The organism is Maridesulfovibrio sp. (assembly GCF_963676065.1).
Taxonomy (GTDB): domain Bacteria; phylum Desulfobacterota; class Desulfovibrionia; order Desulfovibrionales; family Desulfovibrionaceae; genus Maridesulfovibrio.
The window spans coordinates 4,128,414-4,186,084 of the sequence record NZ_OY780933.1; the positions used below are offsets into that span (position 1 = coordinate 4,128,414).

Below are 57,671 nucleotides of genomic sequence, written 5' to 3' on the forward strand. Positions count from 1 at the left end.
CTCAGCAGGTGAAGCAAAGATAGCCTCCCGGATAATGGAAAATATTTCCATGCCCAGCCCGACAAAATTTCTGTTGACCACCAATACCGAGCAAGGACTTTCCGAACTTGAAAGAACCGCTTATAAGCTGACTCCCAACCCTCGAAAAATTTCCGCATCCGCAACTTATTTTCCTTTTGACAGCCCGGATATCGCCCGCAAGGCACTTGAAGCCGTATGTCCGAAGCTGGTCGTGCTGATTGAAACCGAGATTTGGCCCGGTTTCCTTTCCGCATGTAAAGATCTCGGCATTAAAGTGATCATCGTCAACGGACGCATGACCACAAAAAGTCTTGCCGGATATATGGCCCTGCCGGAATTTTTCCAGTCGGTTGCACCGGAAGAAATTCTCGCTATATCAGAGGATGATGCCACCCGCTTCCGGACTCTTTTTGAGATAGAAAAAGTCTCGACCATGCATAATGTCAAATTCGACAGCACCGCAACAGCAGCGGCAGTTCCTTACACCGCCAATCCGCTCTCATCAATTTTCCGACCCAAAACTCCGTTCATAATACTGGGTTCCGTGCGCAAGGAAGAAGAATCACAGGTCCTCAAGCTGGCTGAATCACTGAAAAAAGAACGTCCAAAGACCGTAATAGGACTCTTTCCGCGCCACATGCACCGTATAGAGGCATGGAAAAAAATGCTCGAAGACGCCGGGCTGCCATGGGTGCTGCGTTCTGAAATCGATAACACAGTACCCTTCGGACATGTTGTACTCTGGGATGTATTCGGTGAAATGCAATCCGCACTTTCCCTCGCCCGCGCGGCCTTCATCGGCGGTTCGCTGGCTCCGGTGGGAGGACAGAATTTTCTGGAACCGCTTTCCCACGGTGTAACACCGGTCATCGGACCCTACTGGTCAAACTTCACATGGGTGGGCGAAGAAATTTTTGAAAGGAAACTGGCCCGTCAGGAAAAGGATTGGGAAGGCGTATTGCAAACTCTTCTCGATATAAGCAAACGAGCCTTCAAGCCTGAAAAGGTTAAAAAAGATTTTGAAAAATACCTTGCAGAAATGCGCGGCGGGACTGAAGCCGCGTGTGAAGCAATTAAGAGAAATATTTAGATTTACCGCCGGTGGACCCTCAGGGACCATGGAAACGTTCATTAAACTTCGCCATATAGCTTTGCCAGACTACCACTGTCTAACCAAAGCGGCAAAGGGCTACTAAAAAAGTTTTGGGCTTTAAAACCTTTTTAGAAGGATTTAAGCCGCCAAAGGCAAAACCGGATAAACAAAAGCGTGAAGCGCACCAAACAGGTTTTTAAATAAATGAGTATAAGTTACGGATGCTACGGCATTATTCCGGCCCGTTATGAATCGAGCCGTTTTCCAGGTAAGCCCTTAGCGGATATCTGCGGCAAGCCTATGTTCTGGCATGTCTGGAACCGTGCCTCCAAATGCCCGGAAATGGATAAGGTAGTCCTTGCCACTGATAGTGAGATAATCCTCGAAGCGGCAGAAAGACACGGAGTACCGGCGGTAATGACCGCAACGGACCATACAAGTGGAACCGACCGTGTTCTTGAGGCGGCCCGCAAATTAAACCTTCCTGCTGATTCCGTGGTGGTTAATATTCAGGGCGATGAACCCTGTCTGGAGCCGGCGATGATTTCGGAACTGGTTTCTCCATTTGCCAAAGACGGGGTGCTGGTAACCACCCTGGCCTCGCCCATCGGCGCGGAAGAAGCACTAAGTCCGGATCGGGTAAAAGTAGCACTTGCAAAAGATGGCCGGGCGTTATACTTTTCTCGCTCACCAATTCCATTTTCCCATCAGGGCGACGGGGATTACCTTCTACATATCGGCCTTTACGGCTTCCGCATGGAAGCCCTTGAAACCTTTGCCGGCACGGAAGCTTCGCCTCTTGAAAAGAGAGAGAGGCTGGAACAGCTCCGACTGCTGGAAAACGGAATACCCATCCATGTCACCATTACCGAACACTCCTGTCACGGAGTGGACCGTCCCGAGGACTTGGATACAGCCATTAAGATTCTTGAGAGGGAGAAAATATGAAAGCCATACTGGCACTTGAAGACGGCACATACTTTGAAGGAACTTCCTTTACCGGCCCCGGTGAATGCGGCGGCGAAGCCATCTTCAATACCGGCATGACCGGATATCAGGAAGTCCTTACCGACCCCTCCTACACCGGACAGATGGTATGCATGACCTATCCGCTAATCGGCAACTACGGTATCACCAAAGAAGACATCGAATCCGCAAAAATCCATGTTGCCGCTTTCATCGTTAAGGAATGCTGCAAGCATCCATCAAACTGGCGCTCTGTGATGTCTTTGCCTGACTACCTCATAGAGGCTGGAGTCATGGGCATTGAAGGCATTGATACTCGCGCTCTTACCCGCCATCTGCGCCTGAACGGCGCCATGCGCGGCATTATTTCCACCGAAGAACTCGATCCCGCAAAGCTGACCGAGAAGGCTAAAAAACTGCCTACAATGGAAGGCCAGAACCTTGCTGATAAAGTGACTTCCGAAGGCTGCTACACATGGCAGGACGGTAAGCCGGTTCCGGTTGAAGTTCTCACTGGTTATAACTGGAGTACCCAGAAACCACATCTGGTGCTCATCGATTACGGTCTGAAATGGAACATTCTGCGTTTACTGGATGAGCAGGGATTTGAAGTGCTCTGTGTGCCATCCCACTACAGTGAGGAGCAGGTTCGTGCTCTTGAGCCGGATGCAATCTTCCTTTCCAACGGCCCCGGTGACCCGGCAGTGCTTGACCATGCTGTGGCAAGTGCCAAATCCTACTGCGAAGATCTACCCGTGGCAGGGATCTGCCTTGGACATCAGATTCTCGGACAGGCACTTGGCGGAAAAGCCTTTAAGCTGAAATTCGGTCATCATGGCTGCAACCATCCGGTAATGGACATGGAAAGTGAAAAAATTGAGATTTCTTCACAAAATCACGGTTTTTGCGTTGACATTTCTGACTGTTCCGATCTTAAAGTTACACATAAAAATCTTAATGACGAAACTTTGGAAGGCTTTGCCCATAAGACCAAACCTATCATTGCCATCCAGTTTCACCCGGAAGCAGCTCCCGGTCCGCACGACAGCTGCTACTTCTTCGCTAGATTCCGTAATCTTGTAAAAGAAGCAACCGGTAAATAAAAAGCGCTAAATACGTCGGAGACGAATATGTCCGGTGAATTGACTAACGCCAGAAAAAAGCTGGCAACCGTCCCTTCCCTGCTTAAGCAGCAAAAAGCGATGGCAGCAGTACAGTCAGCCTATGACGCGGTGCTGGTCATGCTCAAAGGCGGCTTGATGAAAGCCGAGCGAGAAGAATTTCAGGAGCTGGTAGACAGCACTGTTCACATTCTGAACAGTGATAAAAAGCTCAGGGAAGATTACCCGCTCATCATCAACTACACTCCCGGCGAGGAGAAAGCACTCCTTGAAACACTGCGCGAGATTCTGCAGGAATTGCAAAAGAATGTCAGTGCGGGTGCGCAGGAACTCCTCAAAGCAATGGAGAAGCGCAAAAGAGAGCAACTGGAAAAAGGTCAGGCCCTGATCGAAGAGGACAAAGTTTCTGAAGCCCAGAAACTCTACAATGCCTTAATCAGGGAATTCAAGGATGACACAGAACTTCGCGCTGAAATTGCAGATAAATTCATCAAGGCCGGACTTTATAATGAAGCCCTTGATTACCTTGAAGATGCATTAAAAAACGATCCTAATGCGATCTTTCTTTACAACCGCATCGGAATTGTACTGCGCAAGATGAAAGATTTTGAAGCTGCTGAAAAATATTACCTCAGGGCCCTCAAAATCAATAACAAAGATGAATACCTCTACTTCAATACCGGCCGTCTTTACTACGACTGGAAGAAGTGGGAGAGAATGGCAAAAGCGGCAGAAAAAGCCCTCGCCATCAATCCTAACTTTGCTGAAGCAGAGAAGATGCTTAAGTTCGCCCAGAAAAAAATCGGCTAGAAAATTTATCCGGAGATTATCCGGCCTTTTCATACACTGATCAGGACGCAACCGGCATTCGGTTCAGCATTTACTAATAAAATCAATTATCAAGGAGGACTGTTTTTTCAGTTCTCCTTTTTTAATAAGAATGGATATGAAATATATTTTACTTGACCGTGACGGAACCATTATCCGCGACAAGCACTACCTGAGCGACCCTGAGGGAGTGGAACTTTTTCCCAATACCGCAGAGGGACTTAAAGCCATGCAGGATGCCGGGTACGGTTTGATAGTGACCACAAATCAATCCGGAATCGGGCGTAACTACTACGCCAAGTCGGACATGGAATCCGTAAACAGGCGTATGTCGGAACTTCTGGCTGAATACGGCATTGAATTCAAGGCCATCTACTTCTGCCCGCATGCACCGGAACAGAAATGCGATTGCCGCAAACCGGCGCCAGGCATGTTTGATCAGGCCATCGCCGAATTCGGCATGAACCCCGAAGAATGCTTTGTTATCGGCGATAAGCTCTGTGATGTGGAGCTGGGCTTGGCCCGCAAGGCCGGGTCTATTCTGGTGCGGACCGGAAAAGGTCTTAAGGAAGAACAAAAATGCATCGGTAAAGCAGACTACATCGCTGACGACCTGCTGGATGCGGCAAATTACATAATAGGCTTAACTGATGAATAAAGTTCTTACCTTGAAACAATTTCAGGATCTTGCACTGGAAATGATATACCTCGAACCGCATGTGGAAGTGACTGCGGAAAATTTTCATATGGGTGATGAAGAAAGAGGCATTGAAAAGACTGCCGAAGTCTACGGATTTTCGCGCCACAGCAAACCGGGCTACGAAATTATTTTCGACTGGGTGGCGAAAGGCAATCTCGACGGTTTCCTTATCGATATGTTCGATTTCACCATAGAGACGTATAAAAAAGGCGACTTCTGCCCTATATTCAAAGGTGCAGTGGTGCTGGATGATTACAAAGAACCTTTTGAAGGCCATGAAATTGCTCAGAAAATCATGGAACTGATAAAACCGGAACAATGGACAAGGTGGATTATAGAATACCTGCCTGAGCCGCGCATGCTTGTAAATCCGGAAGACTGATTCCATTTTGCAAAATCATCTAAAAGGTCCACCCTGTAAACACAGGGTGGACCTTATTTTTCCGGGGTTATTTCAATTTCTGGGCTGAAACAAGCAGAATACCTTTACTTGAGTCGCTCCATGTCCTGCTAAAATTACCGAACCCGCAATCGCGCAAATTGTTTTCCAAAATATCCGGTTCTATAAAATGGGAGAAATATCCCGAAAAGGTAGTGATAACCTCTAAAGATGCCATTGTCTGGGGAGGCAGTCGACTTTCTGTCTTGGCATAATGGTTGGCGCAAAACCAGCCTCCGGGACGAATAGATTTAGCGATCTTATCCAGCAGGGGCTTAATATTTCCCCGGCAGGCATAAAGGACATGTGAAACAAAAAATAAATCAAAATCCATTTGCGGCAACTCATCTTTGTGCATATCAAGTCCGACCGTGTTCACTCTCTTCCCGTATCCCATATTCCTGCACCGTTCCTCTGCAAGAGGGACTACATGAGGCTGGTCCATAAGTATCCCGTTCATCTTGGGATTTCGTTCCAACAACGCCATCGTATAGTTCCCGTGATTTCCTCCCAGATCACCCATAAGCCGAAAATCACCAAATCCAGGCAAAGAACTGATGGCGGAGACAGTCTCATGCATACCGCTGCTCAAAGCCTCCTGCGCAGTGCCTTCCATGACTTCGACAGCGGACCAATTGCTATCATTCTCATCTCTTTTGCTCTTTTTGCCGCGCAGCAGATTTCCCATGTCATGGTTCACAGCAGTACAAAAACCCATGACCAATTCTATCGACAATCCTTGATATAAGGGCGAAGTGCTTACAAGATATTCAGAGGCAACAGGAGTATTGGAAATAATATTGTGCCGTTTTTGCACCAGATTACACGACTCTAATAAATCCAAAATAGACCCGAGCATTAATTCATCAAACTCAAAGAACTCAGCCAGTTCGCTTTTACTGCGCGGCTTTACCTCAAGCGCATCGAAAAGCTTAAATTTTACGGCCTCCATTATGACCTGTGCTGTCACTCCGCGCATGATCATACTGCGTACCGGCGCAAAATCCTGTTCAGGTATGGGGTAATTCATGTAACCTCCGAATAGTGTTTAGATGCTAAACACTATTGTTAAAAAAATTATTTTAGATAGTTATCCATCCACTCATTCATTTTACTACAGATCTCGTCAAACATTTGCAGCTCCTCCTGTGACATCGCACGTAAATAATCAATAAACTCACTGTCGTGGTTTAAATGAAAATCATAATGATTGTCGCTGGCTTTTTTTCCGGCCCCGGTCAATTTCAATATAACCTTAGCCCCGTTTTCAGGATCTGGCTCTTTAACTATCAACCCTTTTTTAACTAATTTGCTAACCAACTGCGAAATGGCTCCCTTAGTGACACCAGACTCCTGGGCCAGTGCGGTCACACCGCATCCTCCCAGCCGGTCTATAGCAGCAAGGGTATGAATTTCAGACGGATATAAATCTAATCCGATTCCAAAATCAAAAGCGCGCTTCTCCACCATATTATACTTAGCAAGTACTCTGCCCATCTCCTGCATATGAGGAATTACTTCGTTTACCTTTCTCATAGTCTTAGTGTTTAGATGCTAAACAGTTTTGTGTCAATCCCATTTTACAAATATTTGGACTGTTGCTACATATAGTAAATGGAAAAAAGAACTATTTTGCCGGGTAAAACTTACCTAATCTTATTTTGCATATTGCTAATTACCATATTCGGCACAGTTGCTACCGCTTCTGCTTCTGCCACTCCAGCCCGTTTTCCTATTACCGATCCTTACAAAGCCACTATTTTTGGCACTCCGCCGGAACTAAGACACAAGCTCAAAAAACCGATCATCCCGGAAGAATGTGAAATTGAAATAGATGAACGCAGAATTCCGGACATTTTCTGGTACAGTGAAACATATTACTATTCCACGGCAATGCAGGAAAAAGAAGCTCCGCTCCTGTTTATCATCGCCGGGACAGGATCGGAACATGATTCCACAAAAATGCGTTTCCTTACCCAGCTTTTTTACGAGGCCGGCTACCATGTAGTCGCCCTCTCATCACCCACACATATGAACCCCGTGGTCAGTTTTTCAAAATACGCCGCCCCCGGTTACGTGCCTTATGATGTGGAAGACCTCTACCGGGCCATGAAGTGGATTAAAGCCGACCTTGCAAAAGGATACAAAATCCGAAACTACAGCATCACCGGATACAGCCTTGGAGCCATGCATTCTGCCTTTCTTGCAAAGCTGGACTCAGAACGCAAAGAGTTCAATTTTCAGCGGGTGCTGATGCTGAATCCCCCGGTGAGCCTTTATTCTTCAGCACTTAGATTTGATTCATGGCTTAGCCCGGAAAACCTCGGGGATAAAACTCCACGCGAAGTCATCGATAATCTCATTGAAGCTTTTTCGGAAATCTATGTTCAGTCCGACATTGTCGACCTTGATGACAACTTCCTTTATGCCCTTTCACAGCACACTAATTTTTCAAACATGGACATGAAGGCCATCATTGCCGTTGCATTCAGAATGTCTTCATCAAGTATGATTTTCAGCTCCGATGTATGCCTCAATGCCGGATACATCGTCCCGGTGAATAAACATCTGTCCATAGGCGATAATCTTATGCCCTACCTCCGAGTTGCCGCGGCTGTTTCCTTTGAAGATTATGTGGATGAATTTCTGCTGCCCTACCTGCAGTTCCTGAAACCGGGAACAACCAAGGGAGATCTGGTAAAAAATTGCGATCTGGGCAGCATTAAGGACTTCCTCAGTAAGTCAGATAATATTTTTGTTCTCGGCAATGAAGATGACATCATTTTGAATGACGCCGATCTGAAATTCATAAAAGAGACCTTTGGTGACCGTGCTTTTCTTTTTCCGCATGGAGGTCACTGCGGTAATATGATGTTTGAACCGTATGACCGCAAAGCTCTGGAGCTGATTCAATGATTAAAAAAATATTCAGCTTCATCCTGCTCTCCCTGTTGCTTCAGGGTTGCGCAACAATCATAAAAGAAGACCCTTCGCTGACCCTGAAACCACAGGGATTCATCGCCCCGGTCTCCCATGCCCCGCGTGCGGGCAAACCGCATAGCAAGCAAGCCGACCTTGAGTTTCTGGAAGTACATGACCCGTGGGACGCCATGAACCGGCACATCTATTCGTTTAACGCCCGTTTTGACCGGGCCGTATATCTTCCGGCAGTAAACGTTTACACCACAGTGCTGCCTCTGCCGGTCCGTGAAGGAGTGACCAACGCGGTCAATAACCTGAACGAAGTAAAATCCTTTACCAACGGAATTCTGCAATTCAATGGGGATAAAACCTCGAGAGCCTTTTCTCGCTTCCTGATCAACTCCTCAGTAGGACTTCTGGGTATATTTGATGTGGCATCCATGTGGGATTTAAAAAGCATGGAGACAGGATTCGCCGATACTCTGGGTGTTTGGGGACTGCCCCCCGGACCATATGTAGTTCTCCCCCTTCTGGGCCCATCCAGTGTACGCGATTCCGGCGGTGCTCTGGGTGATTTCGCCCTGCTGTGGTACGAAATGAACTGGGTTTACGACCTTGCCGGAGTAGACGAAGGACGAACAGCCATCGGTATTGGAGAATCCACCATACGCGGGTTGAGCCTGCGCGCCAACGTACCTTTCCGCTACTACCAGACCGGTTCGCCCTTTGAGTATGATCTGGTCCGTTTCCTCTACAGCAAAAAACGCGAGCTTGATATGATACGCGAAAAATCAGGAACTCCTGATCCCGGACGCCCGTACATGAAGAAAGATTTCGATACCCTCCGCAAGAACAGGGAACAGGAAAGAACCGACTAACAACTAGTTCAGCCGGCTGAAACGGACACGGTATTCACGAGGGCTCACTCCGGTCATACTCTTGAATAAACGGCGGAATGATGAGGGGTTATCATAACCGACCAGAGCTGTTATCTCTTCCACTCCCTTGGAACTGACCTCAAGCAGATGACGCGCAGCTTCGATGCGTAATTGCTGCAAATAATTATTCGGAGTCATGCCCGTAGATTTTTTGAAACGGCGCATTAAAGTCCGTTCACCAAGCCCCGCTTTCTCAGCGAGGACCGCAACAGTTACCGCAAGAGAGTAATTATCCTGCATCCATTCCTGTACCCGCAGAATTTCCTTATCTACCAACCCGCTCTTCGCAGCTTTACTATCAAACATGAAATATGGAGTCTGCACATCACGAGTGGAATCCATAACCAGAACTTTCGCACAGCCGGCTGCAACTTCCCGGCCCATAAATCTTGCCACAATATGCAGGGCCAGATCCTGCCATGCCATGGCCCCTCCGGCACATATATAATTTCCCCCGTCTATGAGCATCCGCCGGGGCTGGAGATCCACATTCGCAAAGCGGGACGAAAAATCAGACGCCAGTTTCCAATGCGTGGTAGCGGGACGACCTTCCAGTATTCCCGCACGGGCCATGAGAAATGATCCGGCACACGCCGAGGCGAGAATCGTTCCCTGCCTCTCCAGTTCCGCGAGACGATCCATAAGCGCTTTGTTATCAAGCAATGCGTCTATTTTACCAAATACCGGGGGAAGGACCAGAATATCTGGTTGAAGATCGAGAATACTACCGCCAACATACACAGGGATTCCCAAGTACCCGCTGACTCTATTCCCGTCCGGGCTTAGAATATCCAGACCGCTGAATTCATTTTTCCCACCGGACTCATGCTTCAGTGAATTGGCGATGCTGAAAATCTCCAGAACACCGCTAACTCCGCTGACCAGACAATCATCATAAGCTAAAACTGCAACACTTTTCATGGACACATTGTCATTTTCAGCACTGTTATTGTCAATACTGACACTTATTTTTTTACGGATTTCTGTCAGAATTGAATCAACAGAAACAAAAATATTTAATACGGAGGACAGAAATGACGAAAAAAGCACTTATAATCATCGATATACAGAACGACTATTTTCCTGGTGGCAGATTTCCTCTTGAAGGCAGTGAACAAGCGGGGGAAAATGCGGCAAGGGTTCTCGACTACTTCAGACAAAACGGCCTGCCGGTAATCCATATTAGGCACATTTCAACAAAGGAAGGAGCTGCTTTCTTCCTTCCGGGAACCGAGGGAGCGGAAATCCACCAATGCGTTAAACCTCTGGAGGATGAAACTGTTGTACTTAAGAATTTCCCTAACAGCTTCCGGGAAACCGTGCTTGAGGATGAACTCAAGAAATTGGGCGTGCAGGAGCTGGTTATCTGTGGAATGATGAGCAACATGTGCGTGGACGCCACCACCCGCGCAGCAGTGGATATGGGCTATCAATGCACAGTAGTTCACGATGCCTGCTGCGGAGCCGCCCTTGAGTTCAACGGAGTTAAGTCCGAAGCGGCAGAAGTCCATGCGGGGTTCATGGCTTCACTTGGAATGACCTATGCTTCTATGGTGAGCGCGCAGGAACTGACCGCCTAACGCACGTTCTGAACTCGAAGATAGAGTACCAGCCCCAGCATGGTCATAGCTATACCGGACCAGCCGAGTATGCCGGGCAATGTTCCATGCAGGAGGATAACTTCCCCGGCCAGCGAAAAAAGAACTTCCATGGACTGGGTGCAATCAGCCGCGGCCAGTTCTGCCGCTGTCCGCGCCTTGTGCCGGGCGTAAAGAAACAGGCTGGTCGCGGCAATACCTGAAAACATAGCAACCAAAGCGGTGTTAAAAATCTGCTCGGTCTGAGGCATCGGCGGATGACTTATAAGAATCAGCCCGGCCCATAGGGGGATAGACCCCAAAGTCAGAAGCAGCACTCTGCAAAAGGGGTCATCCATGGTCGGATCGTCCAAAGAAGGAATCAGGCTGCTGCCGCCGTTTCGGGCTTCCCAGACCAGCTGATTACCGAAGGGATAAGCAAAAGCGGCGACAAAGACAGGAATTGCGCCCAGTAGAACCGCACTCAAGGAGCTTGATTCCATGCGCTCAATATTTATCAGCAACACTCCGGCGAAGATGATCAGAGTTAACAGAATGGCCCTTAGCGGAACCCTTTTCCCGAATCCCAGCAGAACCAGCGGTGTAGCCAGAATCGTGGTCTGCCATGTGGCGGCAACAACCCAGCCGGGCGAATATGAAGCACTGAAAGTTATCAGGGCATAAAAAACACCGAACCCGACTCCCCCCGCCAGAGTCCAGAATTTCCAATGTTTCAGGTAGAGTCTGATGGATCGCAGCAGCAAGTCACGGCGGAACAGCCCAAGGCCTACAAATAAAAATACCAGCATCCAGAAATAACGCAGGCTGGCTGACCAAACCCAGTGCCCGCCATCTAGACTCATGGCTCTGTTAAGAACAAAAGTGGTACTGAAAAACAGAGCCGCAAGAACACCGGTCAAAATAATCTTCATCAAAAATCTCCGTAAATCAAATTCTACATATCGCCTTTAATAATCATGTCCGAAAGCTTCATCAAATCGCCTGAGCTTGGAATCATACCCCGCTGGAAGGAAGGGGCGTGGGCACGGCCCCGAAAATAATCCTCGGCCCACTTAACTACCGCCGGATTAAAGAATCCCGGATTATTTAAAACAATGTATGCCTTGGCTGCACCATCATCTTTTTCAGCCTGACGGGAAAAATTTGATTCATGAATATGATGAACGTAAAGAGGTCGCGCAATATGTTTGAACTTTCCACCGGCAAGCAGGCACTGCACCCAGTAGTCCCAATCTTCATACGCTGTATTCTCCCGGTAACGAATTCCCGCCTCCCAAAGTTCACGTCGGTATATTGCGCAGGGGGTCACGGTATTCTGAGTTCGCAGCTGCATGGGCTTAAAATCAGGCAGGACGCGGGCAAATGACTTTTCAGGGGTTGTTTCGATGTAATCCGAATAAACGACAGAAATGCGCGGGTCTGATTCCAGCGAATCAACACACGTCTCCAGAAATTCGGGCATTAATTCATCGTCAGGGTCAAAACTGAGCAGATACTTACCTACGGCCCGGCTCAAACCGTAATTACGTACCGGTCCGGGCCTGCCGCGTCTTGGCGGTGAAAAAACTTCAAATCTGCCGCACGAGATTTTATCCGCCCACTTAGCAGCCTGCTCAAGTGAATCATCACTGCTTCCGTCATCGATAAAAAGAATCTCCACATCAGCAAGGGCCATGGTCTGTCCTGCCAGAGAGCTGAAAAAACGGTCGGCAAAACGTCCGTAATTATAGTTGGGTATGACAATGGAAAGCAGGCTCATGAAAAGGGATTACACCACACTGTAGTAAATACGCAAGCAGCCCGATCACATATGGATCGGGCTGCGCTTATTTACTTGAAGAGCTTTAGAAACTCACCGTAACCCTGACTTTCCATTTCTTCCAGCGGAATGAAGCGTAAGGCGGCGGAATTGATGCAGTAACGCAATCCCGTGGGCTGCGGGCCGTCATCAAAGACATGCCCGAGATGGGAATCCGCCTTGCGGGATCGAACCTCGATACGGGTCATGAAAAAGGAATTATCTTCCTTTTCCACAACTCCCTGCCCTTCAATCGGACGGGTAAAACTAGGCCAGCCAGTGCCGGACTCAAACTTGTCGCGGGAGCTGAAAAGAGGTTCACCGGAGACCACATCAACATAAATACCTTCACGGTGATTATCCCAGAATTCATTATCAAACGCCGGTTCGGTGCCATCCTTACGTACTACCTTGAACTGCAAGGGAGTCAATATTTCACGCAGCTTATCATCGCTGGGACGTTGATAAGCACTAACTTCGGCAGGAGCGGACGCGGGTTCTTCTTTATCTCCCCAATGTTCCTCCACAAAAGAATCACGGCCGGACATGAACCGATACCAATTGTATCGCACAGGATTCTTAGTGTAGTAATCCTGATGGTATTCCTCCGCCCGGTAAAACTTTTCAAAGGGAATTAGCTTTGTGGACAAAGGCTTATCAAATACGCCTGATCCATCAATTTCCACCAGAATACGCCCGGCTGTCTTTTTCTGTTCCTCATCGTGGTAGAAAATTGCGGAAGTGTACTGCGATCCGCGATCATTGAACGATCCGCCCGGATCAGTCGGATCATGATGTTTCATGAAAGCCCGCAATATTTGTTCGTAACTTATTTTCGCAGGATCAAAACAAACCTGAACCGATTCCAGATGCCCTGTGTTACCGGAGCTGACCTGCTCATAAGTCGGATTTTCCACATGACCGCCTGAATAACCGGATACAACTTCAAGCACTCCATCCAGTTTTTCAAGATCGGACTCAACACACCAGAAACATCCTCCGGCAAGGGTGGCTGTTTCATAGTTGCAGTTATTTTCCTGCATATTCACTACCTCTCTGCTTTCAGCTGACTGAGTAATTATTACTGACAAAAAAAGTATGCTTAAAAAACATGCAAATAATTTGGGCATGGTGCACTCCATTATCAAAAAAGAACAGGTATCATTACTAATAAGATAAAATGATATCAGAGATAGTCAATCATTTCCTCAAAAAGAACGCTGTGTAGAGAATCACGCTCATCCTTAGTGCACCCGCTTAGGAATAAGCGAAAATAAATTGCGCCCCATCGTAATTGAATGTATTGTTTTTAACTATGAATAATCCCGAAGCAAAAACCGTTAACTATGCATAAACACACGTCTTTAGTTAACCATACGATCGTCACTACCAGTTACAAGCTATTAACAATAGTGATAATTGCAGCATGCCTGCTGATAAATCCCGGAGTCGGATTTGCCGAGCAAACTGTAGTAGTCATCCCCAAAGCGACAATTCTGCATTTCTGGAAAATGGTCTGTACAGGTGCCCATGATGCTATAAAAAACACAGATACCAAGCTGATATGGCGCGGACCGAGGGTCCAGAACAAATCACAGGCTCAGCAGCATCTACTGCAATTTTATACAGAAAAAAAAGTTGATGCTATTGTATTGGCCCCGACTGACATGAAAAAGCTCAATCCTTATATTGAAAAAGCCGTAAAGGCGGGAATCGCAATTGTTATAATCGACTCTCCGGTTACCAGCAATGCACCGCACACATACATTGCGACTGATAATTATAAATCCGGTGAAATAGGCGCAACGCTACTATCCAAAGAAATAAAAAGAAAGGGGCCTCTGCTGCTAGTCGGGCACACTGAAAAGGATGGGGCTTCTTTTTTGCGAGGACAGGGATTCATCGATAAAATGAACAAGCTGAGACCGGGCAGGTCAATAATCAGAATTGATATGGAAGACGGCAGTGAACGTGAAACAAGAATCGCTGTTGACGAAATCCTCAGCTCAGTACCATCCATTGCCGGCATTTTTTCAGTGGACGAGCCTATCTCAGAAGGAGTTTACCACGTTCTAAGCACTCAATCTCTCGATATCCCGTTTATCGCTTTCGACTACAACAATCATCTCATACAAGGTTTGAAAGACGGCAGGATAAAAGCCTTGATCACCCAAGAACCGTATACAATAGGTTTCTTCGGTGTCCGCGCTGCAATTAGCTTGCTGGCAGGAAAAAAAGTAAAAAAGAGAGTCTGTCCGGTGACAATTATCACTCCAAACAACATCAACCGGTCTTCAATCCTTAAACGCCAGCAAAAAACAACCCTCAAAGAGAAAGAGAGCTGCCCTATCTGCTTCAATTAAAAAGGCTGACTCCGAAAAGCCAGCCTACCATTCTCAATCTATTCTAATTTAATCAGCCACCGAACCAACCGGGAGCAAGGACTTCCATAGCCTTGGTGTAATGAACCCGCAGGTCCTCCAGCTTACCGGAAACAACTTTTTCCTGATCACCCAGACTGGTGGGACATATATCCTGCATCTGGTCAACAACAGCTTCAAGTTCTTTCATTGTGGACTTGAGCATTATGATCTGATCTTTCAGATTCTCAGACTTATCATCGGCTAAGACATCATAAAGACGCGCCTTCCATGAATTCAGCTCCATTTCGAGACCTTTACAATAATGGTTTACAGCCTGCTTCTTTCCCTCTTCAGTGCTGCAACCATCAATACCGATACAACTGGGGCAAGGGCCCGGGTAATCCATATTAGCCATAATAAACCTCCAAGAGATAAAGTTATAATTCTCTATGAATTTATCACTAAAAAAGAATTATGGCAGTATTTTTTTATTTTTTTTATACTTATTAATAAACTGTTTTTATTGATCTAACCCAAAAGTAAGCACTAACTTTTTTAAAATATCTGCTTGTATTCTGCAGCAGACTCAGCACCACTTTTTGATATAACCGTCTACATCAAATTTCCGCCGGCAGCCCCGCTCATTCATATAGCGTATTGAGCCGAACACCTTACGCTTCTTCCAGCCGCGGTCATGCAACCCGGCCACGGACCATAGAGCACCCGCATAGCCGTTGGGGTCGCGCCCGTCCAATTGGTAGCGGTCATTCAAGGCGATAATAATTTGCAGGGCTTCCGCAGGGGAAGCGGACCATTCCAGAATCTTCTTGGCCCAGTACATACGCATGTAGCCATGCATATAACCGGACTTCAGCAACTGATGCTGCGCTGCGTTCCATAGGGAAGAATGGGTTCCGGCCTGCTCAAACTCTGCATAGGAATACAGGTAATCCCGACAATCCCCGGAATGCTGATCCAGAGTTTTCAGCGCCCATTCCGGAGCGGAATCCAACGAATCATAATTCGGTGTATACAGGCAAAAATTTTCTGCAAGCTCGCGACGGATAATCAGTTCCTCAATGTAAGCTTCGCCCCCTTCACCGGCAGGGGCAGCAGTCACACTTAGCGCTGCACGCTGCGGGGCTAACTGTCCGAAATGATAATAAGCTGACAGGCGCGAGGTAGCCTCCGCGTTGGGATCATTCCGCTCATCTGCGTACTTACTGAGCTTTCTATCCACAAAGAACTCCAAGGCCGAACTCGCTGCAGCTTCACCGGGGACCAGCTCAACCGGCTCCACCGCCCGGTCGACGGAAATCATTTTGTGCACAGACTTCCAGTCTACCAGCGGGTATGCGTCAGCTTCAATTTGCGCAGTGGGAAGTTTTGGAAATTCCTCAAGAAATTCAGGAAGAATTCTATGAATTTTAGGTCTGATTGTCCGAGCTGAATATTCCCGTTTATCCGTAACGAAGCGAGCCGGGACTACATTGTGCCCATCCACTTCAATCAAGGGGACTTTAATCTCACGAGCTATCGATTCCTGCCATTGCCGCTTTATACGTAACGGGTCAAAATCTGTGACAACTGCTCCAGCACCGGTTTTATCCACAAATTCAGGTAAAACTGTATCTGCGGCCCCGGTTAATAAAACAAACGGATATCCCATCTGCCGCAAATCAAACTCAACTGATTCCAGACCCTTGAGCATAAAATCATACTGGCGGATAGTCGCCCCGACAAAAGAGGTGACAAGGCAGAAAGCAACTATCAACGGAGACTTGTTTCCTGCTAATTCACGGGCATGAAGCAATCCCCAATTATCACGAACACGCTGCTCCCGACTCATCCAGTAGATGACCGGACCTTCGCCCTGCTCTGCACTGTTCAGTTGAAAAATTCTCCTATGATCGACCTTGATCACCGGTTCCTCCTTTGTATCCGGGAATCCGGCAGCGCGGAGCCGGACCGTCAATTAATTCCGGACCTTCCATTATACGGCTGCCGCTTTTTTCAGCCAAAGAACCGGCCATGCCTTTGAAGACAATGGAATGCAGAGGATAGACCGACCACCAATACAGAATGCCGCCCAGGCCGCGCGGAAGAAAACGGGCAGTCATTGTCAACTCCGTATCCCCGGCCAAAGTATTTTCAAGATTGAACTCCAGCAGCGCTTCTCCGGGTAATTTCATCTCAGCCAGCAGAAGCAGCCGTTCTCCCTGCTGAACATCCAGCACCCGCCAGAAATCAAGAGCGTCCCCAATACTTAATTCAGCGGGATGCCTGCGCCCACGCCTCAACCCCACACCACCGACAAGCTTGTCCATCCAGCCACGGATAGACCACAAGGAATCACAGCAGTACCAGCCCTCATCCCCGCCGATGGAAATAATTTTTTCCCAAAGCCGATCAGCCCCGCCCTGCAACTTTATCCGGTAAGAGGAATGATAGACTGTTCCGCCGGAATAGCCTGCGTCACCGCAGATAGCCCACTCCGGGGTATCAACGGAACCGGCATCGGACCAGCAGGTATCTACTACCTCCTGCTGAATTTTATTCAAAGCGCGGCGGATGGCGGTTCGGCAATCGGTCAATTCACAGGGCATAATCTCACGAATGCGATACTCTTTACATACCACCCGGTTACGCAGCCCCATAACGAGTGGTACGGCGATAGTTACCGGTACAGGTGAGACCAACCCCAACCAGTGTGATGAAAGTTTCGGCGAGATGAATGGCACCGGGATGATAAGTCGGGCGCGCAATCCGGCTTCCTGCTGATAAATGCGGAACAGCTGTTCATAGGTTTCGATAAACGGACCGCCGATATCATAGCTTTCCCCGGCGGTTTCCGGGTGATCCAGACATCCTACCAGATAGAAAAGTACATCACGGATGCTGATAGGCTGGCTCTCGGTTCTTACCCAGCGAGGAGTGATCATTATCGGAAGGCGATCAACAAGATAACGCAATATCTCAAATGAGGCACTGCCCGAACCTAGAATAACCGCAGCCTTGAGCACTGTGCACGGCACCTTTCCGCCAGAAAGTATTTCCCCTACTTCTGCCCGGGATTTCAGGTGATGGCTTATGTTCGGATCATTCGGAACCATTCCTCCAAGATAGATGATGCGCTTAACTCCGGCCCTTTCTGCCGCCCGAACCGTATTCTCAGCTGCCAGACGGTCTTTTTGCGCAAAATCCTTACTTCCCGGTTGCATGGAATGAACCAGATAGTATACTGCGAAACAGCCGCTTAAAACTTCTTCCAATCTTTCAACATCAAAAATATCAGCCTCGAAAACCTCACAATTTTCATGGAAGCTGTAAGGGCGGGTACGCAATTTAGCCGCTGACCGGCCCACAGCCCGGACCTTCCAGCCCTTATCCAGCAACTGCGGAACAAGACGGCCGCCAACATAGCCTGTTCCTCCCAGCACACATACCGTCCGGCTTTGATGATCAGACATGATTCCTCAACATTAATTCCGCAGGATACGGGTTAAGATAAAACTGTTTCCGCAAATACTCTTTATCATATTTGCGAACATAATGATTGAGCATGGTTACAGGAACAATCAAGGGAATAAGCTTGTTATGAAAACGCTCAATAAGCGCCAGCATTTCCTGCTTTTCTTCAGCTGAAATATCCTTTTTAAAGTATCCCAGAGCATGGGTCAGCACATTTACATGTTTTTTAACTGTCGGCCTGTAGGTTAATGCCTTGGTCAACAGTTCTGAATATTGCGTAGCAACTTCATTTAAGCCTGCGCTTCCGGCAGTCGCAACCAGCTTACCCATTTGACGGTAAATGACTTCATTATGGGCAAGAATCAACATTTTATGGTTGGTATGGAATTCAACAAGACTTGCCGGAGAAATCCCTGCAGCTATCATCTCACGCCAACGCTTGAAAATGAAAATGCGGTTGATGAAATTCTCGCGAATTCCGTCATCGTGCAACCGGCCGTCGTCCTCGCAGGGCAGATGCGGAAAGTGATCCATGACCATACGGGCCCAGATTCCGGTACCGGTATAAAACATCCGCCCGTCATCACCGAAGACCTTCATCCGGCCCATAGCGTTCGACGGCGAACCGTGCTTGAAAATAAAACCGCACAGATTTTCCTTTTCCAGCAAGGCCAGTTTCGTTTTTCCCCACTCTTGCATTCGCGCGGTCCAGTCCTCTCCTGAATTGCGGCCCACCAGCCTCGGATTTTCAGGGTTTCCGACCAGCCGAACGGCCTCGCGTGGTATTCCCATTCCGCATTCAACTTCAGGACATACCGGAACCCATTCTACGTAAGGGCCCAATATATCTTTAAGGTAACGATCCAGTTTATGGGTTCCGTCATAACGAACATTTTCCCCCAAAAGGCATTTGGCTATTCCCAACCGGATTTTACCTGCCTGCGCATCGCTCATATTTATTCTCCTATGGAACCGTCTTTTATATACACCAATGTACTCCATAAACAGAATTCAAAGCAAAGAAATAATCATCAAGTATCGGCTGTAGGCAACAATTAAATTATCTTTTTTTATTCTTTGATGGAAAAGTATGCTAACTTGGTCTAATATTATATTTCAGTTCTAACTCCTGCACCTGTAACAGATTAAATCTTTTTTCTTTATATGAAAGAACAGCTGAACAGATCAAAGGTCGAACTAAAAAAAGCCCGTCGACAGGCAATTGATGCTGAAATAAACATCAAAGCTCTCCTTGATGCCAACACCCAGTCTATCCTCCTTCTTGAAAAGGATGGTTCGGTCATCCATGTCAACCGTACCGTAGCGGATATTTTAAATACAACCCCTGAAAAGCTGGTTGGGGAAAAGGTTTTCAACTACTTTTCTCCGGAATTGAGGGACTCACGCCTTAAACAATTTCAAAAAGTAATCGAAACCGGAAAGCCGGTTAAATTTCAGGATGAGAGAGACGGCAGAACCATCCTCCAATCACAATACCCCATCTTTGAAAATAATGAAGTCAGCCGGGTTGCCATATACGCAGAAGACATCACAAACATAATTGAAAAAGAAAAGGAACTTAAGAAAAGCAGACGTCTGCAGTCCGTACTCCTTCAAATCATAAGCCAGCCCAGCCAGACTGGAACCTTGGACGATTTGATGACTTCGATACACGATATCATGTTCAAGGAGCTGAAAGCCAAAAATTTCTTTATCGCACTGATTGACCGGGAACAGGAAAAACTTAATTTCACATATTGTGTTGATCAGGAAATCAACAATTACCCGCCAGTTGAAAATCTATATTCCGGCTCTCAAACCAGAATAAGCATGCTGCCCATCCTGAAAAACAAAATAGTCCGCCTGACCGGGGATGAAATAAAGGCTTCCATCGCGAACGGGCAGCTTGATATCGTGGGACGGATTCCCGCTATCTGGATCGGAGTTCCCCTGCGCATCCGCAACACCCCTATCGGAGCGCTTGTTATTCATGATTACGATGATCCCGAAGCTTTTTCAGATGATGACGTGCGGCTTTTTTCCGCCTGCTCTGAGCAAATAGCCCATGCCATTGAACGCAAAAAATTCGATACGGCCATAAAGGAAAGTGAGGAACTCTACAGAGCTTTTTTCGAGGATAATCATTCAGTAATGTTTATCGTTGACCCGGAAACAGGCAAGATTGAAGATGCGACCAATGCGGCGGCAAAATTTTACGGATACGCACGAGAGGAACTCAAAACAAAGACAGTCTACGACCTAAACCAATTGCCCAGGAAAAAAGTCACATCCAGAATGAAAAAGGCCGGGCAAACCGATTCTGCCTGCTTTATTTTTCAGCACAGCCTGGCCAATGGAGAAATAAGGGATGTTGAAGTCTTTTCCGGTCCCTTTCATTTCAAAGGCAAAACACGCATAATTTCAATAATCCACGATATCACCCAGCGGCTAAAGAATGAAATGGAGCTTTCCAAAGCCAAAGAATCCGCAATACAAGCCAATAAAACTAAAGACGAATTTCTAGCCAATATCAGCCATGAGATAAGGACTCCGCTAAATGGAGTCATGGGCATGCTGCAGGTAATGAGTGCTGATGACTTGAAGCCAGAGCACCAAGAATGCATAAACGTGGCCCTGCAATCCTCGCGAAACCTGCTGCGCGTGCTTGATGATATACTGGATCTTTCCAAAGTCGCAGTAGGCACCCTCGAACTCTACGAGGAACCTTTCTGCTTAAAGAATCTCCTTGCGGAAAGCGTGGAACTTTTCAGGCTTCAGGCGGACGCCAAGGGTATCGACCTATCATATTCCATTAGTCCCGAGGTGGAAGAATATTATCTGGGCGATGAAGGCCGCATGCGGCAAATTATTTTTAACCTGATGGGCAATTCCATAAAATTTACGGATAAAGGTTCGGTTTCGATAAAAGTGGATGCCGGCTTTAAGCCCACAGAAGACAAACAGAATCTGTCCTTCACTGTCACTGATACAGGAGTGGGCATACCGGAGAATTATCTCGAAAGCGTTTTTGAATCCTTTACACAGGTGGACGGTTCCCTTTCGCGTAAATACAAAGGAGTCGGTCTGGGATTATCTATCGTAAAAAGGCTTGTAGATCTGATGGGTGGTTCCATCAAAATTAAAAGCGCCGTGGGAGTGGGTACTGCGATCAGTTTTTCACTGACCTTCAAAATATCTGAACCAATCGAAGAAGATCAAAATATTGTATCAGAAATTCAAACCTCTTGTTCAAAACTAACTGTCATGCTTGTAGAAGATGAACAGGTTAATAGAATGATGGCCCGCAAGCTGCTTAGACGGATGGGCCATAATGTCATCTGTGCGAACAACGGAGCCCAGTGCCTCGAAATGCTGATTGATAACCACGAAATAGATGCTATTCTCATGGATATACAGATGCCCGTAATGGACGGCCTTGAAGCCACCCGTACCATCCGCACTTCACAGAATTTCATAAAAGTGCGCAATGTTCCCATCATCGCCCTCTCCGCTCACGCCAGCAAGGAAAGCAGATATTCGGCTCTGGCTGCCGGAGTGAATGACTATCTGTGTAAACCCTTTGAGATGACCGAACTGAAAAAGATACTGGCCGGATCAGTTTATTCAGGCTAGCGATTCTACCATAAATTCACTGAAAAGCTTCCCCTCAAGAGTTGACACGTCCGTTTTTTCGAAGCATTTAATATTGCTTAGCGAATCACTCAACTACTCAAACTAAATGACCGGAGTTATCATGACTCAATATGCTGATATTTTTAATCAGGAAATGATGAATACCCTCTTTCCAAAAGACAGAGCGGACCAGTTCTTTGAAGCCCTTTTCGGGGATGCGGAAGAAGGCAGCTATGACATTTCACTGGCTTATACCGGAGCCAACGAAAACACTATCCACTTTGAACTTCAACTCCACGAGCGTCCGGGCTGCTGTCTGGCTTGCAACCTTACCTATGGCCTGCCGCAGGTTTTCTCCCGCCACCCGATCATTAATATACAGGGTGTAGCGCAAAAGATAAGCGCAGCTGTCGGCAAACCTGATAATGTAAGCTGGGAATTAGGCGTAACACAGCAGAAAAGCAAAGAACTACATGTGATTCCTCTTGTGATCAGTCTGAGTTAGAGTCCAATGACCTATAATAATCAGGTTCGTTTTCTTTCTAAATAGATAATAACACAATGAAACAGAAATTCTGTTGAATCAAGCCTGACGAAAAGGTATCATCTTCTAATAGATTAACCATTTCGGGAGCGGGGAATGCTTGAAGAGCTGCGATACGGTATTTTTTCCAATAATTCTACACACATCTCTAACGACAGACTGACTTTGGTCGGGTTAGGTGCGTCTAATATATATGTTTATTCCAAATGGGATAAAGCTGTAGACGCATTACAAAACGGAGATATCGACGTAGCACTGGTAGATGAATCAATTAATAATTCTTCAGGTGCGGAGTGCGTAAAGGAATTGCGTCGGCACGCCACGCGCTCACTTCCAATGATCATGGTCACTGAAGATAAACGTAAAGAATCCGTTCTTAACTCTATCGCTGCCGGCGTCGGTGGTTATGTCCTGCGCCCTTACAGCATGGAAACGCTCAAGCGACATCTTTTCGCTGCGTATATGAGCGCCTCTCCGGACGAGATAGAACAGGAACTGCTTAACTCTTCATGGGACCTTGTCGCCAACGGCAGTTTTGATGAAGCCATCGACAGCTTTTCCGAAATCATTGAAGAAGTTGCTGAAGCGGATAAGAATCCCGCAGAAGAATATTTCGATAAGGGCCTTAATTTTCTATCACAGGAAAAATTCGGCAAGGCCATCATTGCCTTCAACAAAGCTATCGCCCTTAATGAGATGTACGCCGAAGCATATAAAGGCATGGCTGATGCTTACAAAGGCAAAGGAGATATGGACAGCTATCAGGATTACCTGACCAAAGCTGCCGACATATATGCTGTGCAGGACAACCTTGATAACGTTAAGGAATTGTTCATTGAAATCATCCAGAACGAACCTGATGCCGTAAACCCCTTCAACCGGCTTGGAGTCAAGCTGAGAAAGGACGGCGATTATCAGGGAGCCATCAGAGCCTATCATCAGGCCTGCACCTTCACTCCAAACGACGCCAATCTTTATTACAACATGGCCCGTGCGTACACTTACGCCAAAGACTTTGAAAGCGCTTTAAACTACACAGAACTCAGCTTGCGCCTCGATTCCAGCCTTGAACCGTCAAAGTCGCTTCATAGTCAGATTGTGAAAATGCTTGAAAAACAGCGCAAAGAGGCCCCTGAGCAGGAAGAGAGGCCCAAAGTCACAATTGATGACGAATTTGAGGAATAATTTACATCCTCTTACATAGATTTTTCATGTTCTAATATTTTCAGCTTGGTTTTCACACCGTATGCGAATCCACCAGGACCGCCATTTGCGGCAATAACTCTGTGGCATGGAATGATGAGAGGGATAGGATTTTTGCTGTTAGCGAAGCCTACAGCCCGACTCGCTTTTTCATTACCCAGAGCCGCCGCAACTTCTTTGTAGGATCTTGTCTCTCCGCATGGAATCCTGCACAATTCAGCCCAGACTTTTTTCTGAAAATCCGTACCCTGTGGGTTTAATTTTACATCGAAACGGGATCGATTACCGGCTGCGAATTCCTCAATTTGCTTTCGTACATCGGCAAAGAATTCATCATTACGCTCCCAGTCCGGCTTGATTTTGAAAGCACGCTGCCCTTCGGTGATCTGCATATGCAGATGAGACAGGCCCTGCGCGTTACCGACGAGAATTATCTCACAAAAAGAAGTCATAAATCTTGTGTGGTAAACGATCATACGGATTTTCCTCCAAAGGATAGGACAGGGATTAAATTTAATTTCATCCAAATGGTTGATCTTTGTTATGCAGAACTTACTTACAAAAACATTACCTTTAATTCAAACATTCAATTCGGAGAGAACATGCTAATCGTAACCGCTAAAATTCATGCCGCAGAAGGAAAAGAGCAGGAACTTGAAACCGTCTTGCGCGAGCTGGTCAAAGACACCGCCAAAGAAGAGGGATCAGTCGAATACAGGCTGCACCGCGTTGTGGACACTCCCGGTACATTCAGATTTATTGAAAAATTTAAGGATCAGGACGCATTCGACGTTCATTCCAATTCCGAGCATTTTAAAAAATTCGTCTCAAAAGTCGAAGACCTTACCGCAGGGGAAGGAGAATTTGAAAGACTGGAATTACTAGATTCCATTCCGGAATAAAAAAAAACCGATGTCCTTACAGACATCGGTTTTTTGTTGATATTAAGCTCTTGCCCTGCGGCCCATCCAGAAAAGTGAAAGCAATGGAATCGCCCCGCTGATAACCCCCATCCTGCCGATCATATGAATCTTTGATGCCCAGCCAAAAGAGATAAACTGCATCGCTGCCGCTCCCAGAATAAAATACGAAAAGGTAAGCAGAGCCGAAGCCACGCCGATATCCTTGTCCACAGTCTCAAGGATCATATGATTACTGATCGGTCTGCTGACTCCGATGGAAAAAGTCATCAGGAGCATAGGCACGGCAAATGTGTACACCGAACCGCTTGAAAACAGAATACCGAGACTTGCCAGTAAAACCCCGGAAAGTGAAACTTTCAGGATAGCCATGGATGAATAGCCCACACAAAGGCGCGAACAGGTAAAGGATCCGACCATGAATCCTATGGCGTTTAATCCGAAAAACACGGCGTATTGCTGCTCAGTCATTCCGTAGTCGCGAATATAAATATCCGCTGATCCGGCCAGAAAACCGAAAAAACCAACTCCTATAACAGAAAAGGCAAAGCAGTAGGTGGTGAACTCAATATTTTTGAGCACCACAAGATAGCGGGAAAGCATGACCCCGACTCCGCCCGTAGTCTTTTCAAAATCAGAATCCTTAAACACAACTGTTCCGTAAAAAGCCAGCGAAGCAAGAAAGGCCTGGCAACCAAAAATCCATTTCCACGACAAAAATTTCAGCATAAAACTGCCCAGCAGAGGGGCAAGCATTGGGCATAAAGGGATAATTACCCCAATGTAAGCCAGAACTTTCTGCCGCTCTACTCCGGTGTATAGATCCTTTGCCAGTGCCATACCCAGAGCTGCTGCGGACGCTGCGCCGCAGGCCTGTATAATACGGGCAGTAACCAGAAACCAAATGTTGGTAGAAAGAACGCAAAGAACACTTCCCAGCACATAGATCCCGACTCCGCACATGAGCACGGGTTTACGGCCGAATTTATCGGACAACGGACCGTAAATGAGCATAAAAAAGCTGAAAAGTATAAAGAAGAGCACCAGCGACAAGTTCACTTCGGCGAGGGAAATACCCCACTGCTCCTGAATTGTGGGCAGAGCCGGAAGATACATGTCTGTAGACAGGGCGGGAAAAGCCGCCAGCATGGTAATAAAAAGGAAATTAGGCATAATTATACTATTGTTAAATGAATAAAAAAAAGGGGGATCAGCTCAGGGGAAATATTATCAGGGAGAAATCGCGAGTAGAAATAGATCCTAAGACAGGCGAGGGATATTATATACGGATGAAAGTGAGGTCAACCTGTATTCAACCAACATTTAGCCTTTAACAGCTCTGTCAGCTATAATACTCGATCAGCTTACAGCAAAAAGGAATTACAGATGTTCGGCATAATAAAGACCTTCGGTACAGCCGAAGACTTCGTTCAGCTGATTCACACTCCGCCCGGAAGTAAGAACGATCAGGTAGTCTCCAGCCCGCACCTGTAAAGAAAAAGGCGGCAACTTGTTCAATTCCTGCCCCTGCTCTCTTTTCTGGCTGACACCTATCGCGAGCACATTGAAAGACTCACGCAGGTCGTTAAAAATATCTCCATAGCTCACACCGTCAAATTTGCTGCCTTCCTTGATGTAATACTGCTGCACATCATAATCCTTATTCTCCGAAGCGGATGAAAGGATATCTTCATTAAAGAGGGCAACACTGGGTTCAAATATATAGCTGGCTACAATTTTGGATGATATGTCATTCCGGCAGATGGTGAAGCTGACCCCGGCGCTGGTGAATGTTTCCTTCAACTCGGAATTATCAATAGTGGCAACAAAAGAAAGGTGAGGATGATATTTCTTAGCGTTGAGTACAAACACAAGATTCTTCGTGTCATCACCGAGGTTGGGCATGAGGGAGACTGCTTCTGCCGCATTGGCCTTTTTCAGGCATTCACGGCAGTTCATATCGGAAAAAATAACAAAGACCTGCTCACGCGAAAAACTGTCGTAAATAAATTCAATATGATCTTTGTTATCGGTAACAATACAGACTTTTTTCCCGGCATGGACCAACTGGGTTACAACATCCTCTGAAAATTCGTTCCAGCCCACAATAACCACGTGGTTGGTAAAACCCGTTCCGTCAAAACCCATTTTACGTCTCTCCGCCAAAACCTGAATGTGTTCGGTAAGCCTACCGATGAAATAACCGAGTATCCCGATACTGCCCAGCACCATGACCATGGAAATTATTTTCCCGGCAATAGAAGTAGGGTAAAGATCCCCGTAACCCACTGTGGTCAGGGTAACCAGCGAATACCAGAAGGCATCAAAGAGAGTCTTAATATTGGAGCTCTCGCAGGCTGATTCAAAATAATAGATAAGCAGAATGGTCAGCAGATAGACAACCAATCCCGCCCATAAAAAATATGTACCCTTCTTCATGATGTCTTTTAGCATTTTAAGAAATACATAACAATGCCGCCCGCTGGCATCGTAAATAATAAAAAAAATCCGGGAAACATCCCGGACTGTCTGTCAAAAAAATAAAGATGGAAATGGAGCTACCCGGTAAAAAAGATCAACCCGCCGAGCAGAAAAAGGATTAGTCCCGTAATCCTGTTTATTGTGCCCACATGCTTCCCGTAAACACTCTGTACTATTGAGGTATTCAAAAAAAACACAAACAGTCCCCAACCGAAAAGCGCCTCGAATATTATGACTGATCCGTAAACTACTTTCTCACCGAACCCGGCATCAGGTCCGACTAACTGCATGAATACACTAAGAATAAACAAAGTCACTTTCGGGTTGAGCAGATTACAAAAAAGGCCGTCTTTCAAGCCCTGAGCAAAACTAACCCCGGTGAGATCACCACCTTCTTCTGCAAAGTCTACCACGCCGGTATCTGTAAAGCACCGGTAACCTATGTAAAGCAGATAAAAAGATCCAGCGTAACGCAATCCATTATAAATAAGAGAATGGCTCTTAAGCAGAATAGCAAGCCCCAGCACGGACAGACTCACGTGAACCGTTAACCCGAGGCAGACGCCGAGTACACACCCGTATGCCGCCGGAGCGCCCCGGAAGAATCCACGTCCTGTTCCTTGCGAAACGGTTCCCGCATGATGGATCAGCAGCATCATGTCCGGTCCCGGACTCATGCGGGCCAGGAAACATATCGCCAGCAGTGTGAAGACTGTTTCGAGCATTGAAACTTATTACCTTATCCCGTGACTGTTCATGAAAGGGCTGTATTTGCGATCCTCGCCCTGAATATGCTCTACCAGCCAATCTTTCAAAAATCTCATCACATCCATTGTTACTTTGGCCTTGCCGCTGATCAGCGCGGACTCAAATTCAAGGACCTGATTTACAAACTCCTCGTGCAATTTCTTATGCTCGGGAGTCTGCGGATAGCCGATGCGGTCAAAAAGTTTTTCTTCGGTCGTGAAGTGATCCACAGTGTAGTTCTTCAATTCTTCCACAAGCTGCTTCATCACTCTATCGGAAGCACGCTGACGCATGGCTTTGTGTAAGCCGTTGATCATGCCCACCAATTTTTTGTGCTGCACGTCAATAGCCCGGACATTCACGGAAAAAGCTTTATCGCTCCAAGTGACCAGCTCATCACCGGAAGCCGAATCAAGGTTACCGTCGGACATTCCGCCGATAAGCGAATCCAGTTCCTGAACAAGGCTTGAAACCTCAATCAGTATCTGGCGCGCTTCGTCCATCTCCGCTGCTGTTTCCTGCGCTACGCGGGTTACATCAGATACCGCAAAGTTAATCTCATCACTGGTGGCGGATTGCTGCTCTGAGGCTGTGGCTATGGATTCAACCTGCTCGGATGTGGCTTCAATGATAGTAACTATTTCCTGCATGTACTTACCGGATTCCACCGCTTTCTCGGTACCAGCTGTTATATCTTCCGCTGCGCGGTCTACAGAGGCAACGTTGGTCTGGGCATGCTGCTGAATATCGGTAATGGCTTCGCCAACTTCCTTGGTGGCGTCCATGGTTTTCTCGGCCAGCTTACGGACTTCATCAGCTACAACAGCGAATCCGCGTCCGGCCTCCCCGGCTCTTGCTGCCTCAATGGCTGCGTTCAGTGCCAGCAGGTTGGTCTGGTCCGCGATGTCATTAATCACGTTAATGACCCGGTCGATATTCTCAGCCCGTTCACCAAGCTGACTCATGGTTTGTTTAAGAGAAAGGACCTCCCCTTCAACCTTCTTAATAGCTTCAACTGAAGCATGAACACCGCGCGCACCGGTTGCTGCGTTATCGCGTGACTGCTCCGCATTCCCTGCGGCAAGAGAGGCATTGCGAGCGACCTCGGCAACAGTTGCGTTCATTTCTTCCATCGCGGTTGCCGTCTCGGTCATCCGGTCACGCTGAATTTCAACTCCCTCGCCGACTTTCTCAATTCGTGTAGTGAGGTCATTAATATCAGAAAAAATACGTTCGGAAGAATTACCGGCCTTATGGGCCACCTTACGCATGGAATCGATAAGCTGTCTTGTTTCGGCTTCCTTTACCTGACTGCCCCGCAGAGCTTCATCAGTTTCCTCAGCCTTACGCTTAGCATCTTTACTCATGGACTCAGCCTTTTGGTTGGCCTCAGCCAGACTTGCCACCATAGAACAAAGGGCGAGCTTAAGCTCTTCCAGCTCATACATATAAGTAAGGGAGCATTCGTTTGTGACCTTACCTTTCTGGACATCTACAGCAAAATCTCTCAAATTCTGAATAGGTGAAATAACGTTACGGCTGATGCTGTAAACGATAAATGCGGTCAGCAGCAAACTCACTGCAACACCGCTGATAACTATATTGAAAAATAAAGATCCCAGTGTAAATTCCGGGCAGAAAGCCATCAGAATCAGGCCGATAATTGCGGGAACAAAGCCGAGAACAAGCACCGAAAATTTAAGACGGGTAGAAATATTCATTATAAAGTATTCCATCGGTTGGTTTGAAAGGAAACGCATCTTAGCGTGAGCGAATTGATTTGTAATAAGAATCTATCGAATAATAACGAACAGGTAAAGCGGCACCAATCATCTACTTTAAAATTTAACACCTCTGTAAAACCGGAAGCTATGATTTAATATCTTCGTCTTACGTGAAATAACAAAGTACCGCTAACCAGTAACTTTTAAACCTTAAAAATACCCAAAAAAAAGACACGGTCCGGAAGAGTGAGCTCCCGGACCGGTCTTCTTTCATGGGGACGAGGTGAATCCCATGTATGAGTACATCGAATTTCTGAATTACTGCGTTGTTGCCCTGAGCAGTCAAAAGCTTCCGTTCCAAACAAACTGATGTCATCTGAAACAGCACCATGGCCGCCCCTTGCAGTGCGCCGGAAACCTTTCATTTAGGAGGTATTATTCAATTTCCAGCATCAGAATCGACACTTTATATCAGTATATCTTTAAATCCCGACCAGAGCATCCCAGTTTCGGGAAAACATCTTTGCACCGGATAAACCGGAGATCAGGCATTCACTTTTTTTCTGTTCATTAATAAATCGCAGACCACTTTCAAAATTCATGACGAAAGCGGAAGTGGAAAGCGCGTCAGCTTCCATTACCGATGGAGCCACAACCGAAAGTCCGGCACCAACATGCGGAGCGAAAACGGTTTTAGGTATAGCTTCATCCTGCCGGTACCCCTCGGCATCAAAATAAAACTCACTGCCGTAAGATGTGGCGACAGCAGAATCTTTAAGTTTGATCACTGCCGAATAGCCACCCTGACTGGAAGGCTTATCGATGGGGACTAGCCACGACTGTCCGGGAGCACGTTCACCCCGGGCACGAATATCCCCGCCAGCGCAGATAAGATGGTTTTCAATCCCATTGTCTACCAGAATATCCGAAGCACGATCAACGATGTATCCGCGACCGATGCCGTCGAGAGTCACCGCCATAAAACGTCTGTCAAAACTGATTTCACTTTCGGAAACGTGGATCATATCGGAACCGACAAGAGCCAGCGCATCGTCAAAATCACTTTGATTGAGCTTCACCTGCCCCTTGGAATCGCAGTTATTCTGCATCATTTCCAGTACAGGCAGGACCGAGGAATCGAAAGCTCCTCCGGATCGGTGGCAATAAGACTTTGCTTTGACCATTACTTCGAAAAGCTCAGGAGCCACATCACAAAGTCTGCCTGTTTCATTGAGCTGCGAAACAGGACTGCCGGACCGGTGGCGATCGAAGATAGCGGAAAGACGTTCGATCTCGTTGAAGGCCAGGGCTACAGCTTTTTCCGCTGCATCTTTAGACAGATGCAAAGCGACGATGGAAACCTGGGTCCCCATGAGAAAGCGGGTCGCGCTGAATTTGTGACGCCTGTCACCTATGTGCAGGGTCTCAGCCAGTTTTGTTGCCGCTCCGAGGGGGTGGGCTAAAAAAGCCGCCCGTGATCCCAGCCCTTCAAATGATTTGGCGAATGAACGCCTGACCGCTTTTTGCATTAGTTACAGCCTAACCCTTGCCCAGTTCACTGAACTTCTGCACATCTGAATCCTGTGCGTATTCCGCACCGGCTTCAGCATCGTAACAGGTCAGTCCGCAACGCAGACAACGGCTGCTTTCTTTGCGGGCAGCTTCGTAGACTATTGACCCTTTAACTTCCTCTTTAAAAGTGGACCTGCGTTCCTCCACAGAAATCTCGGGAACATTAATTCTCGGGATAGTGTAGGTAACATCCATATTTTTAAGGATAGATTCAGGGATAACACGCAGTTGCGGATTCTTCGGTTCAGGAATTTCACCCTGAGTCACGAAATGATGAATGCCGCGAGCTGCCATACGTCCGTCGGCTACAGCCTGAATGATGATGGACCGTCCGGTATGCAGTTCTCCGCCCACAAATACATTGGGCATGCTGGTCTGCATGGAGGTCTTGTCACAATCAATGCCGCCGGTCTTTTTATTGAGCTTGAAGGGAATTTTGCCTTCCGCATCAGTGAACGGGGTCATATCGGGCACACGGTCAGTGGCAATGACAACCAAATCAGCATCAATAATCTGCTCAGTGCCTTCAACGGGCAAAGGTTCTCCGAGAGCCTTTTTAGGATCTTTGTACTGAACTTCAATATATTCTACACCGGTGACCTTACCCTGCTCAGCTATGAAGCGGGAGGGGCTGGTCAAAAAGAGCAACTCGGCTCCCAGTTCTAAAGCACGCTGAACCTCATTTTTATTCGCGGACATCTTACGCTGGATGCATCCGACAAGTGAGGTTACCTCGCAACCCAGACGTTCAGCGCTGCGCACTACATCCATGGCTGTGTTGGTATCACCGATTACAACGACTTTCTTGTCTTTAAGATCGGTAATGGACTTACCCACTTCTTCAAGAAAAGCGACCGCGTCCATAACGCCTTCGGCATTTGCGTTCTCAACTTCAAGAGCAGGAACTTTCCACGCTCCGGTTGCAATGAAAACAGCTTCAAAACCGTCGCGTTCAAGGGATTCAAAAGTCACATCCTTACCGAATTCAACACCGTTCTTAACCTCGACGCCGAGATCAAGAATAGTCTGAACTTCCCAGTCAACAACCTTGGACGGCAGACGGTATTCAGGGATGACACCCTTCATCATACCACCGGTCTGCTCACGCTTTTCAAAGATCACAGGTTCATGACCGATGCGACGCAGGAAGTACGCTGCGGAAAGACCGGCAGGACCGGCGCCGATAATAGCGACTTTGTGCCCGGAAAGCGGGTTGCAGGTAAGATTAACACGACTACCGGAATTCATTTCCCAGTCGGCAACGAAACGATGCAGGGTGTGGATGGCCACACCTTCGTCGGCAATATTGCGACGGCAGATTGTTTCGCAGGGAGCGGGACAGAGACGGCCGACAGCCAGCGGCAGCGGATTGCGTTCCTTCATGGTCAGCAATGCTCCGCGCATATCACCGTTTCTCATCTGATTGATATATGTACGAACGTCGATCTGGGCCGGGCATTTCTGCATGCAGGGAGCCAGACAATCGTCGATTTGATTGAGATGGAGCAGGTCCATGGTCATACCACTCACGCGGATAGCTCCGGTGGGGCAGACTTCAGCGCACTTACCGCATGAAACACATGCGTTCATGTCTACAACCGGCACGCCTTCATCATTGAGACGGATGGCATCGAAACCGCAGACCTTTACGCAGGAACCAAGCCCGAGACAACCGAGACCGCAGGATTTTTCACCGCCGTAAAGCAAAGCTTCGGCACGGCAATCCTCAACACCTTCATACTCGAAGAGCAGGTTTGCACGGGCGCCGCCGGTGCAGATATTATTAGCAACCTTGGGTTCCTTGAAGCTGGCCTCAAGACCCATGATGGCCGCGATATTTTCGGCAATCTCAGGACCGCCAGCCACGCAGATTTCCGGGGCGGCATCGCCTTTGACGATTGCGCCCGCAGCTGCGCTGCAACCGGGGTATCCGCATCCTCCGCAGTTTGCGCCGGGAAAGCATCCTTCAACTTCTGCAATACGGGGATCTTCCTCCACATGCAGGATTTTGGATGCGGCAGCCAGAATGGCTGCGGCGGTTAGTCCGAGCAGGAACAGGACCAGAATAGAAGAAGTAACCATAACTATATATTCTCCTTGCTTAACCTGTTAGGCAGCCATGCCTTTAAAGGCGAAAAAGACCAAAGACATTATCCCCGCCATGATCAGCGCGATGGGAACGCCTCTGAAAACATTCGGAACCGGAGCAACATCAAGACGCTCACGAATGGACGAGATAATGACCAGCGCGATGAGAAAACCGATACCGGAAGCGAGTCCGAACATGACGGATTTTACAAATGAATATCCGTTACGCTGGACCATGATCGCAACACCGAGCACTGCGCAGTTGGTAGTGATCAAGGGCAGAAAGAGCCCCAGTGATTTATACAAAGGCGGAATGACCTTTTTAAGGAACATCTCGACAAACTGTACAAGCGAGGCAATGACCAGAATAAAAACGATGGTCTGCAGGTACTCAATTCCGTTGGGAATGAGTATGTAATGGTGCAGAGGCCAGGTAATGGCCGTGGCCATCATAATAACAAAGATAACTGCTCCGCCCATACCCATGGCAACATCTGTGGACTTGGAGGTTCCCATGAAGGGACATGCGCCAAGGTACTGAACCAGTACGATGTTGTTGATAAAAATGGCGGAGATAAAAAGCAGAAAGTATTCCATTTTAGCTCTCTCCCCTATTTATCCTTAAGATTTTCGATTCCACCGCAGGCACCGCAATGAGCGCAGGCGGAATTCATTACATCCGGTGGGGTCTCACCACGTTTACGGCTCTGGTATCTGTTGAAGGCATTCATACCCGCAAGGATTACACCCAGACCGATAAACGCGCCGGGAGCCATGACCATCAGACCGGCGGGATGAAATGATTCCCACATGACCTGAGTACCGAACACGGTACCGCTGCCGAGGATTTCACGAACAGCACCGAGGAAAGTCAGGGACAAGGTAAAACCGATTCCCATGCCGAGAGCATCAGCAATGGAGAGCACTACCCCGTTCTTGGAAGCGAATGCTTCGGCACGCCCGAGGATCAGGCAGTTAACAACAATAAGCGGGACGAATATGCCCAGCTTCTGGTAAAGCGGATAAACGTACGCCTGCATAAGCAGCTCAACCATAACAACAAGTGACGCGGTGATGACGATAAAACAGGCGATACGTACTTTCGCGGGGATTATTTTTCTGATGCTGGAAATGAGCAGGTTGGACATGGTCAGAACAAAAACAACCGCCATTCCCATACCCAGACCGTTCTCCGCAGTGGAAGTTACAGCCAGTGTGGGGCACAGGCCGAGGAGCACCCTGAAAGGAGGGAGTTCGGCCCAGAGTCCTTTTGCAAATTCTTTTACTAAACGGCTCATGGTTTCTCCTAGGAATTCTTCCAGATATTGGTGATCTCAGGTTTGATAGACTGGTAGACCCCGATAGCCTTGCGCACGGCGTCCACAGTACCCACGGAAGAGTAAGTAGCCCCGGCAACGGAATCGATATCTCCGCCCCTGGACGTAATCTGCATGGAATCCAGTCCGTGTTCCTTGAACCTGTCGGTGAAAGACGTCTTCGTTACCTTGGTACCGAGACCGGGGGTCTCAGTCTGGGTGGTGATGCCGATTCCGAGCAGCTCGTCTTTATTAACATCAAAACCGACCATTACACCGATATCGCCGGAATAACCGGGAGCAAATGTTTCGAGAGCGACGCCGACCAGCTTGCCGTCCTTAATAGCCGGGAAGACTGTCACGTCTTTAATTTTAACACGCTCCTTGATGGGATCGTTATCGCGATTTTTCAGCACGGAAAGCAAAGCCGGGCCCTGTACATAGGTCAGAACCTGCTGCTCAATCTGGGATTTGGTGGCCTGTTTAAGGTTTACCAGTACCGCTCCGGAAGTGGCGCAGATGATGGAAAGGACCACAATCATATGAATTATTTCGCGCATGGCTTACTTGCCTCCGAAAGGTTTGGGACGCACGCGGTCCAGCAGGGGGGTAAGCAGGTTTGCCACCATGATGGCAAAGGGCACACCGTCAGGATAAATTCCGTAAACCCGGATAATAATGACCATGGTCCCGGCGATCAGGCCGAAAAGAACCTGCGGAATAATTCCCACCGGGCTGGAAGAAACATCGGGAGCAAGAAAAAATGCTCCGAACATGACTGATCCGGTCAGCAGATGGAAAAGCGGATTGGCGTAGACTTCAGGATTGATCATCCAGAAGATGGAAGCTGTGACAGTCACACCCACGAGAAAAGCTGCGGGGATAAAAGCCCTAACCCATCCGGTTGCGATGAGGAAAATACCGCCGGCCAGAACAGCGATGATCTGGGACGCCCCCAGTCCGCCAAGCTGCTTGCCGAGGAAGAGGTCCATGTAGTTGAATTGATCAAGACTGCCGAGACCGAAATGCTTGAGCTGGTCCAAAGGCGCGTTGATCATGAAGTTGGCGAGATTAAGATCGATATCCATGGCAGCAGGCCATGAGAGACGACAGAAAGCCCATGCAACCAGAGGCGCGCAAACGGGATTGGAACCAAAACCGCCGAAAACGGTACGTCCTAGAACAATTGTTACCGCCGCTCCGCAGGCCACCATCCACCATGCTGCACCGGCGGGCAGCAGAAAGGCGAAAAGAATACCTTCGTATAGCGCAGTGTAGTTATCTACATTTACGTCCCGTTCCTGCACCTTGAGGCAGATGGCCTCGGTGATAACGGCAACGGCACCGGCAATACCCACAGTCGTAAGCGCGGGCAGGCCGTACATATTGAAAGCCATGAACAGTGCGGGGACCAGAGCCAGAAGATGAAACTGCATCATCTTCTCCAAGGTACGCTTGCCACGCCAGTGCGGGGCAGGCGAAACCGTGAGTCTGACCGCAATGTCGGACATTGCTTTAATTACTGGAGGAGTCATATTTTAAACCTTGAAATTTGTATGTTTAACCGCAAATCCGGCTGAGTCCTGTATGATTGTTCAATCAAGTTTTAATGCCTTCGGATCCCTAACATGGATCTCTCTGAGAGCTTAAACCCTTTTGCAAAAGGGTTTAAGAATCCCAAAATCTCTTATCAGGCTTCGCTATAGTAGCGAAGTATTGTCATGGGTTTCGATTTAAACCAAAACTTAAACATCATGGATTCCAAAAGTGCATAGCCCCTTTGGCCGCCGGAGGCGAAATCAAATCATCAAAAGCGCCAAGCGCCTCACCTATACCTGCTCTGCCTGACCGCTGCCCAGAAGCTGATCCTTGGCAAAGCGGATATACTGCAGAATGGGTCTCCTGACCGTACAGTTGAAGGAGCAGAGGCCGCATTCAAAACAGCTGTGCAGATTGTGCTTTTCCGCCATTTCAAACATCTCGTACTCGGCGTAGCGGCTGAGCATATTCGGCTGGATTCGTGCCGGACAGCTGAGCACACACTCTCCACAGTTGATGCAGGTTGCGTCTTCAATGGAAGGAAAAGTACCGGCGGGAATCACGAACAGACCGTAATCGCCCTTCTTTACACCTTCATCGAGGCTGTAAATAGCCTCACCGCGAAACGGGCCGTCAAGAACCACCTTATCTCCGGACTGAACTTCAATCCCCAGTTCAGCAAAGATATGACGCACCGGGGTTCCGAAGAGTACCCGGTAGTTATTTTCGCCAATGGTCATGATGGTATCAGTAACAGGCATACCGGTCTCGAACACGCGGCCGAGATTGTACAGATCCATCACACTGATCACCTTGGTGTTATCGGGAAATTCCTTTCCGGTAACTTTTTTGACTACAAGGGCATCAAGTGAGTGGGGATATTTAGGTTTGACAAAGACACGCTCTGCCCCGTTGATTTCATATGAAGAACCTGCAGCTACAGCCAAAACGGTATGCGCAGGTTTGATCATGGATTCCGCAAAACGGAGGCCGGCCTCAATAGTCTCTTTCTCATCCTTGAGCAACTGCTCGGCAACAGATATGCCAGGCTCGGGATTCAGACCGTTGATAACCAGATTCTCGGCATGGGAAGAAAGAACAGCAACGTTAACACCGAGCTCCTGCAGGGTTTTCAGCAGTTCTTTTCCTGGCACCATGGATTTAATGTCGACAGGCTCGACACTTTCCGTTCCACCGTCTGATTTAATGGTCAGGTGGTGATAGTTGACCTTGGTGGCCTTACCGGAAAGAGCGGCACTGCAAGCCGCGCCGTATTTTGACGGACGCTCGGCAAGCAGCTCACCGGCCGCAAGTTTCTGGCCTTTTTTAATTTTCAGAATCTTGTTGCGCATGGAGATATTAAGCTCCGCAGGCGCGGTGATGTCTGAAATAGTCTTCTGAACATCTGATTCGAGGGAATAATGTATTTTAAGCATGAGACCTACCTCGCATGGCATTCGTAACAGGAATCTTCACCGTAAGGGCCTCCATCACTTTCGTGACATCCCATGCACTGAGTATGAAAAGCCTCTGCCCGCAAGGGGATGCTTTCAGTATCAGGCTTATCCTCATCTGCGAGGGGGCCGGTAGGAACATCATCGTGACAACGCAGACACGCTTCCTCACTCGGGAAATTCTTCTGGTGTTCAGTCCTGAACTTGTCATCGAACGCTGTAGGATGACAGTTACCGCAAGCGATAGGCCGGTCCTGACCTATATCGTCATGATGACAGTCGGCACATTCGTAACCATACTCATCAACATGATCAAAATGAGCAAAAATAACCCTGCCGCCACTGTTATCCAGAACAACACGGGCCGGGTTTTCCTGCACTGCGGGCGGGAAAAGAAATCCGGCAACTGCCGCAACGGACAAGACAGCAACAATTAAAGTTATTGGGATATATCTGTTCTTCAACGGATCAATCCTTAAAATTAGAAAGATTCAAGATTAAGGCGCTAAGGCCGGAAACCACCGATTAGAAGCAATACCTAAATGCATCAATTTGCAGTTTCATCCTCCGGTAATCTTTAAATAGTGTATGGAACCCTCTATCCACAGCCTCAAGAAAGATTAATTCTACCGACAGTCATTCCTTCTCCAGCTTTTTGGGGGAAAGCTATTTGAGAAAGAACGCACAAACATAAAGTGATTGGTCAATCATTCAACTTTAATTTCGGAGTAACCCTTTCCAAAAAAAACTTCTTGGGTCAAGCACAAAAGGCCTTTTGAGCCAAGCAAGTTAAGAAAACTCAAGAGCTGAACACCTAGCAAAAAAGCTACGCAAATATCAGTTACAACTGATTATTCATTCAACATTCAAAAGAGAGCAAGTACCGTACCACTAATTTATAAAACTATGCCTTAATAATTACTTTAACCACTCAAGGTCTTGGAATACTGAGGATAAGAAAAAAAGGATAAAAAAGAATAAAAAAGATTATAATTTTCTAGTTGGAAAAAGAACCTGCCGCCTTTGTTCTTTTTGGCACAAAGTCTGAAAAACAGGAGTCCGTTATTTCAGACAAGCCATGCTGAGAGGGCGGAATACGGGGAGAGAAGCCCCGTCGGAGGTATTGCAACAATGTCCATTTTTCAAGACACCTGCATATTTAGAGTATACCCTGTGGTAACTTTATAATTTTATTTCAATAAGTTACGAAACAGTCGAACAAAAAAAGCAATCAGACGGGATTTTATCACTTCACAGGAAAAAAATTTTAAAGCACGACCTTTGCCCTAAGAGCACGCATGCCATGTACCCCCTGCATATCTTCCAGCACTAAGTTTTCCACTTCACCTGAGATATACCCCTTATCGGAAAGGTACTCAAAGTAACTGGAATACTCCCGCCATTCTTTATCCTGTGTGTAGATAACTGACAGCATACCCGGCTGGGTCAGCCTTTCACCGGTGCCAAGGACAGTGGACTTATCGATACGTTTCTTAATAATTTCGTAGCGGATATTGTAGCTTCCCTCGACCTCGAATCTTTTTTCATCTACCCGGAAAAGTATCGTCAACGGGGAGGAATGAACCAGCACCAGCGGGGAGCAGCTAAGCGGCACCTTCAGCTGCGGCAAGAGTGATTCAGTCAGGCGGACCATTTCGCACATTTTGATTAACTGCCAGACCCGAAGATTCTTGAGCTGAACATCATCGAACTTAAAATCTCGGACCATGGATTCGCCGACATAAATATTATACTCCACCCCATCGGTACGATATTTTTCAAAATAGTGGGGAAAAATATTCTGTGCCCTTACTTCTTCCTGATCCAGAAAAGCAGTCAGGGATATATTCAGCAGGGATACGGAATCCTCGTAATCCCTGCGTCGCTGATAGATAACTCCCATGCCGGGATTCATCGCCTTGAAATAATCATCAATTTTGGAACTGTATTTTTCCGATGTTTCACGCAGATAGCTGAAAAATGGCTCCACCCGCTCTTGCAGAAATTCGATGATTTTGATTTCGTCACCGGAATTCAGACCTTCGCGCACAGAACCGGCGTAACGGTTTAAGGTCGCGAAATAATAGTCGGCAATGGGGATGGTCCGCCTACGGTAAATTTCACTCAAAGTCTGGGAAGCAAGATCCAGTTGCTTGAGGAGATCAGCCTGAATGGCCAGATTGCGTTCCTCCGAAGAACTTCGGATATCCATGCTTCCGTACAGAGGGTAAACATCCTTGAAAACAATATCGTGAAAACGCTTTTCACCGAATTTATAGGTCTCCTTGCTGTCACGGAGGAAATCATAAGCCGCCTCTTCAAAACGCCATGAAACGCTGGGATGAATGGCCGTGCAATAATCCTTGATTACACCGTCCACACGGGATTCAAGCCTGTTCATTTCCCGGCGAACGGCAACACTCAGGATGGGAAAAAGCTCAGCCAGCTTACGTGCCGAGTTGGCGCTGATCATATCCTTTGTATCGGAAACAAGCTCCAGCACCGCGATTACCCGGTCCTCCTCCATCAATGGCATAAGCCCCAGACTGCGCGCCCCGCTCCGGTAAAGATACTCAATAACACCATCCTGCCCGTCGCATTGCAAAATCTCGGGAATAAAATATGGCTCAGCTGTCCTGAAAACATGTTCATACATTTCTTCCAGAAGTCCGGCCGTCTTTCCGGGGTAATCATGAAGTACACTGCGCTGCAATGTCTCCGCACTCCCCTGTGTCACTCTGTAACGCAGCACAAAACCGGTCCGCAGATCCTTCACTTTAAGTATTGAGCGTAGACGGTGGGTTATGCTTTTGATGCTGTCATTTTGGCGTAGGACCCCGCTTTCAACCAGATCCGACTTAAGCTGCGATATATTTTCCTTTTCCGTTACTTCATGAAAACTTACTGTAATCAAGCCCTTGAAAACAACACCGTCAAGAGGCATCAGCTTTTCAAGGGTTTCGCGATCACGCATGATCAAAAGCCGGGAAAATTGTTTGCGGTCAAGGATATCAAGACCACCGGCTTCCACGTCCACAAATCGAAAGGAATAATCAGCCAGAAAATATCGGTCTACCTTATCATGAGAATTAGGCATTTTCATGATGACCTCAACCATTTCATGATCCAGCTGATAATAAATATCGAAAAGCATGGTGTAGGCAAAAAGCAGGTTTTCACTGTATAAATCGCTTAAGCGCATCATCAGGCTTTCGCTCAATTCCAGCTCAATGCCCGGTTCCTCGAACATTTTCTTATATCTGGCTGTGGAGAAAAAATGATCGTGGGTAAAGGGAGCCTGTGCTTTGCCTATACATTCTTCATCTTCTAAATGAGGAAAAACCAGCCGCATGAGGAAATTTATTTCTTCGGCATAGTTCTGCATAACTTCAGCAGTAGCGACACCGGAAAGACCTTCAATCCCTTTCAGTGATTCCAATATCTTACCGATCTGCCTGCTATACGGGTTGCCGGTTTCAGCCATCATGGAGCGGGCCTTGCGGAGCAAAGGTTCAAAACTTAGTTCAGCAACAAAAGGCATTGCTGCATATGCTTTCATGGCTTCATCGCGCATAGTTATTCTCCGGTTTTATTAATGCTATATTAATATATATCATTCAATGCCGTAAGGAAAGCATTGCCGCACGAAAGGAGAAACTGTTGCCAAAGAATCTACGCGGATATATATTTATGGTATCGCAAATTTAGGAGAAGACATGATCCCTAACAAAAAAGGACATATATCCAGAAGGCAGGCGATTAAACTCGCAGCGGGAGGAACTCTCGGTATTTTGAGCGGTTGCGCTATCAATCCTGTGACAGGGCAGCAGCAATTGATGCTGGTTTCACAGCAGCAGGAAATACAAATAGACCGCCAGAATTCTCCCCACCAATTCTCAGCTGACTACGGTGCCGTGCAGGACAACATGGTCAATGACTACATCAGCAAGGTAGGTCTGTCCCTTTCCTCCAGCAGCCACAGACCGGATATGCCCTACTCCTTCCGCTGTGTGAACGCCACCTACGTCAACGCATATGCTTTTCCCGGCGGAAGCATTGCCTGTACCCGAGGCATTCTTATTACCCTTGAGAATGAAGCGGAACTGGCCGCGCTCATGGGGCATGAAATAGGGCACGTTAATGCCCGGCACACAGCGTCACGTATGAGTTCTGCCATTGCGATACAGGGAATAGTCGCCATCGGCGTCGGAATTGCGGCCACGCAGGACAGCAGTCTTGTTCCGCTGGCCGCCGGACTTGGCGGAATCGGTGCCGGGATGCTTTTAGCAAGCTATTCCCGGTCAGACGAAAGGCAGGCGGACAGTCTGGGAATGGAATACATGGACAACGTGGGATACGACCCTGAAGGCATGGTCGGATTGATGGAAGAGCTGAATAAACTGCACAAGGATAAGCCCTCTTTCGTACAGCAGATGTTCGCCTCCCATCCAATGAGCTCTGAACGATACGACACAGCTGTACGCAAAAGGGATACTGTATACGCAGGAAGTAAAGGAAAACTCCTGCGTGAACGCTATATGGACAACATCGCCCCAATCCGCAAAATCAAACCGGCAATTGTCGAAATGCAGAAAGGCGAAGGAGCCATGCGCATAAAAAGCTACAATGAGGCTGAAGATCATTTTTCAAAAGCCCTGCGCATTGCTCCCGATGATTATGCTGCACTGCTGCTCATGTCCAAATGTCAGCTGGCGCAGGGCAATGCCCGAAAAGGACTGCAATACGCCCAGCGGGCAAAAAAACGCTACCCGCAGGAAGCTCAGGCCCTACACATGACCGGGATGCTTAGTCTGGAAAATCGCAAGTTCAGACAGGCTCTCTACAATTTTGATGAATATGAGAAGATGCTGCCCGGCAATCCCATGACCACCTTTTTCAAGGGAGTTTCATACGAAGCCCTTGGCAACCGGGATATGGCTGCTAATGAATATTACCGTTTCCTCAAGAGTAACAATCAGGGAGACTACGCAAAGCATGCATATGACAGGCTCACCGGGTGGGGGTATCTGCAATAAAGAGCACGCCGCAATATTGTTCCCCCTTCTCCAAAAACCATCCTATATATAAGTCATGAAGCTGACAGAGTGAGTTTACATTAAACACCACACAGAAGCTGTATCCATGGCAAAAAAACTATATCTAAAAATCTACAACATTATATTGACTACTTACCCTTCCATAACTAGTAGTTTCACCAATTCTATGCTTTTCTCTTTGGGAAAAACACTGAGTAACAAGCCTAATATGAGGGGGGGCGGAAAATGCTCAAAAATTTAAAGGTAACGACTAAAATCGCTATAGGATTTGGGCTCATTCTAAGCCTGCTGGCTGCAACCGCAGGACTGGGAATCCTGAAACTAAGTGATAATTCAGCAGGTTTTACCGAGTATCAGACTCTGGCCGGCCAAACAAATCTGGCCGGACGCATCCAGAGCAATCTTCTATTGGCCCGCACGGAAGCAAAAGACTTCATGAATACCGGAAATGATAAGGCATTGAATCGGTATAATAAACGGATGGCAAGACTTAAAAAGCTCCTCCGGGAGGAAGAAAGCAACACAGTCCCAGCTGAACAGGCCGGATTAATAGATAAAATACGACAGGAAATCGCCACCTACGAAAGCACCTTCAATATTTTTATTTCAGCAAGCCAAGCGGAAAAGCAGTCGATCAATCAATCGACAGAAAACGGAAAAGTACTGGAAAACGGCCTTGAAACACTACTGCAGAGTGCTAACGAAAGAGAAGACAACTTTCTTATAGCCATGGTGCAGAAAAGTAAGGCCGCATTATTCAAGGCAAAGCTCGCCAACTCTATTTTTATATATAAGACCAAACTGAAAGCTGATGCGGAAAAAGCAATAGAACTGCTGGAAGAATTTGAAAAAAGTGTCGGAGATATCCAGAACGTACTCTATTCTCCCTCGGACCTTGGACTTATAAACGAGCTGAATACAAACAATGAACAGTACGTCCTGCATACCCGGAAAATAATTAAGTCTAACATCGCGCAGGTTACGGCAAAGGAAAAGCTGGACTCTCTGGGGCCGGTCACCGCCCAGCATATTAATGATTTCAAAATGTCCATCATGGAAAAACAGGAAGAGTTGGGTCCGCGCATGAAAAAGACCATTGCCGCAGCCCAAAACAACATGAGCATAATATCGCTCATTGCCATCATCGCCGGAATTGTCCTCGCATTCTTTATCTCCCGCAGCATCACCGTCCCGCTGGCTAAAGCCCGCGCCTTTATGCTGGATCTGGCAAACGGCAACCTCGACAGCAAAATGGAGGTGGACCAGAAAGATGAAGTGGGCATGATATGCAAGGATATGGTTCAGGTAGAAAGGACCCTGCGTCAGGTAATGCTTGAAATAAGTACCGCGATCACCGGAATAGAAGAAGGCAGGATAGACAGTCAGGCTGATGGCAGCGGATTCAAAGGCAGCTATGTAGAGCTGATCGACCGCACAAATATGGCGCTGAATGTAATGAGATCTTTTATTGATGATGTCCCGCTGCCGGTTATGACCATGGACCGCGACATGAATATCCTTTTCATGAACAAACCGGGGATAAAACTTCTCGGAAAATCTCTGGATGAGCTCAAAAAGGGCAAGTGCTCCTCCATTATCAAAACCCAAGACTGCGGAACCGATAAGTGCGCCTGCGCCAAGTCATTTCTTTCCCGCAAACAGGAAAAAGGTACAACCAATGCGAAGATCCCCACGGGCAGTCTGGATATCGACTACATAGGTGTCCCCATTGAAAAAGACGGAAGAGTCGTCGGCGCGCTGGAAGTAATCCTCGATCAGACTTCAATCCGCGAGAATCAACGCATAATGAAAGATGTTGCAGACCGCACGCAGCACGTTGTGGAACAACTTTCTTCCGCAAGCGAAGAACTGGCCGCACAGGTGGAGCAGATCAGTAACGGCTCCGAAATTCAGCATGAACGGATAACCGAAACCGCCACAGCCATGGAACAGATGAACAGCACCATCATGGAAGTGGCTCGCAACGCTTCCAACGCTTCCGGTAAAGGCATGGAAGCAAAACAGCAGGCGGAAGAAGGTGCCCTGATAGTTTCCCAGTCAATAAATTCCATTACTGAAGTCAGCAGCATTGCCGGCGACCTGCGCAACAGCATGACCGGCCTCGGCGAGCAGACCGAATCCATCAGCACAGTCATGGATGTAATTTCCGACATTGCCGATCAGACCAACCTGCTGGCCCTGAACGCGGCGATCGAAGCAGCCCGTGCAGGAGAAGCCGGACGCGGATTCGCAGTTGTAGCCGATGAGGTCCGCAAACTGGCGGAAAAAACCATGGCAGCAACCCATGAAGTGGGCAACAACGTGGAAAGCATACAGCAGGCCGTGCGCAACAATATGCTCGAGGTGGAAAATGCTGTTGAAGCGGTTGAGAAAACGACAGAGCTTGCATCCCGCTCAGGCTCTTCTCTTGAATCAATCGTAACGACTGTAGAGTACAGCGCAAATCAGGTGGAAGGTATCGCCGCAGCCTCCGAAGAACAATCCAGCGCTTCAGAGCAGATAAACAATGCCCTGAATGAAATAAACAGCATAACCCGTGAGACCGCTGACGGCATACATCAATCAGCTAAAGCTGTTCAGGAACTGGCAGCAATGTCCAGCGAACTGAATGACTTGATTAAAGAACTACAGGAATAAGCAACTTCTCAAATACACATATATCCCGGCTGGTCTCACGACTTGCCGGGATTTTTTCTTTTCAGCTTAAAAAACTACCGGGAAACACCTGAACAGACTCTCCAGTATAAAAACATTTTCGCTGGCTATAAAACCATTCTTTGTGATTTAATCCAAGAGAACAACAGGAGTACGTATGCGAATATATAAACTACTGATTATGTTCGGGAGCCTGTTAATGTGTGCAAGTCCCGCATGGCCCGGAGATTATCCCATCGTGGACAGCGGCCAGCAGGCATGTTTTGACAATTCCCGCCAAATACATTGCCCGGACAAGGGTGACGAATTTTATGGTCAGGATGCTCAGTACAAGGGCAACCAGCCGCGTTTCAGAGATAACAAAGACGGGACAATCGCGGATCTTGTCACCGGATTAGTCTGGATAAAAGCCCGTGGTGACAAGCTATCCTGGCAGGCGGCCATGGCGGGAGCCGGGGATTGCCGGGTTGGAGGGTATACAGACTGGCGTGCGCCGACCATTAAAGAATTATACTCCCTTATCGACTTTAACGGCAGAGTTATCGGAGATGCCTCGGTTTCCATTCCATTCATCAATACTCAATATTTCGATTTCAAACTGGGTGATACATCCAGAGGGGAACGGATCATTGATTGTCAGGACTGGTCCGCTACCACCTATGCAGGTAAAACCATGGGCGGTAATCCTACTGCCTTCGGGGTCAACTTCGCTGACGGACGCATCAAGGGATACGGTAAAAACGGTCGTGGCAAACGTGGAAAAAAATATATCCGGTACGTACGAGGCAATCCTGATTATGGGAAAAATATTTTCGTAGATCAGGCCGACGGCACCATTAAAGACTCTGCCACCGGTCTGATCTGGCAAAAAACAGATAGTGGTAAAACACTGAACTGGGAAGAAGCGCTAAGATATTGCGAAAACCTGAATTATGCAGGACACAGCGGCTGGAGGCTGCCGAATGCTAAGGAGCTGCAATCCATCGTAGATTACTCCCGCAGCCCTAAAACAAGCGGCACCGCAGCCATTGATCCTATTTTCAATGTCACGGACACCGAATCCTACTATTGGTCATCAACAACCCACATGGATGGTCCCAAAGCAGGCGACCACGCGGCATACATAGCTTTCGGACGGTGCATGGGCTACTTCTCCACTCCCCGCAGCGGCAATAAAAGATGGATGGACGTACACGGGGCCGGGGCCCAACGCAGTGATCCCAAATCAGGTAACCCCGAAGCCTACCCCAACGGACGCGGCCCACAAGGCGATGACATCCGCATATACAATTACGTTCGCTGCGTTTCAGGAGGACAAGCGAATCCGTACGATCCCCCTTACATAAAAATTCCATCCATTAGCGGAAGAACCTCTGAATCAGGACTAGGCCATATGGGAAATAATGGGCATAAATTCCATCAGAATCAGGGGATTAATTCGGGAACGGGACAGGGATTACGACAGAGCGGGGCAGGTAGCGAAAACATGGGGAGAAATCGAGGAAAGCATCAAGGCCCTCCCCCGGAAGCCTTTACCGCCTGCAATGGAAAATCACGCGGGGAAGACTGTATTGTAGAAACTCCACGCGGCAGAATTTCCGGAATTTGCCGGGAACGATCAGGGCAAACCTTCTGCGTTCCCACAGGCCACGGCGGACGGGCAACAGGCGCAGGACTCAGACAATAAAAAATGCCCGGAGCGACTTAGCGCTCCGGGCAATTCATATTCAGTAATTCTAAACTCTAACTGCTTTCAACATAATCCATAATAGCCTGCGCCGAATTCTTAGAGCAGCGCACGGCCTCAGCAACTGTTCTGGCACCGGTAACAACGTCACCGGAAGCGAAGATCCCTTCACGGGTGGTGCGGCCTTCTTCATCAGTAATGACCAGCCCGGTCTTACCGATTTCAATACCGGTCAGATTATTGCGAGGAGCCTGACTGACTGCGATAAAGATGGAATCAGCCTCTTCCAACACCTCAGAGTCTTCCACGCAGACCAGCTTAACTTTTCCGTCTTCCCCGGTTTCTTTTTCCGTGCGTACACAGACTACGCCTTCCTCGGTCAATTCAAGCGGGGAATGGTAAAATTTAAAACGAACGCCATCGAGTTTGGCATATTCAAATTCATACTTGGTAGCGGAAACATCTTCCTCTCCCCGACGGTAAAGCACAGTAACTGCCTCGGCCCCTTTTCGCAGGGCGGTGCGGGCCACATCCATAGCCACGTTGCCAGCGCCAATAACCGCGACCTTCTTACCAAGCTGGTAGACATCTGGATTCTTCAAATAGTTAATGGCGTAATGCACATGGCCGAAGGTTTCACCCTTTAACCGTAGAGGACGCGGGTTCCACACCCCGGTACCGATAAAGATGGCCTTGTAGCCGTCACGCAACAGATCATCGAGTGAAATAACCGGTCCGATGAGCATGTTGGGACGTATTTTAACGCCCAGCTGCACCAGCACGTCGCGTAGTTTTTCAAGAATATCCTTGGGCAAGCGGAACTCAGGAATACCGTACTGTAGCACCCCGCCGATTTTATCTTCGGATTCAAAAATGGTGACCTCATAACCTTTCAGCGCTAAAATAAAAGCCACAGTGATACCGGCCGGCCCGGAGCCTACAACCGCAATTCTGGCTTTACGCTTTTCAAGACGTTTCGGCTGGAACTGCTCCAGATAGTAGCGGGAGATGTAGTTTTCAATATCGCTGCACTGCACCGGCGCACTTTTGCGCCCCAGAATACAATGCCCTTCACAAAAATTTTCGTGGGGACAGATGAGCGAACAGACCACGGAAAGTGGATTGTTCGCGAAAAGCATGGCCCCGGCCTCCTGCATCCTGCCGTCCAGCAGAAGCTCAATCATTTTATTGATCGGTGTACCGAGGGGACAGCCCTTGCTGCACAATGGTTTCTTGCATTGCAGGCAACGGCTCGCCTCTTCAATGATGTGTTTTCCCATATGAATGATGTGTGGTTTGATCCCTCAATGAAAGGAACCTGATTTTCTTAAGATGAAAGGAAAGTAGTGCGTGGAAAGGCGTTGATAGCAGGGCCGGACAGGAAGGTCCAGCTCTGCCGTTCTTATTAGTTGTATACTATTTACCGTAAAAAGGCGGATCCCCAAAGAATCCGCCTTTAATCATGATCTTGCAAAAAAAACTATTTCAAAGCTTCAAGCAACGCCTCTTCGCCAAGACGATCAATCATACCGCTGATACGTTCACGTTTACGTCCGTTTTCCTTATAGAAATCAAGGGCCTTAACTATCAGCGAAAGAGCCTCATCTTCACTTAGCTTGGTGCCTATTTTTACTCCGGAGCGGACATTTCTCGCCGCGCCACCGCCGAAAAGGACATCCCAGCCTTTAGGTGTTCCGACCAGACCGATATCTCGCACATTGCTGAATCCGCAACTGATTTTACAGCCGGACACACCGCTTTTAATTTTGAAGGGATACGGGCCGTTCTGCAAGACGATTTCAAGCAGTTTCTTACCCATACCACGGCTATCCTGAACACCGTATTTACAGAGACCCACGCCGGTACAGACATTTACGGTCGGCGGAGCCTTCTTAACAGAAGTACCGATGGCGGCAACAACTTCATCAAGTTTATCCTTTGCGATACCTTCCAGATTCAAACGTTGACCGCTGGTCACACGCAGGGAAGTCAGATTAAACTTGGACATGACCTCCATAACTGTCTTCATCATACCGGGAGTGAATTCGCCCTGATTAAGTGCGATACGCAAAGCGTAGGTGTCATTCTTACGCTCTACCGGCATGACGACAAGAGGTTCAGCAACAATATTATCCATAAAAACTCCTTATTCTTTTTAATAATTTTCACTTACATCAGAGTGTAAACTTCTGCAAATTATGAAAGCTGTACCGCTAACCAGATAAAGTAAAGAACATTATTACTAGCACGGGTATAAGCATTGAGGAGGCAATGATTGTAACTGATTCACGCATTCTGGATCACATCGGTTCGGAGATGCTTATATAGAAATGGGCTGCCCGTGGCACTAGGATAAAATTTTAGCTGACCGATGCTTCTGGAAGTATTACCCCGATATTTCAAGGTAGTACTTTATTTTTTATTATAAATTCAGTAGGCAAATACGATGAAGCATCTTTTAACAGTCTTATTGGCAGTCATAATCTTAGCGCTAACTTCAGTTTCTGCTTTGGCTCAAGAAATTATTGTTCCGTTAAATCATTTTCCTCCATGGCGCATAGTGGATAAGAATTATCAAGTCGGTGGTATTAATGTAGAATTGATGAATGCCCTGCTGCGAAAGCTCGATTTGAAGGCCACCTACGTCATCCGTCCATGGAAAAGAGCGCAGAGGATGATTAAGAATGGTTCAGCCGATATTATGAACGGTTTGCTCAAATCTCAGGCACGGGCAAAAGACATGATATTCCTAGATCCTCCATACAAAACGCAAAGCTCCAAGGCTTTTTACACTCTAAAAAGCAAGCCAATAAAAATAAATACCTACGAAGATTTATACAAATACAAAATAGGGATAACCCTTGGCTCAAAATTTTTTCCCAGATTCGACAGTGACACGAAGCTGAGCAAAGATATGTGTAAGGACGCATCCACCAATTTCAAAAAACTGGAGCGAGGACGGATAGACACCATTATTTTGACCGAAACCGTGGGAGATTACCTGCTCCATAAGCTAAACTATCAAGATAAGATGGAAAAAGAACCGTATGTATACAGCGAACCACTTTCGGTCTATTTCGCAGTCTCTAAAAAATCTTTTTTGGCAAAACGGGTGCCTGAGCTTAATGCCGCACTGAAAAAAATGGTTGAATCAGGTGAAGTAAGGAGCATAATTGATAATTTTATGGCTCGACAAAAAAATTATCAGAATAATCCATTGTAACATCCCCTACCGTTTCAGCAGTACAGAGGTAGAAGTTGACTGAATCTCAAAGGGATGGGATATGTGCATTCTATTCAAAAAGGAGAGAATGAATGCTTATATACATGGGATTTGACGATACCGATGATAAAAACGCCCCCATAGGAACCGGACGGCTGGTCCGTGAATTCGTATACGGGCTGGAAACCGACTACCTTGTTATAGGCATTGTCCGCCATCAGCTGCCCCGGCTGGAAGACATTCCATACACTTCAAATAACAGTTCGGCCTGCGCTATCATTGACATTTCCAACGACGGCAACCTTGCCGTTCTGCGCGATCAGGCTACCGCACATCTGAAAAAATATTGCGCACCCGGCAGTGATCCGGGACTTTGCATTGCACGCGAAACAGAAGTTAACAACGAGATCATTGAATTTTCCAAGAATGTCACCGGACACAGGCAGACTCAGAAAGACGCCATGCACGCGGCCCGCAACATTGAACTATACGGGCTGGGCGGCACCAATGACGGTATCATTGGAGCCACCGCCGCGGTTGGGTTGACAGCTTACGGCTGGTGCGGACGGTTCATTGAATACGGACGCCTGCGCGACCTGGGCACAAGTCTGCATGTTCAGGACCTGCATGAAGCCGGAATAGACGTCATTTCAACTGACCGTGACCCGCTGGTCCCCCTCCCCGGCGATGAAATCCGCAATGCCTCATGGATCAGACCCTCGCTCTGGGCAGGCCGCCCTGTGCTGCAGGTAAAACGCATCGATTACGGCATATGGGAACCGGCTCACGGGAAACGCAAAAAAGGTCACAACTTACAGCCGAATTCCTCGGAAAAATCTAGCGTCCTTCCTTGTAACGGGCAATAAAGCTGTTTAGCGCGTCACGCTGGCGCTCCATGTGGATTATCCACGCATCAAGAATCTCCAGACCTTCCGGGGTGATGGAATAAACCCGCTTGGCCGGTCCATCACCCTGCGCATCCCACTCTGATTGCACCAGACCCTCTTCATCCATCTGCCGTAAATGCCGATAGATCATTCCCGGAGGGGCCTCACCGCGTAGAAAACCATACCCGCTAATGGTCTGTATAAGCTCATAACCGTACGAAGATCCTGACTTTAAGGCCATCAATAGGGATGGCTGAATATACCGCTGCGGCTTGCCCCCGCCTGCTTTTTTCGACATTTTTCACCTGTTCTTCTTGACTATATGTTCTTAGAGGATATATATCTAGTATAGACGAATATCCATAAAGACACAACTAAACGCTTAAGGAGGCTTTATGAAAATTTTCGTAAGAGAAAGAGTAAGGGCCAACGAAGGGAATCAGCGTCCCCGTTACCGCGTTGTGGGTGTACAGGGTGAAGGGTTGACGCTCAAGGTCAAGCGCATCCGTAAATGCGAACTCAAGCAACTCGCAAAGCATACCGGCGCGGAAATCGTTTATCTGGAACGTGATGGTAAGGGAAACGAAGGAAAGAAAAAATAAACAAAAAGGGGAACAGTTTTAAACTGTTCCCCTTTATCATTTAATTACTTGTAAACAATGGTTCCGACATGTTCTCCGCGCAACGCGGCATGTACTGCTTCGGGTTCACGCAGCACATCAACAATCTGAAACTGCTTGAGGGTCTTGGCATTCTTGAGAAAAGTCAGGACAGCCCGCTCGACGATGAGATCATCAAGATCCATCTCAATCAGCTCGTCAACGTGGATACGATCATAAAACTTAAGGGTTTCACGATTCTTGGCTTTCTTAGGATCATCTTCATAAAGCCCCTTTTCATCTTTCAGATAGAGAACCGACTTGGCACCTATATTTTCAGCCAGCAGAAATGCTCCGGAATCAGTACGGTGCGGAGGGATAGATCCAACTTCCGCCGGATGTTCAAAAAATCCATAAGGGGGAATACCGGTGGTGATAGGCAGATAGCCCAGTTGGCAATACATATTCAGCTGCTCAAGATGGTCGCCGTGACCGATCTTAACACCGCCGTGCTTAGCCAGCAGTACAGAAAGGATTTCCGCATTCTGCCATGAGACCTTATCACCGAGTTTGGAGAGCACCCCGGTAGGCATGCCCAGATCCACGCCGATATTATAAACGTGACGGGCGCGGGTTCCGCCTCCGGTCATGAGCAGTATTTTGTGTTCTTCCTTGGCCTTGACCAACTCATCGAGGATAGGCAGCAGGGCTTTGGCACCGCGGTCCATGATGGACTGACCGCCGATCTTAAGCACGTTAACGTCCGGCTGCATGTGAAAATACTCATCCGCCTCGGTATTCCGCAGACAATCCTTACCGACAAGGGATTCACCGAGCAGTCTGGTTTCTATATGCAAACGGCCCTTTTCACCATCTTCCTTAATTAACTTACCCATAAAACCCTCCGTTTTGTTCTCGGTACCAGCGGCCCCATAAGTTTACGGTGATACATAATCATAAACTATTAACGTCTATTGCAACACCTTAAATTTTGATAAAATCATACTCACAACAATACCGGCTCCGAAAGCCCATGCCAGATTGGTAACCAGCGTCAGTATCAGCATCAGCGCGATAACGGCCTGAGCGGCTCTTGAGGTCATATCCCGAAGGGCCAGCACGAGTTGCAGGCCGGCGAAGACCAGCAGCACACCGAGAACTCCCATGGGGATCAGCTGCAATACTTTGATTGATTGAGCTCCGAAACCGATTGCGAGCAGTACAAATAATCCGCCTACTATAAAATTCGAACCGCAAGTCCGTGCTCCGAAACGATAATGAGCCGCCAGCCCCCCTGCTCCGTGGCAGACAGGCATCCCGCCTATCAAAGCGGCAAATCCGTTGGCAATGCCCATGCTTACGCACAAAGCCCTATCAGTAACCCTGCGCCCTTCATCGCCAAAATATTCGTAGCTTAAATCCCGGTTGGCTATAACCGCATTCCCGAGTGTCATGGGAATCTGCGGCAGCACCAAGGCCAGCAGAGCAAAGGAAAATTCATCGGCAGTAGGGAACCCGAAAGGCATCAGTTGCGGCAGATGAAATCCGAAGCTGAGGTCAGCAAGACCCTGCCATGCCCCGAATAGTCCACCTAATAAAGCGCCGCAGCCCACAGCAACCAATCCCGCTGGAATTTTTTTGTTATTGATCAGTTTCAGGGAGATAAGCCCAAAAACTATGCCGAACAAAGCGCTGAGCGGAAGCGGACCCAATGACTGAACACTCAGAAAAGGCTCCACCTTTCCCAGACTTTTCTGTAAACCGCTGATCCCGACGACAAGAAACAACCCTTTTTTGATCAGCAGAATACCGGTGGAGACCTGTACTCCGCGAATAACCGGCAGTGGAATCAAACGGGCAGCCTTTTTGACCAGCCCGCTGGAACCGAGAAAAAACAGGAAAACGGCTATAATGTACCCGGCTCCGTTAATTACCGCGGGACTGAGTGATTGTGAGATGGCGTAGGCCGCTACGACTTTCATGGGCTGCACCGCAATGGGCACACGGTAATACATTCCACCGAAAATATAGAAAAAACCCACAGTAAGAAAAACCCCGGTAGCGGAGAGTCCGTTGACCATGATCATGGCAAAGGCAAGAGGCAGCAAAGCTCCCAAGTCACCTACAGCTCCGGCCCATTCCATCCTGTTAAAACTGATATGCACTGCAACTCCTGTATTTGGTTCAGCTCAGAAGATGATACTATATTACGTAAGAAATCCACAACCTTTTTTAAAGCTGACAATGCGGATATAATTAATTTTTTTCAGGACAGCATAAGAAGACTCCCGAAAAGAACTACGCTGATCGGGAGTCGTTTATCAATACTTTCGATAGGACTAATCTTCAAAGGCCATGGATACTTTCCAGGCTTCCCAAACCTTGCCCACCAGTTCCGGTCCGGGTTTGAGAACAGTCTTACCGGGTTTCCAGCCCGAGGGGCAAACCTCTGCAGCACCGGTTTTCCTTACATGCTGGTAAGCCTGAATCTGACGCAGGGTTTCAGAGACGTTGCGGCCCACAGGCGGTGTCAGCACTTCATACCCCACAATCACGCCGTCAGGATCGATGAGGAAGCGTCCTCTGATATCAACTCCGGCGTCTTCATCATACACACCGTAAAGCTCGCCCACTTTACCGCCACCGTCAGAAAGCATGGGGAACGGCACTTTTCCGGCGCTGATCATTTTTGAGAGTTCGTCCTGTTCCCAGACCTTGTGGACAAAAACGCTGTCCGTACTCATGGAAAGAACCTGAACACCTAGAGCTTTGAATTCAGCATATTTTTCGGCGACCGCCGAAACTTCGGTAGCTCAGACAAAGGTGAAGTCACCGGGGTAGAAACATAGAACCACCCACTGGCCCGCGTAATCTGAAAGTTTAACTTCTTTAAATCCACCATCCTGATAAGCCATGGCGCTAAAATCAGGTGCTTTCTGTCCTGCTTTAATCATGTTTCCTGCTCCTTCGATGGTTTCGGAGGTTTCATTATCAACTTCAGGCTGCACTTCTCCGGCGCTACTGCCGGAGGGCTTTGAACAGCCGACTAGTTGTGATTTTACCATTATTTAATTCCTCCATTTTTACTTACACATATCAACACAACCGATAGATTGAAAGAGATTTAATTAAAAATTGCTATAACACATAGTTTATTGCAACTGTAGGCAATGTACGGACGGTCTCTTAGGCATTGCGAAACACAAAATTGCCCACAAAAAAAGGGCCTTGCGTATAAACGCAAGGCCCTTAAAATTTTTTTGATTCGGATTTACCAGGGCATTGGATCGGGAAGGATGACCTCATCAGAATAGTCGTATTGATCAAACTGTTCCGAGAACCAGTCAAAAAACTCGAAGTAGGGAAAAATCTTACGCCCTGCTTCAACCTTATCCAAGGCCTTCTCACCTGAAACATCAATTACCTTGGAGTCAAGAGCCATGATGGGCACTAAATCTTCAGGGCAGACATAGGCTACGTTGCCTACCACATAATACCTGATATCATTGTTTTTATAAGTAACTTTTTTCACCGTTGTTTTGCTCATATACACCTCACGCATAATCTAAATTTGATTCAAGAGGTCATAAATCAAATAAGAACTGCGCACAACCGAGCATACCGGCACATTAGGCAGACCCGCCCGGCTTACAATTTGCGCTGAGTGTAATCTCTGAAATCGGTTTCCTTACGCTGGAATTCACCTTCAAAGAATTGTGAAGATATCAGGAATTCCGCGGTGGAGCGGTTACTGGCGGTCGGAATATTGTAAAGCACAGCCAAACGCAGCAGCGCTTTCACATCAACATCATGCGGCTGGGGCTGCATGGGGTCCCAGAAGAAAATCAGCACATCAATCTTGCCTTCGGAAATCATGGCTCCAAGCTGCTGGTCTCCCCCTAACGGACCGGATTTCAATTTATTCACCGGTTTGAAATCGTATCCGTCTTCACTCATCTGAGCCACCCTGGCCTTAATCATATCCTCTACCAATCCACCGGTAGTTCCGGTTGCCACCAGGTTATGGCGACGAAGAATGTTATGATTACAATCCACAAAATCGAGCAATTCGCTTTTACAATTATCATGCGCAACAACTGCTATATTTTTCATCAGGCTCATGTTTTCATCCTCATAAAGTTTAATAAGTCAACTGCACTATGACACGGGGCTGGATGAATGTCACTTCGCCGGTGCGACGAACAGGAAACGAATGGACATAAAAAAGGCTGCCTAAAATCAGCAGCCCCGGTATTACACGATAGAAATACAAATCTAAAAATGCTCTTCCCATTCCTTTTGCTTAAAACCGATAAGTACAAAATCAACAGCCACAAGCACAGGACGTTTACAGAGCATTCCGTCACCGGAAATCAGTTCAAAGAGCTCAACATCAGACATAGAATCGATGCGCTCTTTCAAGCCCATTTCCTTGTATTTTTTGCCGTTGGTGTTCACAAATTTCTTTTTATCTACCCCTGCAATTTTCTGCCATGCGAGGAATTCCTCTTTCGTCGGGGTCTCTTTTACAATATGGCGGATTGTGAATTCCACCCCTCTTTCTTCAAGCCAAGCCTTGGCTTTTCGGGAGGTTGTTCAACTGGGATAGTGTAGTAAAATCATATTTTTCATCTCCATCTGACGGTTGCACACATTTCAGATTACCGGAGATATTATTATCACAAATAGAAAACAGTCACAATCATAGAAAAACCTTAAAAAGAGTGAAATTCACGGCAGGCAGCCAGTTCCCGTTTAAGTTGGCTTTCATACTCAGGACCCAGCCGGGCGGTCATGTACTTCTGCTGGACCTCGGCGGCAGTGGATAAAAATCCTTCCACTTTCTTTGCTGTGCTGTGATAGATATGGCGGACAGTGACCTGATGGTCGACCACAACCGGAAATCCGGCTCGATGCAAAGCCAGTGAATTCCAGACATCCACCCCGTAACCGTAGATGTTGCCGTCATAATCAAGCCCGCCGATCCGGCTTAGGCAATCGATGTTGAATAATGGCGAGATGCCGTCAATATACGGTACGAGGGAATACTGCACCTCCGGTTTTTCCACCATGTGGGGATGATACGGACTGCGGTGGGTTGCCGGGGAATAAACTCCGATCGGACCTATTTTCGCGTCCAGAAATTCTAGACGTTTCCATGCCTTGAGAATGTGCGGAGGTTTGGAGCCGAACCAGATATCATTATTCAAAAACCAGAGATGGGTATAGCCACGGTTTTCAAATTCCCGCAAACAATAGTCCAGCGCCCCGGCCCAATAGAGATTTTGATCCAGCCTGCGCCAGGAACCGGGAAAGGGAATCGGTGCGCAATTATCAAGAACAAAAATATGCTCCACCCAGCCCGGATCAGAAAGTTCAAGCTGTTCTTTTACCCTCACCGTCAGGGCCGGATCGCCATAATGAAGGATAACTATCGCCAAACGTCTGTCTGCCACGGCAAACTCCTTGCAATGCATAAGGATTAACTAGTAAAGGAACACTCTAGAAGCAATTAACAAATCCATCAAGGGCAGCATTATGGAAACAATCTGGAACATCCTTTCGCGCGAACTCGCGATGAAATTTCTGGCCGGGGGAGTTGGCCGAACCCATCTGACCTCTATCGGGTACCAGTGCATCGAACTGAGCAAAAGCGATCCTGCCCAACGCGATTTATACATCCGGCTGGCCTTCGAAACCCTGCTTTCCGCATGGTGCCATGACCCACTGAATCTGCAAAGTACAGAACTGCAACGTAATCTCATGGGTCAGGACGGTCCGGATTCGCCCATGGGCAAAATGTTGAACCGAATTATAGAAAATTCCCGAGACAAAAATTTTACGGATCTGGAAAAACGCCTGCACGCCCTGATGAGTAGGGAACGTTTTGGGCCGGCGGCCGAAGTGCTGGCCAAATCCATTACTGAAAATCCGGGTTCCCTACCGCTGCTTAAACTTTCCACCGAGCTATTTGATGCAACCGGAGAGAAACAGTTCCTGAAAATATCTCTACAACTACTTGAAAATATCGAGTTCCACGAGATGGAACCGCTTCGCGATTTC

At 47.6% G+C, this 57,671-nt stretch carries 54 protein-coding genes and 1 pseudogene (2 of these 55 cut by a window edge); 21 read left to right on the top strand and 34 right to left on the bottom strand.

What is annotated here, in order from left to right:
* From ACKU35_RS18690 to ACKU35_RS18715, 6 genes are all read left to right on the top strand, one after another.
* On the top strand, positions 1–1,111 hold the 3' portion of the coding sequence (locus ACKU35_RS18690; protein WP_319761727.1) for a glycosyltransferase N-terminal domain-containing protein. The gene continues 164 nt to the left of window position 1, outside the view; only the last 1,111 of its 1,275 coding nucleotides appear in the window; its start codon lies off the left edge, out of view; the stop codon is at positions 1,109–1,111.
* A 207-nt stretch (positions 1,112–1,318) separates the two neighbouring features.
* Entirely contained in the window at positions 1,319–2,062 is a 744-nt protein-coding gene (gene kdsB / locus ACKU35_RS18695) for a 3-deoxy-manno-octulosonate cytidylyltransferase (protein WP_319761729.1), read from the top strand.
* Positions 2,059–3,183: a glutamine-hydrolyzing carbamoyl-phosphate synthase small subunit gene (gene carA, locus ACKU35_RS18700; RefSeq protein WP_319761731.1), complete on the top strand. Its 1,125-nt coding sequence runs from the start codon at positions 2,059–2,061 to the stop codon at positions 3,181–3,183. The genes kdsB and carA overlap by 4 nt, the downstream gene beginning before the upstream one ends.
* Before the next feature lie 27 nt (positions 3,184–3,210).
* On the top strand, positions 3,211–4,011 hold the full coding sequence (locus tag ACKU35_RS18705; RefSeq protein ID WP_319761732.1) for a tetratricopeptide repeat protein: 801 nt from the start codon (positions 3,211–3,213) through the stop codon (positions 4,009–4,011).
* Between the two features lie 130 nt (positions 4,012–4,141).
* On the top strand, positions 4,142–4,687 hold the full coding sequence (locus ACKU35_RS18710) for an HAD family hydrolase (protein ID WP_319761734.1): 546 nt from the start codon (positions 4,142–4,144) through the stop codon (positions 4,685–4,687).
* Positions 4,680–5,111 (top strand): hypothetical protein, encoded by a 432-nt coding sequence (locus tag ACKU35_RS18715; RefSeq protein ID WP_319761736.1) that lies wholly within the window; start codon positions 4,680–4,682, stop codon positions 5,109–5,111. The genes ACKU35_RS18710 and ACKU35_RS18715 overlap by 8 nt, the downstream gene beginning before the upstream one ends.
* A 67-nt stretch (positions 5,112–5,178) precedes the next feature.
* Here the strand turns inward: ACKU35_RS18715 and ACKU35_RS18720 are convergent, their stop codons facing one another.
* Both ACKU35_RS18720 and ACKU35_RS18725 read right to left on the bottom strand, forming a co-directional pair.
* Positions 5,179–6,198, bottom strand: a complete 1,020-nt coding sequence (locus ACKU35_RS18720; RefSeq protein ID WP_319761738.1) for a methyltransferase — start codon at positions 6,196–6,198, stop codon at positions 5,179–5,181.
* A gap of 47 nt (positions 6,199–6,245) precedes the next feature.
* Entirely contained in the window at positions 6,246–6,704 is a 459-nt protein-coding gene (locus ACKU35_RS18725; protein ID WP_319761740.1) for a MarR family winged helix-turn-helix transcriptional regulator, read from the bottom strand.
* A 132-nt stretch (positions 6,705–6,836) separates the two neighbouring features.
* On the opposite strand from ACKU35_RS18725, the gene ACKU35_RS18730 reads away from it, so the two are divergent.
* Together ACKU35_RS18730 and ACKU35_RS18735 are read left to right on the top strand one after the other, a co-directional pair.
* Positions 6,837–8,084: an alpha/beta hydrolase gene (locus tag ACKU35_RS18730; RefSeq protein ID WP_319761741.1), complete on the top strand. Its 1,248-nt coding sequence runs from the start codon at positions 6,837–6,839 to the stop codon at positions 8,082–8,084.
* On the top strand, positions 8,081–8,968 hold the full coding sequence (locus ACKU35_RS18735) for a VacJ family lipoprotein (RefSeq protein WP_319761743.1): 888 nt from the start codon (positions 8,081–8,083) through the stop codon (positions 8,966–8,968). Before ACKU35_RS18730 ends, ACKU35_RS18735 begins: the two co-directional genes overlap by 4 nt.
* A 3-nt stretch (positions 8,969–8,971) precedes the next feature.
* Here ACKU35_RS18735 and ACKU35_RS18740 read toward each other — a convergent pair whose 3' ends face one another.
* Entirely contained in the window at positions 8,972–9,949 is a 978-nt protein-coding gene (locus ACKU35_RS18740) for a helix-turn-helix domain-containing protein (protein ID WP_319761745.1), read from the bottom strand.
* 113 nt (positions 9,950–10,062) lie between these two features.
* On the opposite strand from ACKU35_RS18740, the gene ACKU35_RS18745 reads away from it, so the two are divergent.
* Positions 10,063–10,608, top strand: a complete 546-nt coding sequence (locus tag ACKU35_RS18745; protein ID WP_319761747.1) for a cysteine hydrolase family protein — start codon at positions 10,063–10,065, stop codon at positions 10,606–10,608.
* Here ACKU35_RS18745 and ACKU35_RS18750 read toward each other — a convergent pair.
* The 3 genes from ACKU35_RS18750 to msrB all read right to left on the bottom strand — a co-directional run bounded on the left by ACKU35_RS18750 (position 10,605) and on the right by msrB (position 13,554).
* The gene (locus ACKU35_RS18750) at positions 10,605–11,537 is read right to left on the bottom strand and encodes a multidrug resistance efflux transporter family protein (RefSeq protein ID WP_319761749.1); all 933 of its coding nucleotides are present in this window, start codon (positions 11,535–11,537) and stop codon (positions 10,605–10,607) included. The two genes, ACKU35_RS18745 and ACKU35_RS18750, sit on opposite strands and share 4 nt — an antisense overlap.
* A gap of 23 nt (positions 11,538–11,560) precedes the next feature.
* Positions 11,561–12,385, bottom strand: coding sequence for a glycosyltransferase family 2 protein (locus ACKU35_RS18755; protein WP_319761751.1), 825 nt, complete (start codon positions 12,383–12,385; stop codon positions 11,561–11,563).
* A gap of 71 nt (positions 12,386–12,456) precedes the next feature.
* Positions 12,457–13,554, bottom strand: a complete 1,098-nt coding sequence (gene msrB / locus ACKU35_RS18760) for a peptide-methionine (R)-S-oxide reductase MsrB (protein ID WP_319761753.1) — start codon at positions 13,552–13,554, stop codon at positions 12,457–12,459.
* Between the two features lie 282 nt (positions 13,555–13,836).
* Between msrB and ACKU35_RS18765 the strand changes: the two genes are divergently transcribed.
* A complete protein-coding gene (locus ACKU35_RS18765; protein ID WP_319761755.1) occupies positions 13,837–14,787 on the top strand; it encodes a substrate-binding domain-containing protein in 951 nt (316 codons plus the stop codon).
* 52 nt (positions 14,788–14,839) lie between these two features.
* Here the strand turns inward: ACKU35_RS18765 and ACKU35_RS18770 are convergent, their stop codons facing one another.
* The 4 genes from ACKU35_RS18770 to ACKU35_RS18785 form a co-directional block, all read right to left on the bottom strand.
* Entirely contained in the window at positions 14,840–15,202 is a 363-nt protein-coding gene (locus ACKU35_RS18770) for a hypothetical protein (protein ID WP_319761757.1), read from the bottom strand.
* 171 nt (positions 15,203–15,373) lie between these two features.
* A complete protein-coding gene (locus ACKU35_RS18775) occupies positions 15,374–16,711 on the bottom strand; it encodes a deoxyribodipyrimidine photo-lyase (RefSeq protein WP_319761759.1) in 1,338 nt (445 codons plus the stop codon).
* Complete coding sequence (locus tag ACKU35_RS18780) at positions 16,692–18,257, bottom strand: SDR family oxidoreductase (RefSeq protein ID WP_319761761.1); 1,566 nt, start codon at positions 18,255–18,257, stop codon at positions 16,692–16,694. The genes ACKU35_RS18775 and ACKU35_RS18780 overlap by 20 nt, the downstream gene beginning before the upstream one ends.
* On the bottom strand, positions 18,250–19,212 hold the full coding sequence (locus ACKU35_RS18785; RefSeq protein ID WP_319761763.1) for a DUF523 and DUF1722 domain-containing protein: 963 nt from the start codon (positions 19,210–19,212) through the stop codon (positions 18,250–18,252). Before ACKU35_RS18785 ends, ACKU35_RS18780 begins: the two co-directional genes overlap by 8 nt.
* Positions 19,213–19,422: 210 nt before the next feature.
* Here ACKU35_RS18785 and ACKU35_RS18790 point away from each other — a divergent pair, with 210 nt between their 5' ends.
* The 3 genes from ACKU35_RS18790 (at position 19,423) to ACKU35_RS18800 (ending at position 23,620) form a co-directional block, all read left to right on the top strand.
* Positions 19,423–21,891: an ATP-binding protein gene (locus ACKU35_RS18790; RefSeq protein WP_319761765.1), complete on the top strand. Its 2,469-nt coding sequence runs from the start codon at positions 19,423–19,425 to the stop codon at positions 21,889–21,891.
* A 121-nt stretch (positions 21,892–22,012) separates the two neighbouring features.
* Positions 22,013–22,396, top strand: a complete 384-nt coding sequence (locus tag ACKU35_RS18795; RefSeq protein ID WP_319761767.1) for a pancreas/duodenum homeobox protein 1 — start codon at positions 22,013–22,015, stop codon at positions 22,394–22,396.
* Positions 22,397–22,531: 135 nt separating this feature from the next.
* Positions 22,532–23,620 (top strand): tetratricopeptide repeat protein, encoded by a 1,089-nt coding sequence (locus tag ACKU35_RS18800; protein WP_319761769.1) that lies wholly within the window; start codon positions 22,532–22,534, stop codon positions 23,618–23,620.
* 11 nt (positions 23,621–23,631) lie between these two features.
* Here the strand turns inward: ACKU35_RS18800 and ACKU35_RS18805 are convergent, their stop codons facing one another.
* Positions 23,632–24,114, bottom strand: coding sequence for a methylated-DNA--[protein]-cysteine S-methyltransferase (locus ACKU35_RS18805; protein WP_319761771.1), 483 nt, complete (start codon positions 24,112–24,114; stop codon positions 23,632–23,634).
* A gap of 126 nt (positions 24,115–24,240) precedes the next feature.
* On the opposite strand from ACKU35_RS18805, the gene ACKU35_RS18810 reads away from it, so the two are divergent.
* On the top strand, positions 24,241–24,540 hold the full coding sequence (locus ACKU35_RS18810; protein ID WP_319761773.1) for a putative quinol monooxygenase: 300 nt from the start codon (positions 24,241–24,243) through the stop codon (positions 24,538–24,540).
* 42 nt (positions 24,541–24,582) lie between these two features.
* Here the strand turns inward: ACKU35_RS18810 and ACKU35_RS18815 are convergent, their stop codons facing one another.
* The 13 genes from ACKU35_RS18815 to ACKU35_RS18875 form a co-directional block, all read right to left on the bottom strand.
* Positions 24,583–25,731, bottom strand: a complete 1,149-nt coding sequence (locus tag ACKU35_RS18815) for a multidrug effflux MFS transporter (protein ID WP_319761775.1) — start codon at positions 25,729–25,731, stop codon at positions 24,583–24,585.
* A gap of 207 nt (positions 25,732–25,938) precedes the next feature.
* Positions 25,939–27,066: an ion channel gene (locus ACKU35_RS18820; RefSeq protein WP_319765438.1), complete on the bottom strand. Its 1,128-nt coding sequence runs from the start codon at positions 27,064–27,066 to the stop codon at positions 25,939–25,941.
* Between the two features lie 50 nt (positions 27,067–27,116).
* The gene (locus ACKU35_RS18825; protein ID WP_319761777.1) at positions 27,117–27,764 is read right to left on the bottom strand and encodes a LysE family translocator; all 648 of its coding nucleotides are present in this window, start codon (positions 27,762–27,764) and stop codon (positions 27,117–27,119) included.
* 9 nt (positions 27,765–27,773) lie between these two features.
* Positions 27,774–29,507 (bottom strand): bacteriohemerythrin, encoded by a 1,734-nt coding sequence (locus ACKU35_RS18830; RefSeq protein ID WP_319761779.1) that lies wholly within the window; start codon positions 29,505–29,507, stop codon positions 27,774–27,776.
* Positions 29,508–29,992: 485 nt separating this feature from the next.
* Positions 29,993–31,039 (bottom strand): FAD:protein FMN transferase, encoded by a 1,047-nt coding sequence (locus ACKU35_RS18835; protein ID WP_319761781.1) that lies wholly within the window; start codon positions 31,037–31,039, stop codon positions 29,993–29,995.
* A gap of 10 nt (positions 31,040–31,049) precedes the next feature.
* The gene (locus ACKU35_RS18840) at positions 31,050–33,164 is read right to left on the bottom strand and encodes an RnfABCDGE type electron transport complex subunit B (protein WP_319761783.1); all 2,115 of its coding nucleotides are present in this window, start codon (positions 33,162–33,164) and stop codon (positions 31,050–31,052) included.
* A gap of 27 nt (positions 33,165–33,191) precedes the next feature.
* Complete coding sequence (locus ACKU35_RS18845; RefSeq protein ID WP_319761785.1) at positions 33,192–33,767, bottom strand: RnfABCDGE type electron transport complex subunit A; 576 nt, start codon at positions 33,765–33,767, stop codon at positions 33,192–33,194.
* Positions 33,768–33,781: 14 nt separating this feature from the next.
* Entirely contained in the window at positions 33,782–34,468 is a 687-nt protein-coding gene (locus ACKU35_RS18850) for an electron transport complex subunit E (protein WP_319761787.1), read from the bottom strand.
* Between the two features lie 8 nt (positions 34,469–34,476).
* Positions 34,477–35,046, bottom strand: a complete 570-nt coding sequence (rnfG, locus tag ACKU35_RS18855; protein WP_319761789.1) for an RnfABCDGE type electron transport complex subunit G — start codon at positions 35,044–35,046, stop codon at positions 34,477–34,479.
* A 3-nt stretch (positions 35,047–35,049) separates the two neighbouring features.
* A complete protein-coding gene (locus tag ACKU35_RS18860; protein ID WP_319761791.1) occupies positions 35,050–36,021 on the bottom strand; it encodes an RnfABCDGE type electron transport complex subunit D in 972 nt (323 codons plus the stop codon).
* A 294-nt stretch (positions 36,022–36,315) separates the two neighbouring features.
* Entirely contained in the window at positions 36,316–37,461 is a 1,146-nt protein-coding gene (locus ACKU35_RS18865; protein WP_319761792.1) for a 4Fe-4S dicluster domain-containing protein, read from the bottom strand.
* Between the two features lie 5 nt (positions 37,462–37,466).
* Positions 37,467–37,943, bottom strand: coding sequence for a cytochrome c3 family protein (locus ACKU35_RS18870; protein ID WP_319761794.1), 477 nt, complete (start codon positions 37,941–37,943; stop codon positions 37,467–37,469).
* Positions 37,944–38,746: 803 nt separating this feature from the next.
* A complete protein-coding gene (locus ACKU35_RS18875; protein ID WP_319761795.1) occupies positions 38,747–41,053 on the bottom strand; it encodes a hypothetical protein in 2,307 nt (768 codons plus the stop codon).
* 142 nt (positions 41,054–41,195) lie between these two features.
* On the opposite strand from ACKU35_RS18875, the gene ACKU35_RS18880 reads away from it, so the two are divergent.
* The 3 genes from ACKU35_RS18880 (at position 41,196) to ACKU35_RS18890 (ending at position 46,899) form a co-directional block, all read left to right on the top strand.
* Positions 41,196–42,515, top strand: a complete 1,320-nt coding sequence (locus ACKU35_RS18880; protein ID WP_319761796.1) for a M48 family metalloprotease — start codon at positions 41,196–41,198, stop codon at positions 42,513–42,515.
* A gap of 246 nt (positions 42,516–42,761) precedes the next feature.
* Entirely contained in the window at positions 42,762–45,194 is a 2,433-nt protein-coding gene (locus ACKU35_RS18885; RefSeq protein WP_319761797.1) for a methyl-accepting chemotaxis protein, read from the top strand.
* A gap of 175 nt (positions 45,195–45,369) precedes the next feature.
* Positions 45,370–46,899, top strand: coding sequence for a DUF1566 domain-containing protein (locus ACKU35_RS18890; protein WP_319761798.1), 1,530 nt, complete (start codon positions 45,370–45,372; stop codon positions 46,897–46,899).
* 56 nt (positions 46,900–46,955) lie between these two features.
* Here the strand turns inward: ACKU35_RS18890 and ACKU35_RS18895 are convergent, their stop codons facing one another.
* Both ACKU35_RS18895 and ACKU35_RS18900 read right to left on the bottom strand, forming a co-directional pair.
* Positions 46,956–48,179: an NAD(P)-dependent oxidoreductase gene (locus tag ACKU35_RS18895; RefSeq protein WP_319761800.1), complete on the bottom strand. Its 1,224-nt coding sequence runs from the start codon at positions 48,177–48,179 to the stop codon at positions 46,956–46,958.
* 200 nt (positions 48,180–48,379) lie between these two features.
* Positions 48,380–49,036, bottom strand: a complete 657-nt coding sequence (locus tag ACKU35_RS18900) for a nitrite reductase (protein WP_319761802.1) — start codon at positions 49,034–49,036, stop codon at positions 48,380–48,382.
* A gap of 309 nt (positions 49,037–49,345) precedes the next feature.
* Here ACKU35_RS18900 and ACKU35_RS18905 point away from each other — a divergent pair, with 309 nt between their 5' ends.
* Both ACKU35_RS18905 and ACKU35_RS18910 read left to right on the top strand, forming a co-directional pair.
* Positions 49,346–50,122 (top strand): transporter substrate-binding domain-containing protein, encoded by a 777-nt coding sequence (locus ACKU35_RS18905; RefSeq protein WP_319761804.1) that lies wholly within the window; start codon positions 49,346–49,348, stop codon positions 50,120–50,122.
* A gap of 92 nt (positions 50,123–50,214) precedes the next feature.
* Positions 50,215–50,988 (top strand): hypothetical protein, encoded by a 774-nt coding sequence (locus ACKU35_RS18910; RefSeq protein ID WP_319761805.1) that lies wholly within the window; start codon positions 50,215–50,217, stop codon positions 50,986–50,988.
* Here ACKU35_RS18910 and ACKU35_RS18915 read toward each other — a convergent pair.
* Positions 50,960–51,307 (bottom strand): helix-turn-helix transcriptional regulator, encoded by a 348-nt coding sequence (locus ACKU35_RS18915; protein ID WP_319761807.1) that lies wholly within the window; start codon positions 51,305–51,307, stop codon positions 50,960–50,962. The two genes, ACKU35_RS18910 and ACKU35_RS18915, sit on opposite strands and share 29 nt — an antisense overlap.
* A 97-nt stretch (positions 51,308–51,404) precedes the next feature.
* On the opposite strand from ACKU35_RS18915, the gene ACKU35_RS18920 reads away from it, so the two are divergent.
* Positions 51,405–51,611, top strand: a complete 207-nt coding sequence (locus ACKU35_RS18920) for a hypothetical protein (protein WP_319761809.1) — start codon at positions 51,405–51,407, stop codon at positions 51,609–51,611.
* Positions 51,612–51,655: 44 nt separating this feature from the next.
* Here ACKU35_RS18920 and ACKU35_RS18925 read toward each other — a convergent pair whose 3' ends face one another.
* The 7 genes and pseudogenes from ACKU35_RS18925 to ACKU35_RS18955 all read right to left on the bottom strand — a co-directional run bounded on the left by ACKU35_RS18925 (position 51,656) and on the right by ACKU35_RS18955 (position 57,064).
* Entirely contained in the window at positions 51,656–52,504 is an 849-nt protein-coding gene (locus tag ACKU35_RS18925; RefSeq protein WP_319761811.1) for a uridine kinase, read from the bottom strand.
* A gap of 75 nt (positions 52,505–52,579) precedes the next feature.
* Positions 52,580–53,773: a putative sulfate/molybdate transporter gene (locus tag ACKU35_RS18930; protein WP_319761813.1), complete on the bottom strand. Its 1,194-nt coding sequence runs from the start codon at positions 53,771–53,773 to the stop codon at positions 52,580–52,582.
* A 174-nt stretch (positions 53,774–53,947) separates the two neighbouring features.
* Complete coding sequence (gene prxU, locus ACKU35_RS18935; protein WP_319761815.1) at positions 53,948–54,673, bottom strand: thioredoxin-dependent peroxiredoxin; 726 nt, start codon at positions 54,671–54,673, stop codon at positions 53,948–53,950.
* A gap of 206 nt (positions 54,674–54,879) precedes the next feature.
* Complete coding sequence (locus ACKU35_RS18940; protein WP_319761817.1) at positions 54,880–55,155, bottom strand: hypothetical protein; 276 nt, start codon at positions 55,153–55,155, stop codon at positions 54,880–54,882.
* A gap of 101 nt (positions 55,156–55,256) precedes the next feature.
* Positions 55,257–55,730, bottom strand: coding sequence for a methylglyoxal synthase (locus ACKU35_RS18945; RefSeq protein WP_319761819.1), 474 nt, complete (start codon positions 55,728–55,730; stop codon positions 55,257–55,259).
* Positions 55,731–55,883: 153 nt separating this feature from the next.
* Positions 55,884–56,192 (bottom strand): annotated as a pseudogene (locus ACKU35_RS18950) (Spx/MgsR family RNA polymerase-binding regulatory protein); the annotation flags it as partial.
* Between the two features lie 131 nt (positions 56,193–56,323).
* Positions 56,324–57,064 carry a hypothetical protein gene (locus tag ACKU35_RS18955; protein ID WP_319761821.1) on the bottom strand — a complete coding sequence of 247 codons (741 nt, stop codon included), beginning with the start codon at positions 57,062–57,064 and terminating at the stop codon, positions 56,324–56,326.
* Between the two features lie 82 nt (positions 57,065–57,146).
* Here ACKU35_RS18955 and ACKU35_RS18960 point away from each other — a divergent pair, with 82 nt between their 5' ends.
* Positions 57,147–57,671, top strand: partial view of a glycosyltransferase gene (locus tag ACKU35_RS18960; RefSeq protein ID WP_319761823.1) — the 5' portion only. Its footprint extends 1,122 nt past the window's final position; only the first 525 of its 1,647 coding nucleotides appear in the window; its start codon is at positions 57,147–57,149; the stop codon falls past the right edge of the window.

What these genes read in the sequence shown, in the direction of transcription:
- kdsB (WP_319761729.1), top strand. Translation starts at nt 1,319, where the DNA reads ATGAGTATAAGTTACGGATGCTACGGCATTATTCCGGCCCGTTATGAA.
- carA (WP_319761731.1), top strand. Translation starts at nt 2,059, where the DNA reads ATGAAAGCCATACTGGCACTTGAAGACGGCACATACTTTGAAGGAACT.
- ACKU35_RS18705 (WP_319761732.1), top strand. Translation starts at nt 3,211, where the DNA reads ATGTCCGGTGAATTGACTAACGCCAGAAAAAAGCTGGCAACCGTCCCT.
- ACKU35_RS18710 (WP_319761734.1), top strand. Translation starts at nt 4,142, where the DNA reads ATGGATATGAAATATATTTTACTTGACCGTGACGGAACCATTATCCGC.
- ACKU35_RS18715 (WP_319761736.1), top strand. Translation starts at nt 4,680, where the DNA reads ATGAATAAAGTTCTTACCTTGAAACAATTTCAGGATCTTGCACTGGAA.
- ACKU35_RS18720 (WP_319761738.1), bottom strand. Translation starts at nt 6,198, where the DNA reads ATGAATTACCCCATACCTGAACAGGATTTTGCGCCGGTACGCAGTATG.
- ACKU35_RS18725 (WP_319761740.1), bottom strand. Translation starts at nt 6,704, where the DNA reads ATGAGAAAGGTAAACGAAGTAATTCCTCATATGCAGGAGATGGGCAGA.
- ACKU35_RS18735 (WP_319761743.1), top strand. Translation starts at nt 8,081, where the DNA reads ATGATTAAAAAAATATTCAGCTTCATCCTGCTCTCCCTGTTGCTTCAG.
- ACKU35_RS18740 (WP_319761745.1), bottom strand. Translation starts at nt 9,949, where the DNA reads ATGAAAAGTGTTGCAGTTTTAGCTTATGATGATTGTCTGGTCAGCGGA.
- ACKU35_RS18745 (WP_319761747.1), top strand. Translation starts at nt 10,063, where the DNA reads ATGACGAAAAAAGCACTTATAATCATCGATATACAGAACGACTATTTT.
- ACKU35_RS18750 (WP_319761749.1), bottom strand. Translation starts at nt 11,537, where the DNA reads ATGAAGATTATTTTGACCGGTGTTCTTGCGGCTCTGTTTTTCAGTACC.
- ACKU35_RS18755 (WP_319761751.1), bottom strand. Translation starts at nt 12,385, where the DNA reads ATGAGCCTGCTTTCCATTGTCATACCCAACTATAATTACGGACGTTTT.
- msrB (WP_319761753.1), bottom strand. Translation starts at nt 13,554, where the DNA reads ATGCCCAAATTATTTGCATGTTTTTTAAGCATACTTTTTTTGTCAGTA.
- ACKU35_RS18770 (WP_319761757.1), bottom strand. Translation starts at nt 15,202, where the DNA reads ATGGCTAATATGGATTACCCGGGCCCTTGCCCCAGTTGTATCGGTATT.
- ACKU35_RS18780 (WP_319761761.1), bottom strand. Translation starts at nt 18,257, where the DNA reads ATGTCTGATCATCAAAGCCGGACGGTATGTGTGCTGGGAGGAACAGGC.
- ACKU35_RS18785 (WP_319761763.1), bottom strand. Translation starts at nt 19,212, where the DNA reads ATGAGCGATGCGCAGGCAGGTAAAATCCGGTTGGGAATAGCCAAATGC.
- ACKU35_RS18790 (WP_319761765.1), top strand. Translation starts at nt 19,423, where the DNA reads ATGAAAGAACAGCTGAACAGATCAAAGGTCGAACTAAAAAAAGCCCGT.
- ACKU35_RS18795 (WP_319761767.1), top strand. Translation starts at nt 22,013, where the DNA reads ATGACTCAATATGCTGATATTTTTAATCAGGAAATGATGAATACCCTC.
- ACKU35_RS18800 (WP_319761769.1), top strand. Translation starts at nt 22,532, where the DNA reads ATGCTTGAAGAGCTGCGATACGGTATTTTTTCCAATAATTCTACACAC.
- ACKU35_RS18805 (WP_319761771.1), bottom strand. Translation starts at nt 24,114, where the DNA reads ATGATCGTTTACCACACAAGATTTATGACTTCTTTTTGTGAGATAATT.
- ACKU35_RS18810 (WP_319761773.1), top strand. Translation starts at nt 24,241, where the DNA reads ATGCTAATCGTAACCGCTAAAATTCATGCCGCAGAAGGAAAAGAGCAG.
- ACKU35_RS18815 (WP_319761775.1), bottom strand. Translation starts at nt 25,731, where the DNA reads ATGCCTAATTTCCTTTTTATTACCATGCTGGCGGCTTTTCCCGCCCTG.
- ACKU35_RS18825 (WP_319761777.1), bottom strand. Translation starts at nt 27,764, where the DNA reads ATGCTCGAAACAGTCTTCACACTGCTGGCGATATGTTTCCTGGCCCGC.
- ACKU35_RS18830 (WP_319761779.1), bottom strand. Translation starts at nt 29,507, where the DNA reads ATGAATATTTCTACCCGTCTTAAATTTTCGGTGCTTGTTCTCGGCTTT.
- ACKU35_RS18835 (WP_319761781.1), bottom strand. Translation starts at nt 31,039, where the DNA reads ATGCAAAAAGCGGTCAGGCGTTCATTCGCCAAATCATTTGAAGGGCTG.
- ACKU35_RS18840 (WP_319761783.1), bottom strand. Translation starts at nt 33,164, where the DNA reads ATGGTTACTTCTTCTATTCTGGTCCTGTTCCTGCTCGGACTAACCGCC.
- ACKU35_RS18845 (WP_319761785.1), bottom strand. Translation starts at nt 33,767, where the DNA reads ATGGAATACTTTCTGCTTTTTATCTCCGCCATTTTTATCAACAACATC.
- ACKU35_RS18850 (WP_319761787.1), bottom strand. Translation starts at nt 34,468, where the DNA reads ATGAGCCGTTTAGTAAAAGAATTTGCAAAAGGACTCTGGGCCGAACTC.
- rnfG (WP_319761789.1), bottom strand. Translation starts at nt 35,046, where the DNA reads ATGCGCGAAATAATTCATATGATTGTGGTCCTTTCCATCATCTGCGCC.
- ACKU35_RS18860 (WP_319761791.1), bottom strand. Translation starts at nt 36,021, where the DNA reads ATGACTCCTCCAGTAATTAAAGCAATGTCCGACATTGCGGTCAGACTC.
- ACKU35_RS18865 (WP_319761792.1), bottom strand. Translation starts at nt 37,461, where the DNA reads ATGCTTAAAATACATTATTCCCTCGAATCAGATGTTCAGAAGACTATT.
- ACKU35_RS18875 (WP_319761795.1), bottom strand. Translation starts at nt 41,053, where the DNA reads ATGCGCGATGAAGCCATGAAAGCATATGCAGCAATGCCTTTTGTTGCT.
- ACKU35_RS18880 (WP_319761796.1), top strand. Translation starts at nt 41,196, where the DNA reads ATGATCCCTAACAAAAAAGGACATATATCCAGAAGGCAGGCGATTAAA.
- ACKU35_RS18885 (WP_319761797.1), top strand. Translation starts at nt 42,762, where the DNA reads ATGCTCAAAAATTTAAAGGTAACGACTAAAATCGCTATAGGATTTGGG.
- ACKU35_RS18890 (WP_319761798.1), top strand. Translation starts at nt 45,370, where the DNA reads ATGCGAATATATAAACTACTGATTATGTTCGGGAGCCTGTTAATGTGT.
- ACKU35_RS18895 (WP_319761800.1), bottom strand. Translation starts at nt 48,179, where the DNA reads ATGGGAAAACACATCATTGAAGAGGCGAGCCGTTGCCTGCAATGCAAG.
- ACKU35_RS18900 (WP_319761802.1), bottom strand. Translation starts at nt 49,036, where the DNA reads ATGGATAATATTGTTGCTGAACCTCTTGTCGTCATGCCGGTAGAGCGT.
- ACKU35_RS18905 (WP_319761804.1), top strand. Translation starts at nt 49,346, where the DNA reads ATGAAGCATCTTTTAACAGTCTTATTGGCAGTCATAATCTTAGCGCTA.
- ACKU35_RS18910 (WP_319761805.1), top strand. Translation starts at nt 50,215, where the DNA reads ATGCTTATATACATGGGATTTGACGATACCGATGATAAAAACGCCCCC.
- ACKU35_RS18915 (WP_319761807.1), bottom strand. Translation starts at nt 51,307, where the DNA reads ATGTCGAAAAAAGCAGGCGGGGGCAAGCCGCAGCGGTATATTCAGCCA.
- ACKU35_RS18920 (WP_319761809.1), top strand. Translation starts at nt 51,405, where the DNA reads ATGAAAATTTTCGTAAGAGAAAGAGTAAGGGCCAACGAAGGGAATCAG.
- ACKU35_RS18925 (WP_319761811.1), bottom strand. Translation starts at nt 52,504, where the DNA reads ATGGGTAAGTTAATTAAGGAAGATGGTGAAAAGGGCCGTTTGCATATA.
- ACKU35_RS18940 (WP_319761817.1), bottom strand. Translation starts at nt 55,155, where the DNA reads ATGAGCAAAACAACGGTGAAAAAAGTTACTTATAAAAACAATGATATC.
- ACKU35_RS18945 (WP_319761819.1), bottom strand. Translation starts at nt 55,730, where the DNA reads ATGAGCCTGATGAAAAATATAGCAGTTGTTGCGCATGATAATTGTAAA.